Raw genomic sequence first — 57,185 nt, 5'->3', positions numbered from 1 at the left:
AGTGCTGCTCCATTCGCGGATACAACACCGGCCTGTAGGAGCGGGTTTACCCGCGAATGGGCCGCACAGCGGCCCCTCGCACCATCAACCCATGACCTCCTGCTTGAACCGCAACCGCCAACCATGCAGCAACGGTTCGGTATACCCGCTCGGCTGCTCACGCCCCTTGAACACCAGCTCCCGCGCCGCGCAGAAGGCATGCGACCCTGCAAAGTCAGCAGCCATCGGCCGATACGCCGCATCGCCGGCATTCTGCTGATCGACCACCTTGGCCATCCGCCGCAGCGTCGCCTCCACCTGTTCGGCGCCAACCACGCCATGGTGCAGCCAGTTGGCAATATGCTGGGCCGAGATGCGCAGGGTGGCGCGGTCTTCCATCAGGCCCACATCATGGATGTCCGGCACTTTGGAACAGCCCACACCTTGCTCGACCCAACGCACCACATAGCCCAGGATGCCTTGGCAGTTGTTCTCCAGTTCGGCCTGGATGTCCTCTGCGCGCCATGGCCTGTCGGGGCTGACCGGAATACTCAGCAGGTCGCGCAGCAACGGCGCGTGCTCGCGGGCCAGGTCGGCCTGTTCCAGTTGCTGTTGCACCGCCGCTACATCGACCTGGTGATAATGCAGGGCATGCAGGGTCGCGGCAGTGGGTGAGGGCACCCAGGCGGTATTGGCGCCAGCGCGAGGCTGGGCGATTTTCTGCTCGAGCATCGCCGCCATCAAGTCGGGCATTGCCCACATGCCTTTGCCGATCTGCGCCTTGCCGCGCAGGCCGCAGGCCAGGCCAACCAGAACGTTGCTGCGCTCATAGGCCTGGATCCAGGCGCTGCCTTTCATGTCGCCTTTGCGCAGCATGGCGCCGGCCTCCATGGCTGTGTGCATCTCGTCGCCGGTGCGGTCGAGGAAACCCGTGTTGATGAACACCATCCGCGCCGCCGCGCTGGCGATGCAGGCTTTGAGGTTGACGCTGGTGCGCCGTTCCTCGTCCATGATGCCCATCTTCAGCGTATTACGTGGTACGCCAAGCAGGTCTTCGACACGGCTGAACAGCTGATCGGCGAAGGCGACTTCGGCCGGCCCGTGCATCTTTGGTTTGACGATGTACAGGCTGCCCTCGCGGGAGTTGCCGCGGCGCTTGAGGTCGTGCAGGCCGATCAGGCTGGTCACCACCGCGTCGAGGATGCCCTCGGGAATCTCGCGGCCGTCTCGGTCATGGATCGCCGGGTTGGTCATCAGGTGGCCGACATTGCGGATGAACAGCAGCGAACGGCCCGGCAGGCTCAGCGGCTTGCCGTCTGCCCCTTGGTACTCGCGGTCTTTTGACAATGCGCGGGTGAAGGTCTTGCCGCCCTTGCTGACCTGCTCGCTCAGGTCGCCTTTCATCAGGCCCAGCCAGTTGCGGTAGACGTTGACCTTGTCCTCGGCGTCCACAGCTGCCACCGAGTCCTCGCAGTCGATGATGGTGGTCAGCGCAGACTCCACAAGGATGTCCTTGACCCCAGCGAGGTCAGCCTCGCCGATGGTGCTGCTCGGGTCGATCTGAATGTCCAGGTGCAGACGGTGGTGTTGCAGGACGATCGCCGAAGGCTTGCCTGGCTCGCCCTGATAACCGCGCAGTTGGCTGGCCTGCTTGAGGCCAACCTGGCGGCCATCTTTCAAGGTGACCAGCAGCGCGCCTTGGCTGATTGCGTAAGCCGTTGCCTCGCTATGCGAGGCGCCTTCGAGCGGCGTGGCCTGGTCGAGCAGGCTTCGGCCGAAGGCAATGACCCGTGCACCCCGCGTGGGGTTGTAACGCTCGCCGCGCTCGGCGCCGTCGCTGTCGGCAATCGCATCGGTGCCGTACAGCGCGTCATACAGCGAACCCCAGCGGGCGTTCGCGGCGTTGAGGGCATAGCGGGCGTTGCTCAGTGGTACTACCAGCTGGGGGCCGGCTTGCTCGGCGATTTCGCGGTCAACGTGGGTGGTGGTGATGCTGACCCTCTCGGGGCTTTCGACAAGGTAGCCAATGCCGCGCAAGAACGACTGGTACGCCGCCATGTCCGTGATCGGGCCTGGGTGTTGGCGGTGCCAGGTGTCCAGTTCGGTTTGCAGGCGGTCGCGTTCGGCGAGCAGTTCGCGGTTGCGCGGCGCGAGGTCGTGGACCAGGGTGCTGAAGCCCTGCCAGAACGCGGTGGCGTCGATGCCGGTACCGGGGAGGACTTCGTCCTCGATGAAGCGCTGCAGGAGGGGGGCGACCTGGAGATGATTGGGCATGGTAGTTCTGCTCTTATTCATACTTGGAGAAATCCGTTGTGGGTGATGGCCTCTGGCGGGTAAACCCGCTACAGGTGCAGCGTCGGGCCTGAGAAGCGGGTTTTCCGACTACAGCGCCCCGGCTCCCGCTTTGGCCACCTGGGCATCTTGTTCGGGCTTGACCCCGGAAACGCCGATGGCACCCACCACCTGGTCCTCCACCAGCAAGGGCACTCCACCTTCCAGGCTGGTCAGCAGGGGCGCGGTCACGAACGCCGTGCGCCCGCCGTTGACCATCTGCTCGTAGTCGCGCGTTTCCTTGCGCCCAAGCGCCGCGCTGCGGGCCTTTTCCATGGCGATGTAGGCACTGGCCGGCGCGCAGCCATCCATGCGCTCCAGGCCCAGCGGGTGGCCGCCGTCGTCGACCACCGCGATGGTCACGTTCCACTGTTGCGCCTGGGCTTCCTGGCGGGCGGCGGCGAGCAGGCGGGTTACTTCGGCCTGGCCGATCACGGACTTGCTATGCATGGCGGTTCTCCGGGTCAAGGGCAGCTTCGACGATTTCGATCCAGTGGCGCACCGGCGTGCGCCCGGCACCGTCAAGGTGGGTCTGGCAGCCGATGTTGGCGGTGGCGATGACTTGTGGCTTGCCGCTTTCCAGCGCGTTAAGGCGGTTGTCGCGCAGTTGCCGCGACAGCTCGGGCTGGGTCAGCGAGTAGGTCCCGGCCGAGCCGCAGCACAGATGGCCGTCCGGTACCGCAGTCAGGGTGAAGCCCAGGCGGGTCAGCAGGGCTTCAACCTGGCCACCGAGCTTGAGTGCATGCTGCAGGGTGCAGGGGCAATGGAAGGCCAGGCGCTGCTCCGCGCACAGCCCCAGTTGCTCGATGGGTTCGTCACGCAGCACTTGCACCAGGTCACGCGACAACGCGCTGACCCGGGCGGCCTTGGCGGCATAGTGCGGGTCCTTTTCCAGCAGGTGGCCGTAATCGTGTACGAACGCACCGCAGCCGCTGGCGGTCTGCACGATGGCTTCGGCGCCGGCCTCGATGGCCGGCCACCAGGCATCGATGTTGCGTCGGGCACGCTCAAGGCCGCGCGCCTGGGCATTGAGGTGGTAATCCACCGCGCCACAGCAGGCGGCTTCGAACGCAGGTACCACGCTGATGCCCAGCCGGTCGAGCAGGCGCGCGGCGGCGGCGTTGGTGTTGGGCGACAGCGCCGGTTGCACGCAGCCTTCGAGCAGCAGCACCCGACGGGCGTGGCGCACCGCCGGGCGCTCGCCGGGCGCGGCTATCTGCGCTGGCAACTTGCTCTTCAGCGTGGCCGGCAGCAGCGGGCGCAGGGCCTGACCGGTGCGGGTCAACGCCTTGAACAGCGCCGGGCGCGGCACCACCGTGCGCAGGCCTTGGCGCAGCAGGCGCTGGCCGAGCGGGCGGGGCACCTGCTGCTCGACCACGGCGCGGCCGATGTCCAGCAGGTCATGGTATTTCACCCCGGACGGGCAGGTGGTTTCGCAGTTGCGGCAGGTCAGGCAGCGGTCCAGGTGCAGCTGCGTGCTGGTCGTTACCGGCTCGCCTTCGAGCACCTGTTTGATCAGGTAGATACGCCCACGCGGGCCGTCCAGCTCATCGCCGAGCAGCTGATAGGTGGGGCAGGTGGCCGTGCAGAAGCCGCAGTGCACGCACGAGCGCAGGATGCTTTCGGCCTCTTCGGCGCGGGCCAGGCGCTTGGCGGTGTCGCTCAGGTTGGTTTGCATGGCGTGGCCTCACAGGTCCGGGTACAGGCGGCCAGGGTTGAACACACCCTGGGGGTCGAGTTGCTGCTTGAGGGCGCGGTGGTAGCGCAGCAGCCCAGCGGGCAGCGGTGCAGTGCTGTCTTCACCTGTGGCGTAACCGGTGACGTGGCCGCCGGCCTTGGCGGCCTGTTCGCGGATCTGCCGTGCAGGGGCAGTCGATTTCAGCCAGCGCTGGGCGCCGCCCCAGTCGATGAGCTGGCGCCCAGGCAGGTCGAACTCACCGGCGGCAAGCGGCACCGACACACGCCACAGCGGTTCAGGCCCTTCGAAGAAGGCCAGGCGCTGCTCGCGCAGGTCGCCCCAGAAACGGCTGTCGAGCTCATCGCCGCCCAGGCGCTGGCGGGCCGATTGCACCGAGCCTTCACCGCCTTCCAGGCGCAGGTACAGTGCGTCGCCATCGTGGCAGGCGGCGCTGATCGGCAACGGTTGCTGGCCCCATTCGGCCAGCTCGGCCACGGCGTGATGCCGGTCCATTGGCAGGCGCAGGCTCAGGCACTGGCGTGGGCGCGGGAGCACTTTCAATGACACCTCGGTCAGTACACCCAGGCAACCGAAACTGCCCGCCATCAACCGCGACACGTCGTACCCGGCCACGTTCTTCATCACTTCGCCGCCAAACCGCAGCAGCTTGCCGTGGCCGGTAATGATGCGCGTGCCGAGTACGTAATCGCGCACCGACCCCGCCCAGGGCCGACGCGGCCCGGACAGCCCAGCCGCGACCATGCCGCCGAGGGTCGCGCCGGCGCCCAGATGCGGCGGCTCGCAGGGCAGCATCTGCCCGGCCTCGAACAATGCCGCCTCGATCTCCACCAGCGGCGTGCCGGCGCGGGCGGTGAGCACCAGCTCGGTCGGGTCGTAGCTGACGATGCCGCGGTGGTTGCGGGTATCGATGATTTCCCCGCCGATCGGGCGGCCAAGCATGGCTTTGCTGTTGCTGCCCTGGATGCGCAGCGGGGTGTTCTGGTTCAAGGCCTGGTTGACCTGCTCGAGCAGGTCCAGGCTGATGTCGCGGTCCATGCCCATCAGAAGCGCTCCAGCTCAGGGAAGGGCAGTTGCCCGTGGTGCACGTGCATTGCGCCGAACTCGGCGCAGCGGTGCAGGGTGGGGATGTTCTTGCCGGGGTTGAGCAACCCTTGGGGGTCGAACGCCGCCTTGACCGCATGGAACAGGGTGATTTCGTCGCTGTTGAACTGCGCGCACATCTGGTTGATCTTTTCCCGCCCGACACCGTGTTCACCGGTGATGCTGCCGCCCACGGCCACGCACAGTTCCAGGATGCGCCCGCCGATAGCCTCGGCGCGTTCCAGCTCGCCCGGCAGGTTGGCATCGAACAGGATCAGCGGGTGCATGTTGCCGTCGCCGGCATGGAACACGTTGGCCACACGCAGGCCGTATTCCTCGGACAGCTCGCTGATGCCTTTGAGCACCCGTGGCAGCTCGCGCCGCGGGATGGTGCCGTCCATGCAGTAGTAGTCCGGCGAGATCCGCCCCACGGCCGGGAAGGCGTTCTTGCGCCCGGCCCAGAAGCGCACGCGCTCGGCCTCGTCGCAGGCCAGGCGCACTTCGCGGGCGCCGGCTTGCTGCAGCACGGCCGCCACCCGCTCGCAGTCATCCTGCACATCGGCCTCCACACCATCCAGCTCGCACAGCAGGATGGCCGCTGCGTCTACCGGGTAGCCGGCGTGGATGAAGTCCTCGGCGGCGCGTATCGCCAGGTTGTCCATCATTTCCAGGCCACCGGGGATGATGCCGGCGGCGATGATCTCGGCCACGGCACGGCCGGCGTCCTCCACATTGTCGAAACTGGCCAGCAACACCCGCGCCACCTGGGGTTTGGGCAGCAGCTTGACGGTCACTTCGGTGACGATGCCGAGCATGCCTTCGGAGCCGGTGAACAAGGCCAGCAGGTCGAAACCCGGGCTGTCGAGGGCGTCGCTGCCCAGGGTCAGGTGTTCGCCTTCGACGGTGAGGATCTCGACCTTGAGCAGGTTGTGCACGGTCAGGCCGTATTTCAGGCAATGCACGCCGCCGGCGTTCTCGGCCACGTTGCCTCCGATGGAGCAGGCAATCTGCGAGGAAGGGTCGGGTGCGTAATACAGGCCATGTGGCGCAGCCGCCTGGGAGATGGCCAGGTTGCGAACACCCGGCTGAACCCGCGCGAAACGCCCTTGCGGGTTAACCTCCAGAATGCGGTTGAAGCGCGCCATCACCAGCAGGATGCCCTTGGCCAACGGCAGCGCGCCGCCCGACAACCCAGTACCCGCGCCGCGTGCAACCACCGGCACGCCACGCTGGTGGCACAGCTTGAGCAGGGTCTGCACCTGTTCCAGACGTTCGGGCAGCACCACCAGTAGCGGCACGGTGCGGTAGGCCGAAAGGCCGTCGCATTCGTAAGGTTTGAGGTCTTCAGCGCGGTGCAGGATTTCGAGATCGGGCAGTGACTCGCGCAAGGCCTTTAGCAGGTCAGGCAGGTCTACGGCAGGCAGCGCGCCATCGACCCGTTCGTCGTAGAGAATGTTCATCAGGCTCACTCACCGGCAATTTTTGTTGTTGTGGGTAGACCAGTCACCTTCGCAGCCTGCGCGCGCTGGCGGGTGAGGTCGAGCCGCTCGCGCACTGGTCCTACCAGTTTTTGCGCGATGCACTGGTTATTTGCAGGTTCCGCCAGCTAAATTGGCGCAAGGTGTAGCAGTGGTCCTACCAGTTGGAGTGCGCGCATGGGTGCTGAAGGCAAGGCCAAGATCGCCGATCAGGTGGCAGAGCGGGTCGAGCGGCTGATCGTTGAAGGTGTGCTGAAGGTCGGTCAGGCCTTGCCGTCGGAGCGGCGCCTGGTGGAAAAGCTCGGCTGCTCGCGCTCGGCGCTGCGCGAGGGCCTGCGCATCCTGCGTGGGCGCGGGATCATCGACACTGAGCAGGGGCGCGGCTCGTTCGTGGCCGACCTGACCGGGCAGCAGGCAGGGGCCACACCCTTGATGCACCTGTTCAGCTCGCAGCCACGCACCCTGTTCGACCTGCTCGAAGTACGTGCCTTGCTGGAGGCCGAATCCGCACGCCTGGCAGCGTTGCGGGCCACCGAGGTCGACCGCCTGCTGATCCGCCGCCGCTACGAAGACATGCTCGCGGCCCACGCTTCGCCAGAGGGCCTCGATGCTCGCGAGCATGCGCGGCGCGACCATGCCTTCCACCGCGCGATCAGCGAGGCCTCGCACAACCCGGTGCTGGTGCATACCCTGCAGTCGCTCAGCGACCTGACCTTGAGCACGGTGTTTGCCTCGGTCAACAACCTGTACTGCCGGCCGGCGCAGAAGCGCCAGATCGACCGTCAGCATGCACGGCTTTATCAGGCGGTGATGGAGCAGTTGCCGGAACAGGCGCAGCGGGCGGCGCGCGAACATATCAACGGGATTCGCGACAGTTTGCGCGAGATCGAACAGGAAGAGCAGCGCCTGGTGCGGGCGACGATGCGCATGGATGGGTGGGGGTGAGCCACCCGTCCCGGCCTCTTCGCGGGGCAAGCCCGCTCCCACAAGTACACTGCAAGGCTTGAAGCTGCGCATATCCTGTGGGAGCGGGCTTGCCCCGCGAAAGGGCCAGCGCAAACGCTACTGTGCCAGGTGCCTGATCATCGCCACCGTCAGGTACAACCGCGGCGCGACGCTGCTCAGCTCGATGTATTCATCGTCGCCATGCAACCCCGCCCCGACCACACCCAGCGTTTCCAGCACCGCTGGCTTGTCGCTGCCTGGCACGTAGGCATAACCGGCATCAGTACCGAAGCGCATGGCAATCGGCTCGATCTTGTGGCCGACCTCGCCGTACAGCTGTTGCGCGGTCTGTGCCAATTTCGCCGAAGCGTCATTGCGCGCCAGGGGCGGCCGGCCCTTTTCCACGGTGACGGTGGTTTGGGTGTCTGCCACCAGCTGCTTTTTCACGATGCGCTGGGCATCAGCCTGCACGCGGTCGGTTTCGGTCAGGTCCGAATAGCGCATGTCGGCTTCGGCCGTGGCCAGTGCCGGGATGATATTGGCTTTTTCACCGGCCTTGGCCAGGGTCCAGTTTACCGTGGTGCCTTTGCCGGCATCACCCAGGTCCTTGAGCTGAAGCAGCTGGTGGGCCAGTTCGGTCAGCGCGTTGTGCCCTTGCTCGGGCGCGGAACCTGCGTGCGAGGCACGGCCCTTGACCTCAAGCTTGAGGCGGTTGATGCCGTTGGTGGCCACCGTGACGGCGTCCTTGTCCGGCGGCTCGTAGGAGAATACGTAATCATGCTTGCGGGCCAGCTCGGCAATGATCTGCCTGGAGCCGGCCGAGCCCATTTCCTCGTCTGGGTTGAACAGCACCGTAAGCGTGCGGTAGCCCTTGAATTCCTGCTGCTGCAACAGCTTGAGCGCATGCAGGATCATCGCCACACCGCCCTTGGCATCGGCAACGCCCGGGCCGTAGGCGCGCGGGCCGTCAACGCGGAATGGGCGTTTGGCCACGGTGCCGGGCACGAACACGGTGTCGTAGTGGACCATCAGCAGGAAGTCCTTGCTGCCGGAGCCTTTGAAGGTGCCGACGATGTTGTCGCCCACGGAGGGTGTTGCGGGGTGGGTCTGGACGTCGGCGCCCAGTGCCTTGAGGCGTTTGACCAATTCGGCGCTGATTTGCGTAAGGCCAGCTTCGGTGCCGGTGCCGGTATCGACCGAAACCAAGGTCTTGAGGGTTTCAAGGTAGGCCGGTTGTTCGCCCTGAGCCTGTTTGAGCAGGTCCTGGGGAGAGGGATCGGCGGCGGTGGCGTGCGTGCAGGCGATCAGTAGCGCCAGGGCGATGGCGTGGGGAGGGCGGGGCAAAGGCATCGGTTCTTCCTTGTTGTGGTGAACCGTTGAGCCTAGTCCCTGAGCTGTGAGCCTGCAGCGCTAATTGTGGCCCTATCGCGGGCAAGCCCGCTCCTACGGGGGCGGGCTTGCCCGCGATAGGGCCGTAGGGGCATCAATGGTGCGCGACTGGGTCATCCTGGGACAGTATCGCCCGGGCCAGTTCTTCATCACTGGCCTGCAGGCCAGGGTTGTCCTTGCGGGCCTGTTCCAGCGCCGACTCCACATAGGCGCCACGGATGGCACCACCACTGGCGACGAATGCAGACAGCTCGTCACGGGCGGGGATGATCCGTTTGTCATCCTTGAAGGTCGAGTACAACGAGGCCGAGACACCCGCCGAGGTGGCGACGTCGCCCGCATCGACGCGGGCCAGGGCAGCACCGGCAGGCAGCAGGAGCAGCAGCGCAGGGGCGAGGAATAGGTGGCGCATATCGTGATCTCCAGTAGCGTGAAGCCCAAGGGAATTACCACTCAGTGTTTAAGATGGCGGAACACGGGCGGTAGTTCCCTTGCTGCTGATCAGGCCAACGGGTTTGAGGCAGCCGGCCGCTTCGCGGGCGCACGCCGATAGAGGGGCCGCGGCGTGCTGGGGTCCAGTTCTGTGAGCGTGCTGCCAGCTGCCTTGAACCCGGCGCGCTCGGCCAGGCGCTGGCTGGCCTTGTTGTCGATATCGGTGGTCAGCCACACAGCACTGTCGACGGCGTCCAGCAGAGCGATCAGCGCTTCGCGCATGAGCCCATGGCCGCTGAAGGCCTGGTTTGCCCAGTAGCCCACTTCATATTCGTCATTGCCCGGGCGCAGGCCGATGCAGCCGATCACGGCCTCGCCGCCTGGTTGCAGCACGAAAAAGCGCTTTTCGGCGGCTGGGTCAAGGAACTCGCTGGCGCTCAGTTGCAGGCTTTCGCGTACCTCTTCCAGCGTCCAGTCGGGCTTGGCCCAAGCCAGGAAGGGGGCGTGCAGGTCATAGCTGCCTAGCAAAGCCTGGCGCAATTGCTCGGCAAATGCCGAGTCCGGGCGGGCCAGGCGCGTGCGCGGGGTGGACAGGGTATGGGGCAGAGCGGGGTAGGGCATGGGGGCCATCCTGGCGAGGTTGTTGGGAGCATCTAAGCACATTCTGCTGGCGAACATGTTCACGTTGAAGCCACGGGCCTGAATCGGCCTTCTGGATCGATCGAATGGGCTGGGTTAAAACTACCCAGCCGCGTTCTGCTTTGGTGCACAATGGCGTCAAATTGAGTCATCAAGCACATAAAAATCCAATCAAAATGCTTAATTCCGTTCAGTTTGCACACTGTTTCCTGTGCTGCCCGCCCGCTTTTGCGCGGCAGAACATACCGCTCAAAGCGGCCCGCTTATTGCTCTTGCTGCTCCAACTTCAACCCGGAGCACCCGAACAATGAGCTCACCCTCCGAATTCCCGCTGTGCGAGGCGCCACAGCACGCCCGCAAAGGCCTGTTGCCGATCGCCATGGTGCTGTTCAGCTTTACCTTCTTTACCGGGACGATGTTCGCCGGGGGCAAGCTGGGCATGGCATTCAACTTCGTCGACATGCTATGGATCGCCACCATTGGCAACACGCTGCTGGCACTTTACGCCGCCGCGCTGGCATTCATCGCTTCGCGTAGCGGCCTCAACACCGTGCTGATGGGGCGCTTCTGCTTCGGTGAGGCCGGTAGCCGGCTTTCGGACTTTCTGCTGGGCTTCGCCGAACTGGGCTGGTACGCCTGGGGCACCGCCACCGTGGCGATCGTGCTGGTCAAGTTGCTGGGGTTGGCGGAAGGCTTCACGGTGCCGTTGATGGTGCTGTTCGGGCTTGGCTTCAGCATCACGGCAATCGTCGGCTTCAAAGGGCTGGACCTGCTGTCGCGGGTTTCGGTGCCGCTGATGTTCGCGCTGCTGATCATCTCGATGGTCATTGCCACACGCGACGTGGGTGGGCTGCAACAGCTGGCGGCGCTGGTGCCACACGAAACCATGACCTTCTCGGCGGCGGTGACCATGGTCTTCGGCACCTTCGCCAGCGGCGCCACCCAGGCCACCAACTGGACGCGCCTGTCGCGCAGTGGGCGGGTGGCGGTGACGGCCAGCGTGGTGGCGTTCTTGCTCGGCAACGGGCTGATGGTGGTGGCTGGCGCCTGGTGCGCGATGGTGTACCAGCAGGCCGATATCGTCGAAGTGATGATGCTGCAAGGGCTGTCGTTCGCGGCGGTGGTGATGCTCTGCCTGAACCTGTGGACGATCCAGGGGCCGACCATCTACAACGTCGCCGCCGCGGCCTGCCACCTGCTGCGCAGCGAGCGCCGGCGCACGGCGACGCTGCTGGCAGCCGGCGTGGGTATTGTGCTGGCGATCGGCGGCATGTACGAATTGCTGATCCCGTTCCTGGTGCTGCTCGGCTCGATCATTCCGCCGGTGGGCGGGGTAATCATGGCGGATTTCTGGTACCGCCACCGTGGCAAATACCCGGCGCTGGCCACGGTCAGCCTGCCGCGCTACAACCTGACGGGGCTTTGCGCCTACGCCGTGGGTGCGGTGGCGGCCTACGCCTCGCCTTGGGTGGCGCCCCTGGTGGGCATCGGTGCCTCGGCGCTGTGCTACATCCTGCTGGTTGAACTGACTGGCCGGCGCCGTGCGCTGGGCCAGGCCCGGGCCGAGCCGTGAGCCTGGCGCTTGAGGAAATCCTCCGCCTGCCGGGGCTTGAAGACATGGCCGTGCGGGCCGGCGCGCGCAACCTGCAGCGGCGGGTGCGCTGGCCCTATGTGGCAGAAAACGAAGGCATCGCCGAATGGGTGATGGGCGGCGAGCTGGTGTTCGTCACCGGCATCAACCACCCGCGCGGCGAAAGCAACCTGCTGAGCCTGGTCGAGGATGGCGACGCGGTAGGCATCGCTGGCCTGGTGATCCTCACCGGCGGCAGCTTCATCCAGGGCATCCCAGTGGCGGTGATCGAGCGTGCCGAGCAATTGGGGTTGCCGCTGATCGAGCAGCCCTATGCACTGAAAATGGTCGTGGTTACCCACCTGATCGGCACGGCGCTGGTGCAGATGGCGCAGGTGCGCCGCTCGCGCAATGACATCCTCGGCCAGCTGCTGACCGGTGACTACCCCAGCCTGGCCATCGCCCGCCAACGTGCAGCGCATCTGCACCTTGAACTGGACGGGCCGCAGCGCCTGGTGGCGTTGCGCCTGTCGGCGGTGGACGGGTTGTTCGAGCGGCATGGGCTGGCCCAGGGTGAGCGCCTGTGGCAAAGCACCCGGCAGGCGCTGGAAGACCAACTGGAAGCCTGGTGCCGTGGCCACCCTGGGGCGGTGACGGCGCAACTGGCAGGCGACCTGTTCGTCCTGCTGTTGCCGGATACGCCCGGCCTGCGTGCGGCCCTGGCCGGGCTGCACCAGCAGTTGGCCGCAGTGGCGGGGGAGATGGGCCTGTTCATGGGGCTGTCGAGCCCGGCCGAAGATTGCGGCCACTACCGTCAGGCCCTCAACCAGGCACGCCAGGCCCTGGAGGTGGCGCAGAACCTGCGCCCGGCCACCGGCCTGTGCGACTTCAGCGAACTTGGCGTGCTGCGCCTGCTGCAAGGTATCGTCGACCGCTCGCTGATCGACGACTTCGTCACCCAGACCCTTGGCCCGCTTCGCGCACCCGGGCGCAAGCAGCCCAACGCTCTGTTGCACACCCTCGACGCGCTGCTCAAGGAAAACGGCAACGGCCTCAAGGCCGGGCAGCGCCTGGGCGTGCACCGCAACACCATCAATCAACGGATGCAACGCATCGAACAATTGAGCGGGCAGTCCCTCGACGACCCGCTTTTTCGCATGAATGCTGCGGTCGCTATGCTGATATGGCGCATGACCGAAGCCCAAGGCAAGGAGTAACCCATGAACATCATCAACGCACGCCTGCGCGGCAAGGCCGGCCTGTTCCGTATCGAGCTGGACGGTGATCGCATCGCTGCCATTGCGCCCCAGGCGCAAGTGGTATCGCGCGTCAACCCGGATGACCTGGACGCCCAGCAGAACCTGGTGGTGCCGCCCTTCGTCGAGCCGCACATTCACCTGGACGCCACCCTGACCGCCGGCGAACCGAACTGGAACATGAGCGGCACGCTGTTCGAAGGCATCGAGCGCTGGGCAGAACGCAAGGCGATCACCACCCACGACGACATCAAGACCCGCTCGAAGAAGACCATCGGCATGCTGGTGGAGCACGGCATCCAGCATGTGCGCACCCATGTCGACGTGACCGACCCCAAGCTCACCGCACTCAAGGCAATGGTCGAAGTGCGCGAGGAAGTGCGCGACCTGATCGACCTGCAGATCGTCGCCTTCCCGCAGGAGGGTATCGAGTCTTACGCCAATGGCCGGGCGCTGATGACCGAAGCGGTGGCCATGGGCGCCGATGTGGTGGGCGGCATTCCGCATTTTGAAAACACCCGTGATCAGGGCGTGTCGTCGGTGAAGTTCCTGATGGAGCTGGCCGAGCGCACCGGTTGCCTGGTGGACGTGCACTGCGACGAGACCGACGACCCGCAATCGCGTTTCCTCGAAGTGCTGGCCGAAGAGGCGCGGGTGCGTGGCATGGGCGCGCGGGTCACGGCGAGCCATACCACGGCCATGGGTTCCTATGACAATGCCTACTGCTCCAAGCTGTTCCGCCTGCTGAAGATGTCGGGCATCAACTTCGTCTCCTGCCCGACCGAGAGCATCCACCTGCAGGGCCGCTTCGACACCTACCCGAAACGCCGCGGGCTGACCCGCGTGGCCGAGATCGACCGGGCGGGGATGAACGTGTGTTTCGGCCAGGACTCGATCGTCGACCCGTGGTACCCGCTGGGCAACGGCAACATCCTGCGCATCCTCGAGGCCGGGCTGCACATCTGCCACATGCTGGGCTACGAGGACCTGCAGCGCTGCCTGGACCTGATTACCGACAACAGTGCGCGCACGCTCAACCTGGGCGAGCGCTACGGCATCGAGGTGGGGCGCCCGGCGAACCTGCTGCTGCTGTCTGCACCGGATGACTACGAGATGGTCCGCAGCCAGGGGCATGCGCTGGTGTCGGTGCGCCACGGCAAGGTGCTGATGCGCCGCACACCGGCGCAGGTCGAGCGGTTCGCCTGAAAGCGTCGAGGCAGACAACCCTGATCAGCTCTGGCAGGGCGGCCAGCTGATCGCGGTTGGCGTTGCGGTGCCTTTGAGCGCTTGCCTGGCGGCGTTTAACTTGGCACCCTTTGGGGCCCTTGAACCGTGCATGCCGTGACAGAAGGAACACACCGTTGAGTTGGGACAAAATCGGGAAACTCCTCGTAGCCCTGTTGCTTGGCCTGATGGTCATGCTGGTGGCCTATGTGGCGCTCAAGGGCAACGCACGCCTTGAGGCTTCCCTGACCTACGCCTATCTCACCTACCCAAGCCAGTTCAGCGAGCGCATCAGCAAGGCCAACGAGCAGCTCAAATACGAGCGCTTGCAGCCGCGCATCAACAGCATCGGCCAGGGTGCGTTGAACCAGGAGCAGGTGGATCGGCTGATCGATCTGGCCCAGGCACCCTATGCCCAGTTGTTCGCCAAACCGTTCGAGGCCGGGTTGGTGGACCACCGCACCGGCTTGCTCATCGAGTTGCGCAACACAGGTGACGTGCAGGTTCGCGAGGTCAAGATACGCCTGCCGGCCAAAGGCCTGGTGCAGGTGCGCGATGCCGCTGGCAACGACACCCTCATCGAAGCCGCGACACCCATGGTCGAGATCCCCGCCATCGAGCCGGGTGGGGCGTGTAAGGTCTGGGTCTACTTCGATGCCGATTACTCGCAGATTCGGCAGAGCGGTATCAGCATCAGCCATGCCGATGGCGTGGCCGATGTGCAGGTCTATCGCGAATTCATTGGTTTGCCGGCATGGGCGGCACGGTACAGCCGCGAGCTCATGGTGCTGCTCGGCGTGCTGGTGCTCGGTGTACTGGGCCTGGGTTACGCCTGTTTGGCCCGCCGCCGCAGCTGAACACCGCCGTCGTGCAGGGCCAGGCTCTGGCGCAGTTGTTCGACCATGGCCGTGCGCAAGTCTTCAGGTGCCTGCACGCGGATGGACCCGGCCTGGGACAACAACCAGCCCATCAGCGCGCGGCTGTCGTCGACCGTGGCATCCAGCGTCGCGCCACCTGCACCATGCGGGGCAAGGCGCATGTCATCGGACAGTGGCTGATCTTCCAGGCGCCGTGCGAGGGCGTCGTCAACCCAGGCGCGCAGTTCGATCTGCTGCGTAGGGGACAGCACGTCCGGCTGCAGCTGTTGCGCCTCCCCCAGGCTCAGGCCCGGTTGCCAGTACCAGCCGTAAGGCATGCCCTTGTTGTTGCAGCGCAGAGGGAACAGCGTCGCGAGTTCGTTGAGGTCGCGCTCGACCGTACGTTTGCTGGTTCTGTGGCCAACGTTTGCCAGTGCTGCCTGCAACTGCGTCGAACTCAAGCCGGGGTGGCGGTCGGGCAGCAGTTTGAGCAGTTGCCACTGGCGGGCGATGGTGTGGCGGGTCGTGTGGCTGGGCAAAGGGCTCGTCCTTGAAGTCCAGGCGGAATGCGCCTGGGTGATGGCATATGGCTATTGCCGCGAGCATACCCCCTAAGTCGATGGGATCCAAGTTTCAGGCGACGGAAACACAGCCTGCAAGGCTTGGCTCTGTCGCCGCTTGCAGGGCCAGGATCTTGTAGCAGGGCCTTGCCCGTTACCCGCGTCTGCCCTGGTACGTCCTTCAGCTCACCTTTGGCATAGCAGTACTTCCCGCGTCGTCTATAAAACGTGGCACCTTGGAGGTGATCCTGGGTGACAAGGGGAAGCGCTGAATGGGCTGCTCACGCCAGGCAGTTCTGCAGCGCTTCGATAAACACCTCTTCAGCTCGGCTCAGGCGCTGCTCCCTGTTCCACAGCAGGTGAATATCCACATCCGCGATGCCTTCCTGCGGCGGCAGTTTCCACAGCAACCCTGCCGCCACATCCACCGCCACAACATGCTCCGGCAGGCAACCGATGCCAAACCCGGCGATCACCAGCCGGCGCACCTCCTCAAGGCTCGGCGACGACGCGACGATGCGGCCGGAAAACCCCTGCTGGTCGCGAAAGATGGTCAACGGCGAGAGCATCCCGCCAATCTGATCGCTGGTGAAGCTGACGAAATTCTCCCGCTGCAAATCCCCCTCGGCCTGGCCGAACAGGGCATGGTGCTTGCCACAGAAAAACGCATAGCGCTGGCGCAGGAACAGGCGTTGCTCCAGCCGCGGTTGTGCCCGGCGGTTCAGGCTCAGGCCTGCCGTGGCGGTCTTCTCCTGCAACGCGGCGACGATGTCGGAGCTGCGCATCACATCGATTTCCACATCCACCCGTGGGTGTTGGCGGTGGAAATCGGCGAGAAAATCGTCGAAACGCTCACTGACGATACGGCTGATCATCAGCAACCTGACCTTGCCCACCAATTCGTCCGCTGGCTGTTCCAGCAGGCCGCCGATCTGCGACATCTGCCCATACACCTCGCCAGCCAGCAGGAACAGCTGCTCACCCATCTACGGCGCCTGGATCAGCCCCATGCCGATCGCCTTGACGACCGCCTGCACCTTGTTGGCCGCGCCGAGCTTGGCGAGGATGTTGTTGATGTGGAACGTGACGGTGCGCTCGGAGATGTTGAGCTGTTCGCCGATCTCGCTGGCGGTGCGGCCTTCGCTGGTCCAGCTCAGCACCTCGCGTTCGCGCTTGGTGAGCGAGATGCTCGCGGCCGGCGACAGCTTCGGCACGAGGAACCGGCCCATCAGCGAATGCGAGAGATTGGCGAGCCAGTTGGCCTGCAGCGTCAGGCTGTTGATCTCGGCCGGCGTGAGGCGGTCCGAGCGCCGCGCGATGGTCAACAGTCCGAACACGCCGCGCGCGGCCCAGCTCGACTGCGCGACGCCGACCGACATGCCGAAGTCGCGCGCGTCGCGCCAGAGCGACGGTTGCTCCGCCGCATCGGCGTCGGGCCAGATGATCATGTTCGGGCTCGCCGCCCCGTCGCGCACGGTCGGATCGATCTCGATGTAGTTGCGCGCCTGATAGTGCGCCATCCAGCCCGGCGGATAGGTGTCGAAGATCTCGACCAAGGGCTGCGATCCCGGCTGCGGCACGCGGATTCCATAGCAGCAGTACTCGAAGCCGAGACGCTTCGAGTATGCGGAAACCTGGTGAAAGAGCTGCTGCTCGTTTTCCGCCGTATTGAACTGGTGGTAGGCATCCTGCCAGCGTAGTTCCATGTCGGTGAGGACGAAGCGTGGCCCACGGCGGGCGATCAGCTGCCGGCCGAGTTGTTCCTCCAGGCGCTTGAGCGCCTGGCTCACGGCCGGCTGGGTCAGGTGCAGGCGCGCCGCGGCGCGGCTGATTGACAGCTCCTGGCCGATCACCCGGAAGGTGCGCAGCAGGTTCCAGTCGAGGCGGTCGTTGAGCAGGCGGTCGGACATGGCGGGGCTCGATGATAAGCGTGGCTAATAGTGCAAATAATAAATAGAAAATTGACTAATCATAGCCCCGGGACGATAAATCGCAGTCAAGCGCCCACAGAGCGCTACCGTGACCCGATCAACTCCTGCCAGAAAAACAAACAAAGGAGCCCCCCATGCAGCCCACTGCTTCGCCCCAGCCGCGCCGTGCCGCCGCGGCCGCGTTCATCGGCACCATGATCGAATGGTACGACTTCTACATTTACGCCACCGCTGCCGCGCTGGTGTTCGGCGCCTTGTTCTTCCCCTCCGACAACAGCCTGTTCAGCACCATGGCTGCCTTTGGCACCTTCGCTGTGGGCTTTTTCGCCCGGCCGTTGGGTGGCATCGTCTTCGGCCACGTGGGCGACCGCATCGGCCGCAAGAAATCGCTGGTCATCACCTTGTTGATGATGGGCATCGTCACCGTCTGTATCGGCCTGCTGCCGACCCATGCGCAGATCGGTGCCGCCGCACCGGTGCTGTTGATCATCCTGCGCGTCATCCAGGGCATTGCCGTCGGTGGTGAATGGGGTGGAGCCGTGCTGATGGCCGGCGAGCATGCGCCCAAGGGCCGGCGCAACTTCTTTGCCTCGTTCGCCCAGTTGGGCAGCCCGGCGGGTTTGATCCTTTCCTTGTTGGCGTTCGGCGCTGTCACCCGGCTGCCCGAAGAGGACCTGATGAGCTGGGGCTGGCGCGTGCCGTTCTTGGCCAGTGCGCTGTTGCTGCTGGTGGGCCTGGCGATCCGCCTGGGGGTCAACGAGTCGCCTGAATTTCTTGCCAGCCGCGAGCAGGCGGCCAAGGCCCAGCGCAAGGAGCAGGCGCCGGTGCTGGAAGTGCTGCGCACCGCCTGGCGCCCGCTGCTGCTGTGCATCGGTGCCAATACCCTGGGCATTGCGGGGGTCTACTTCACCAACACCTTCATGATCAGCTACACCACCCAGCAACTGCACCTGGAGCGTTCGTTGATCCTTGAATGCCTGTTCTTCGTGGCGATCATCCAGTTCTGCGTGCAGCCGCTGGCCGCGTGGCTATCGGAAAAGATCGGCGCCACGCGCTTCCTGGCCTTGGTCGCCGTGCTGGCGATGGCCTCGCCGTACCCGATGTTCGTGTTGGTCAGCTCGGGCCAAGGCCCGCTGATCGTGCTCGGCATCGCCCTGGCGGCAGCCTGCATGGCCTCGTTCTATGCGGTGATCGCCGGCTACGTCAGCGGCATGTTCGAAACCCGGGTGCGCTATACCGCGATTTCCATGGCCTACCAGGTGTGCGGCGCCATCGCCGGCGGCCTCACGCCATTGATCGGCACCTGGCGCACACCTTCACAGGCCTTTGGTGGCCGATGGCGGTGTTCTACACCCTGATCGCCGCCATTTCCCTGGTGTGCGTGCTGGCCCTGGCGCGCCAGTACGCCCACAGCCAGCGCCTGGAACTGGCCTGATTCAACTTCTTGTTTTTGGAGTATCCGCACATGTTGAAAAGCAATGGCGAACGCCTGTGGGCGAGCCTGATGGCCATGGCCGAAGTCGGCGCCACCGCACGCGGCGGCAGCTGCCGTCTGGCCCTGAGCGACGAAGACAAGGCTGGCCGTGAACTGTTCAGCCACTGGTGCCGCGAGGCCGGCCTGAGCCTGAGCGTGGATGCCATCGGCAACCTGTTCGCCCGCCGCGCTGGCAGCGACCCAAGCGCCGCCCCGGTGATGATGGGCAGCCACCTCGACACCCAGCCCGAGGGCGGCCGCTTCGATGGCGTCTACGGTGTGCTGGCGGGCCTTGAGGTCGTGCGCCGCCTCAACGACCTGAACATCCAGACCCGCAAACCGCTGGAAATCGCCGTCTGGACCAACGAGGAGGGCGCCCGTTTCACCCCGGCCATGTTCGGCTCGGCGGTGTTCACCGGCACCCTCGCGCTGGACCAGGCCCTGGCCATCCGCGATGCCGACGGCATCAGCGTGGCGGATGAGCTGAAACGCACCGGTTACGCTGGCCAGCGCCCGCTGGGCGGCAAGGTCGATGCCTACTTCGAAGCGCATATCGAGCAAGGCCCGATTCTGGAGGACAACGCCAAGGCCATCGGTGTGGTCAGCGGTGGCCAGGCCATCCGCTGGCTGGACGTTACCGTCGAAGGCATGGCGGCGCATGCCGGCACCACGCCGATGCCGCTGCGCAAGGATGCGCTGTACGGCGCCGCGCGGATGATCCAGGCCGTCGAGCAACTCGCCGCCGACTTTGCCCCCGAAGGCCTGACCACCGTGGGTGAACTGTCGATCGCCAAGTCCTCGCGCAACACCATCCCCGGTGTGCTGCGCTTTACCGTCGACCTGCGCCACCACCGCGATGAAGCCATCGAAGCCATGGAGCGCGACCTTGGCCAGAAACTGCAGGCCATCGCCACCCAGCGCGGCTTGCAGGTACGCATCGACCGCCACTGGGTGAGCCCGGCGACGCCGTTCGACGCCGACTGCGTGGCGGCCGTGCAGCAGGCGGTGGATGGCCTTGGCTATGCCCAGCAATCCATCGTCAGCGGCGCCGGCCACGACGCCATTCTGCTTGCCCGTTACTGCCCGACGGCCATGGTGTTCATCCCCTGCGTCGGTGGCCTGAGCCACAACGAGGCCGAAGACGTACTGCCCGAGGACGCCCGCCAGGGCGTCGATGTATTGCTCAACGCCGTGCTGGCCCGCGCCGGCCGTGCAGAAGGAGAAGCCTGATGCGTTGCTACTTCCACCCCGAACAACTGCTGCACCACCCGCGCAGCTACTACTCGCGCGGCGCCATGCGCACCCCGCAGGAAGTCCCCGAGCGCGCCCAGCGCCTGCTGCAGGCGGCCAAGGACCTCGGCTTCGACATCCGCCAACCTGCCGACGCTGGCCTCGACCCGCTCAAGGCCGTGCACGGCGAAGCCTACCTGGCGTTCCTCGAAGAGGCCCATGCGCGTTGGAAGGAAGTGCCCGAAGACTGGGGGGACGAAGTCATGTCGAACATCTTCGTCCGTGAACCCAACGCCCTGCGCGGCATCCTCGCCCAGGCCGGCCGCTACCTGGCCGACGGCAGCTGCCCGGTGGGCGAGCACACCTGGCACTCGGCCTACTGGTCGGCACAGAGCGCCGTGGCTGCCGCCAAGGCCATCCTCGACGGCGAGCCCGCCGCCTACGCCCTGTGCCGCCCACCGGGTCACCATGCACGCTTCGATGCCGCCGGCGGCTTCTGTTACATCAACAACGCCGCCGTCGCCGCCCAGGCCCTGCGCAGCCGCTACCGCCGGGTGGCCATCCTCGACACCGACATGCACCACGGGCAGGGCATTCAGGAGATCTTCTACGAGCGCAACGATGTCCTGTACGTCTCCACCCATGGCGATCCGACCAACTTCTACCCAGGCGTTGCCGGGTTCGAGGATGAGCGCGGCAGCGGTGCGGGGGAGGGCTACAACCTCAACCTGCCGATGGCCCATGGCGCCAGCGAGGCGGATTTCATGAGCCAGCTGGAGGTTGCGCTGAATGCGGTGAAGGACTTTGGCGCCGAGGTGCTGGTGCTGTCGCTGGGGTTCGATATCTATGAGCTCGACCCGCAAAGCAAGGTGGCGGTGACGACCGAAGGGTTTGCGGCGTTGGGTGAGCGGATCCGGGCGTTGCGGTTGCCGTGTGTGATTGTGCAGGAAGGGGGGTATCACCTGGAGAGTCTGGAGGCGAATGCGCGGGCGTTTTTTGCCGACAATGCGGGCAACTGTGGCCCATCAGGCCATGGCACGTTGCAACAAATGTAGGAGCGGATTTATCCGCGATGCGCCGCGCGGGCGGCGCTCGATCTCACAGGCGCTGAACATGCCGTGACGGGCACCCGGGGAGATGCGAAAGCCTTCTTCGCGAACAGGGTGGGTTGGTGATAAGTGCTGCACGCCGGTAGTTGTATTGTCTCTATCGGCGTCTCTGATACTGTTCGATGCTATGGACAAGGATGTAATCCTTTCAGAAGTACTACCACCCATACCTTACGTTTACCCCTAAGCTTTCAAGGTAGTACATGGCCGGTTTCAACTGTTCCATTGAAGTTCTAAAGTGGCCAGATTGATTGGTTAGGATGAAATCTCTTCCCGCTCTGATTATGTATCCTGCGCTGATAACTTCGAGGCGTCTGCCGAGTGCGTGTTGTCCCAGTTCGGCTATGCTGGCGTGGCTTAGGTGTCCGTCTTCGATGTTGTAGCTGCCGATCAAAAAATCGTTGTCTCGAGTAAAGACAAATTTGTTTTTTGAATCCGCTTCGGGAATCCTCTCCAAGCTTCCTGGACCTTTTGCTAGGGTGAAGTGAGCTTTTCCGCGGGATATTAAATCTTCAGCGTCCCACCTATCATTTGCCAATTTTTCAGGTTCGAGGTTAGTTAGGGTTTTCCACTCGCTTGTTATTGCTTTTCTAGGCTTTAGGGGTAGTTTGAATCTAATGATTGCCAGGATTTTAGTAACGATAGTCTTGAGTCGGTATTTACCGCTAGGGTCTTTTGAGTTAATGGGGTCGTTGATGCAGTAAGCATAGCAGTTTAAGCCTCCGCGGTTAAAAGGGCTTAGTGCGTCAGGGCTGATGAAACGCATCAGACGGGGGTTGTATAGCCGGTGTCCATTTCCGAGGGCGTAACACCCTGTTGCAGTAGAAAGAAGCTCGCCGTTGAAGCCCAATAATCCAGTTGGCCAGGTAGTAATGTTTCGATAGCCGTATGCGTCATAGGCCTGCCAGCCAGCTCCGGAACACATTGCATTCATATCTACTCCCCGCCGATAGCATGCTTGGATATACCTACAATTATCGCCTACGGTCTTGATTACGGGTAACTGGCAAAAATAACAGGTGCGAGTAGTTTCTTGATTTGTTGGGCGGCGCTCGATCTCACAGGCGCTGAAGATGCATCGGGGAGCGTCTTAAACCCCCGCCTGCCGCACATGCTTCACCAACACCTTCTCCAGCAACTCCCACATCGCCGGGTCCGTACTGAACGCCACGTTGAACCGCATCCACCCGGTCGGCTTGGCATCCACCATGAACAACTGCCCGGGCCCAAGCATGATGCCTTTCTCCAGCGCATCGTCCAGCAGCGCGGCGCTGTCGGGGATGGCCGGGTGGCGGGTCCAGATGTACATGCCTTCGTCCGACTCGGTGAACAGCTCGAAGCCGAGACGATGCAGGTGACGGCCAACTTCCTGGTGCGCCTCGGCCAGGCGCTGGCGCAGGCGTTTGAGGTGCTTGCGCCAGCGACCGTCGATGATCGCGGCGTACACCACGCGCTCCATCACCTGCGAGGTGGTCAGGCCCGAACGCATCTTCAGGTGCAACAACTTCTGCGAAAGCGCCGGGTTGGCCAGCAGGTAGCCGACCCGTACGTTGGGCGAGATGCTCTTGGAATAACTGCCCACATACACCACCTGCTGCAGATGGTCGAGGCTGGCCAGGCACGGCTGTGGCTCGGCGACCATGTCGGCGTACAGGTTGTTCTCCACCAGCCGGAAGCCGTGCTGGCTGGCCAGTTGCAGGAGGCGGTGCAGCTGCGGCAACGGGGTGCGCGAGCAGGTCGGGCTGTGCAGGTGCGGCTGGGTGAAAAAAGCGGTCGGGCGGTGATGCGCCAGCAGTTGCTCCAGGTGGTTGAGGTCGTAGCCGTTCGGGGTGCGCGGCACGCCGATCAGGGTGGCGCCCTGGGTACGCAGGATGCTCATCAGGTTGGGGTAACCGGGGTCGTCCACCAGCACCACGTCACCCGGGCGCACCAGCGTGCGCACGGCGAGGTCGAGTGCCTGGCTGGCGCCGTGGGTCAGCATCAACTGCGCCGTATTGGCGACGATCGACAGCTCTTGCTGCAGGTTCTGCGCAGTCAGCGCGCGCAGCTCCGGCAGGCCCATGGGATCGCCGTAGCCGGAAAGCTCCAGCGGGCTGCCGGCCACCTGGCGCAAACCACGGCGCAGGCCTTCTTCGTACATCCAGTCGTTGGGCAGCCAGCCGCAACCTGGCTTGAACGGCAGTTGGCGGGTTTCGAAGATCTGCTGCAGGTACCATTCGGAGTTGAACGATGGTCGACTGGCGTCGGCCTCGGCGGTGTGTGTGTCCAGCAACTCGGCCACCGCGCGGTTGACGAAGAACCCGGCATTGCCCTTGCTCACCAGCAGCCCCTGAGCCACCAGGCGATCGTAAGCCTCGACCACGGTGAAGGTGCTCACCGAATAGGTCGCGGCGAACGCGCGGATCGACGGGACCTTGGCGCCTGGCTTGAGGGTCTGGTTGTCGATCAGCTCGCGCAGCCCGTCGATGATCTGGTTGACCAACGGGGTTGAGGAGTCTGGATGTAATTCGAGCATTCGGGGGCCTTGAGGGTGCGTATCGCCTGGCGCCTGCAGGGTGTATTGCATCGGCGGCCTGTACAGTGCAGTGCGAGATTCATGCCACTGTGCATGGCTCTATCTGTCGGACATTTTTACATTAGGTGTCAGATATCGCCAGATAAAGCATGTTCAGTTCGCCCGAAGGGCAAACCTTCGGGTGTGCAAGCAGGCCGCCAGGGATGGCCTGCGTGTGTTTGCGCACACCTTCCTGCCCGCATTAGCGCTGATGTACAGGTGAAGCCGATCGCCATCATGGCTTCACGCATTTCCTTGGATAAAAAGAAACACGGGGTACACAACTGATGGGAGCAACATCCACAACCACCACCGCGAAAGGTGAGCACGAGAGCAAGCTCAGTGCCTCGCTCAAGTCGCGCCACCTGACGATGATGTCGATCGCCGGGGTTATCGGCGGCGCCTTGTTCGTCGGTTCCGGCAGCGTGATCCACAGCGCCGGCCCGGCTGCTGTCCTGGCCTACCTTGCCGGCGGCATCCTGGTGGTACTGATCATGCGCATGCTCGGTGAGATGGCGACGTCCTCGCCCGACACCGGCTCGTTCTCCACCTACGCCGACCGCGCGATTGGCCGTTGGGCCGGTTTCACCATCGGCTGGCTGTACTGGTGGTACTGGGTCATCCTGATGGCCTGGGAAGCGTACGTGGCGGGCAAGATCCTGCATGGCTTCTTCCCGGACGTGAGCGTCAACGTGTTCGTGCTGGCCACGACCCTGTTGCTGATTACCGTGAACTTCTTCAACGTCAAGCACTACGGTGAGTTCGAATTCTGGTTCGCGCTGATCAAGGTGATTGCGATTGTCTGCTTCCTGATCGTGTGTACCGCGGCGGTCATGAACGTCTGGCAGTTCGGTGAAGTGCGGGGCATCACCCACCTGACCGCCGAAGGCTTCATGCCCAATGGCATTACCACGGTCATTGGTGCGTTGCTTGGGGTGATGTTCGCCTTCCTCGGCGCCGAAATCGTCACCATCGCGGCCTCCGAAGCCAAAGACCCGGCCACCCAGATCGTCAAGGCCACCAACTCGGTGGTATGGCGTGTGTGCCTGTTCTACGTCGGTTCGATCTTCCTGATCGTCTGCCTGGTACCGTGGAACGACCCTCAGCTGGGCGTCTCCGGCTATGGCGCCTACCGCCGTACCCTGGAACTGCTGGGCGTGCCGTATGCCGAGCTGCTGATGAACTTCGTGGTACTGACCTCGGTGAGCAGCTGCCTGATCTCCGGCCACTACACCGCTTCGCGCATGCTGTTCTCCCTGGCCCAGCGTGGCGACGCACCGTCGTTCTTCAAGATCACCCGCGCCGGCACCGGCGTACCGGTGTACGCGATCATCGGTTCGTGCGCGGTGGCTGTGGTTTGCGCGCTGATCAACTTCAGCGAAACCCTGCGCCCGAAAGACGTGCTGGACACCCTGATGAACACCACCGGCATGATCGCCCTGCTGGTGTACCTGGTGATCGCCTTCTCGCAGCTGCGCATGCGCCGCAAGCTGATCGCCGAGGGCAAGGAAGTACGCCTGAAGATGTGGCTGTTCCCGTGGCTCACCTACCTGGTGATCGCCTTCATCGTCGCCGCGCTGGTCACCATGGCCTTCATGCCTGACTACCAGATCCTGGTGATCTCCACCGGCATCGCCGCGGCCATCGTGGTGGCCATGGGTGTGGTGCATCAGATTCGTAGCGCCAAGCAACACTAAGCACTAGTGCTGCTTAGAAACGGCCGGCTCCCTTGGGGACCCGGCCGTTTCGCGTTGCTGGGCCGGGGTTTTGTCTGAAGGCATGTGGAAGCGCCCGTTCATCCACGGCGAGCCGAGGAGGGCGGCGGCGGCGATCAGGGCCAGCAGGGCGAGGGCCAGGAATGTTTTCATGGGCATGCGCATAGTTGAACTGACTCCAAGCTTAGCCCGTCAGTTCCGGCCCTGATGCCGGTGAAGACAACAGCGGTAATCTCACACTACAATGCGAAGCATTATCACCTGGACGTTTGTGCTGTCATGTCCGATACCCCGCCCAATCAGCAATTGCTCGACACCCTGGCACTGCATTACGACGACCTGGTCAAGTTCATCAGGCAGCGTTTTCGCGATCGTCACTTCGCCCGTGATCTGGTCCACGACGTATACCTGCAGATCCTCGACAAGCCTCCCCGCGAACGGGTGTCGTTGCCCTTGGCTTTTCTGCGCAAGGTCACCTTCAACCGCGCCATCGACCGCATCCGCGCCGAGTCGATTCGCGCCGCACACCTGGCCACCGCCAGCACCGAAGAGCCTGCGCTGGATACCTGGGACGGCGCACAGGCATTGGATTTCGAGCAGCAATTGCATGCCTTGCTGGCGATCATCGAAGGGCTGCCGGCGCGCCAGCGTCAGGTGTTCCTGCTGCATCGCATCCACGGCATGGCCCAGCGTGACATTGCCGAGGAACTGGAGATCTCGACCAACATGGTGACCCAGCACTTCAACCGCGCAATGCGCGCCATCATCAGCCGTTGGGAGCCCGCGCGCCGCCTGCGTGGCGAGGGCCAGGCATGAGCCAGGACAAAACAGCCGCGAAACAGCAGGCCGACCTGCTGGAACCCTTCAGCGCAGCCTTGCGCGAGCGAGTGGCTTCACGCGAGGTGCTGCTGGCCGAGGCCAAAGCCATGACCGCGCGGCAGCGCAAAGGGCGCAAGGCCGCAGGCTCGACCGCCCTAGTGTTGCTGCTGGCAGGCGCTGTGTGGTGGCTGGACCCGGCTTGGCGCACTGAGCAGGTGCTGGTGGCCATTGGCGCGCAGCGTGAAATCCAACTGGCCGATGGCAGCCAGGTACTGCTCGATTCCGGCAGCCACCTGCGTATAGAGCGCCGCCTGCGCAGCCGTCAGCTGGAGCTGGTGGATGGGCAGGCCAGGTTCATTGTGGTGCATGCCGATGCGCCGTTCATTGTGCGTAGCCAGGGCGTAACCGTGCGCGACATCGGTACAGTGTTCGATGTACGCAGCGATGTGCGCGGGGTGCGGGTGGGGGTGCTGCAAGGGGAGGTCGAAGTCAGTAACGGTCGCGGGGAGGTGCAGCCGCTGCAGGCTAATCAGCAGGTGCTGGCTTCGGTTGCCGAGTTGAGTGAAGTGCAGCAGGTGGACAGCGTAGCGCTGGACGGCTGGCGGCAGTCGGTGCTGCGCTTCGATGGCACGCCGCTGCGCGAAGCGGTCGTCGACTTGCAGCGCTACAGTGAACAGCCGTTGCGGTTGGCGGATGAGCGTACCGGCGGGCTGCGGCTGTCAGGGGAGTTCGATAGCCGGCAGGTGCGGGCATTGCTCGAGCAGTTGCCGGCCGTGTTGCCGGTGACCACGGTGCGCGGTGTGGACGGCGGCCTGACAATCGGCCGGAAAGATTGATCGCCTGTACCGGCCTCATTGCCGGCAAGCCGGCTATCAAAGTAGGCGCGGCGCTACGGTTGTGGGAGCCGGCTTGCCGGCGATAGGGCCAGCACAGGCAACCAATAATTATTTGCAAGTGCACATCAACTTTCCTCCATGGCCAACCGCCATCCCCATGAAGTCACTCGAATCGTTGGTATGGGGAACACATGAACAACGCTTTTTCACCGTTGGCGCTGTTGGCCGGATGCCTGATGGCCAGTGCTGCCGTGCAGGCGCAGGACGCCACCTTCACCGTGGATATCCCGGCGCAACGCCTGGACCGCTCGCTCAATGAACTGGCGCGGCAGACGGGCACGCGCATCCTGTTTGCCACCGACGCCGCTCAAGCCCTCCAGGCCCGTGCCGTACAAGGGCGTATGACCGTCGAGCAGGCCCTGCAGCGACTTCTGACGGGTAGCACACTGCAGGTGCAGCGTGTCGGTGACGGCTACTTGATCGGCAGCGCTGCCAGCGGGACTGCGCTGGAGCTTGGCGCCACCAACGTCGACGGCCAGTTGTTCGGCAACATCACGGAGGGTAGCGGTGCCTACACCCTGGGTTCGACCCGCAGCGGTACCGGCCTGGACCTCTCGCTGCGCGAAACGCCGCAGTCGATCAGTGTGGTCACCCGTCAACGTATGGACGATCAGGGCCTCAACGGCCTGACCGAGGTGTTGCAACAAACACCGGGCTTGTCGGTGCAGAGCCTGGGCAGCGAGCGCTTCAATATTTATTCGCGCGGATATTCGGTCGATAATTTCCAGTTCGACGGTATCCCGACCACCCTCGACATCGTCAGCCAGGTGTCGGCCCAGAGCCTGGCTGACATGGCCGTTTACGACCACGTTGAAGTGCTGCGCGGTGCAACCGGCCTGCTGACCGGCGCCGGCGATCCGTCCGCCACCATCAACTTGGTACGCAAGCGCCCGACTGCAGCGTTCAAGGGGCATGTCAGTGCCGGGCTGGGGTCGTGGAACAAATACCGTACCGAAGTCGACCTTTCGGGGCCGCTGACACCAACGGGCAATGTGCGTGGGCGGATGGTCGCGGCCTACCAGCAGAGCGACAGCTTCGTCGACCACTATCACCAGGAAAAACAGGTGTTCTACGGTATCCTCGAAGCCGACCTGAGCGACACCACCTTGTTCACCGTAGGCGCCGACTATCAGAAGAACGAGCCCCAAGGTTCGTCGTCGGTGGCGTTCCCACTGTTCTACAGCAACGGCGAGCAGACCGATTTTTCGCGCTCGACCAACAGCGCTGCGCGCTGGAGCAGCAACCCGCAGGACGTGCTGAATACCTTCGCCAGCCTCGAGCAGCAACTGGGCCATGACTGGAGCCTGCGCGTTGCCGTCAACCAGATGTACATCAATCGCGAGGACTATCGCCTGGCCACCGCCAGTTGGGGCTTCCCTGACAAGCAGACCGGGCAGGGCGTGCGCTTGTATGGCGGTGCCGGCAGCACCTGGCAGAAACAGGTCGGCGTCGATGCCCAGCTCAAAGGGCCGTTCCAGGCCTTTGGCCGTGAACATGAGCTGGTACTGGGTTACAACTTCTCCCGTTATGAAAATCACCACGACCCGTTGCGTGGTACGTCGATCGAAGGCAATCGCGTCAACTTCTTCACCTGGGATAACTACACCACCGAGCCAAACACCGGCGTCGGCAAGCTGTACGACGGTGATACCAGCATTTATCAGACGGGCACCTACCTGGCCACTCGATTACGGCCTACCGATGACCTGTCGGTAATACTCGGCACCCGCGTCAGCAACTACCGTTACCGTTACGATCTCGAATACGTGGTCAGCCCTGCGTTGAACCGGGTTACAGCCAACCGTGAGAGCGGGGTGGTCACGCCCTATGCCGGCATCGTCTATGACCTCAACGGCATCCACTCGGTCTACGCCAGCTATACCAGCATCTTCAAGCCGCAGACGGTGCGTGATGCCTCCGGCAGTACCCTCGACCCGCGTGAGGGTGACAACTACGAGGTCGGCCTGAAAAGTACGTACTTCGGCGGGCGCCTCGACACCAGCATTGCCGCCTTCGAGATCAAGCAGGACAACCTGGCCGAAGTCGACCCGGGCAAAGTCGTGCCCGGCACCACCACCTCGGCCTATCGGGCGATTTCCGGCGCCACCACTCGCGGCTTCGAAGTAGAAGCCACCGGCGAGTTGCAACCCGGCTGGAACCTGAGCGCCAGTTACAACCACAGCATCACCAAGGACGCTGATGGTGAGCGGGTGAACACGGTATCCCCGGCCAACATGGTCAAGCTGTGGACCACGTACCGCCTGCCGGGCGAGCTGGAGCGGCTGACCGTAGGTGGCGGCATGAACTGGCAGAGCGGCACCCACTTCACGGCGGCGCCGGTGGACCTGGGCAAGACGGTCAAGGCCAGGCAAGGGCAGTTCGCGGTGTTCAACCTGATGGGGCGCTACCAGTTCACCGAGCAGCTCTCGAGCACCCTCAACGTCAACAACCTGTTCGACAAGAAGTACCTGAGTGCGCTGGATACCACGTTCTACAGCGGCTACTACGGTGAGCCGCGCAACGTCATGCTGACCACGCGCTGGGATTTCTGATTGTGGCAAACGGCCCCTGATGGCTGGCACATGGCTTATGCTGAGCACATTGCCCGCCAAAAGGAGCCCCCCATGGCCTGGTCCGCCACCCAGTATTCCCTGTTCGAAGATGAACGCACCCGCGCCGTGCGCGATTTGCTGGCCGCTGTGCCGCCGCGCCCGGTGCGCCATGCCACCGACCTGGGTTGTGGCCCGGGCAATTCCACCGAGGTGCTGCTGCAGCGCCACCCGGATGCCCAGGTGACTGCGCTGGACAGCGACCCGGACATGATCGACAAGGCGCGTGCGCGGCAGCGCCTGCGTATCCCGCGGGTGCGCTGCGACATCGCCGAGATCGCCACCTGGACCGCACCCGAAGCACAAGACCTGATCCTCGCCAATGCTTCGCTGCAGTGGGTGCCCGACCACGGTTCGCTGTACCCGCACCTGGTGCGCCAGCTGAGCGAAGGGGGAAGCCTGGCCGTGCAAACGCCGGACAACCTCGACGAACCGGCCCACCGGCAACTGCGCGAGATAGCCGGTCGCGGCCGCTGGGCCGACAAGTTTGCCGACTTCAGCTTGCCGCCGCGGCATAACGCGGCGTTCTACTACGACCTGCTCAGCCCGCTGTGCTCGCGGGTGGATGTGTGGCGCACCACCTATCACCACCCGCTGCCGGGCGGCGCCGAGGCAGTGGTGGAGTGGTTCAAGGGCTCGGCCCTGCGGCCGTATCTGGCCAGGCTTGACCAAGATGAGCAGGCGGACTTCCTGCAGATGTACCTGCAGGCCATGCAGCACGACTACCCGCCGGCCACCGATGGCAAGGTGCTGCTGCCGTTCCCGCGGCTGTTCGTGATCGCTACCCGCTAGTTGCGACGCCAGCGCCATGTCACGTAACCGTAAACGCCGAGGTTGACCAGCAGCACGACGCCGCCCAGCAGCCATTGGATCTGCGGCGTCAGCCCGGCCGGGTAGATCAGCGGCCAGATGTAGTGCTCGACGAAACCGCCGTGGTAGCCGGCATCGCCTGCGGCGAAGCGCATGCGGTTTTCCCAGTCGGTCAGCGGGCACTCCAGGTGCAGGCCCTCCACTGCCAGGCCCCAGGCCAGGGCGGGCAGGTGGACGAGCAGGGCGGGGCGCCATCTGAGCACCAGCAGGCCACCGAACAGCACCAGCAGGATGAAGGCCAGGTGTAGCAGGACCAGGGCGTCGGCGGCTAGGCGAGAGAGCATGGGCTGCGCATCTGAGGTTGGGATATTGCCAGCATACCTGTGTTCGCAGTGCTGGGCCCTTCGCGGGCAAGTCGGGTCGCCGCAGCGCCGCGCCTACAATTCTTCCTGGACCATCTGCAAGAACGTCGCCACCACCCGCCGCGTTCGCTGCTCGCTCAGGCACACCAGCGTCTCGGTCAGGTGCCGCTGGCAATCGACAATCGGCAGCGCACACACCCTCGCATCCGCGCCGAACTCGGCCGCCGACACCACCCCCACGCCAATCCCCACCACCACGGCCTCGCGCGCAGCCTCGCGGCCCTCGACCTGGATCGCCGGGCGAATCCGTAGCCCGGCACGCTGCATCTCTTCCTCCAGCGTCTGCCGCGTCACCGAGCCCGGTTCGCGCAGCACCAGCGGGGTGTCGTCCAGGTCTGCCAGGCTGATCGAGCCCCGGCTGGCCCAAGGATGGTTGTGCGAGACGAACGCCACCATCGGGTCGCGGCGCAAGGGCACGCAGTACAGACGCTCATCATCCACATCGCGCCCCAGCAGGGCGAGGTCGGCCTGGTAACTGAACAGCCGGGCCAGGGATTCATCTGTGTTGCCGGTCTCGACCTTGACCTGGATGCCCGGGTAGCGCTGGCAAAAGCGCGCGATCTGGGGCAGCACGTGCACTGGCGCATCCACCGCCAGCACCAGGCTGCCGGTGTGCAGGGCGCGGGAGTCGTGCAACAGCTCCTGGGCTTCGGCTTCGCAGGCGAACAGGCGTTGGCTGATGCCCAGCAGCCGTTCACCGAGGTCGGTCAATTGCACCGAACGCTTGTTGCGTTGGAACAGCAATACGCCAAAGCGCTCCTCAAGCTTGCGCACCTGGTCAGACACCGCCGGCTGGGTGAGAAACAGTTTCTGCGCGGCGCGGGTGAAGCTGCCGTGCACGGCCACCGCGTGGAAGGCCTTCAATTGAGCATGGGACACCGACATGATGACTCCAGTTAAAAGCTGAGCTTATGTGTGTAATACGATAAATCGATTTTATTTATCAGTCTGCAACTGTTTCCATAGCTCTCAACCCAACACCGCCCAAGCGGTCCGGGCCATGGCGCATGCAACTGCGCCATCTGACCAATGACGAGCCCACGTCATGCAGTGCGCAACACAAGAACAAGACAGGCGTTTTTTAACAATCTGCCGGCACACTTGAGCAAGAGGTCAGAGTCAACATGAACCAATCCCTAGCCGCGTTCAAACGCTGGCGTATCCAGATTTTCGCCATTACCTGGCTGGCCTACGCCGCCTTCTACTTCACCCGCAAGGCGTTTTCGGTAGCCAAGCTCGGTATCGGTGAAGACCCGACATTCATGCTCGACAAGGCCGCCATGGCCAACCTCGACGCCATCTACCTGGCTGCCTACGCCGTGGGCCAGTTCACCTGGGGCATGCTTGCCGACCGCTTCGGCCCGCGTGTGGTGGTGCTGGGCGGGCTGCTGATTTCGGCAGCAGCGGCGGTGGTGATGGGCAGCTATGCGACGTTCCCGATCTTCGCAACCTGCATGCTGATCCAGGGCCTGGCGCAGTCCACCGGCTGGGCCGGGCTGTGCAAGAACATCGGCAGCTTCTTCCCGGCCTCGCAACGCGGGCGGGTGTTGGGGTTGTGGAGTTCGTGCTACGCCTTCGGTGGCCTTGTCGCCTCGCCGTTTGCCGGCTGGTGGGCCTATACCCTGGTCGGTAGCTGGCACGCGGCGTTTTTCTCCAGTGCCGTGGTCGTGGCCGCGGTGGCGGTGCTGTTCTTCTTCCTGCAGCGCAACAAGCCCGAGGACGTCGGGTTGCCAGCAGTTGAGCCCGAGCCGCAGAGCATGGCGCCGGCCGGCAACCTGTGCAGCGTCTGGGCGCCGTTGCGCGAAATCCTGCGCAACCGCACGGTGCTCACCCTGGGCCTGGCGTACTTCCTGCTCAAGCCGGCGCGCTACGCCATTCTGCTGTGGGGCCCGGTGATCGTCTTCGAGCAGATGCCCTCGGTGGGCAAGGTGGGCGCGGCGATCATCCCCACCGCCTTCGAACTGGCCGGCTTGCTGGGCCCGATCATCATCGGCCTGGCCTCGGACAAGCTGTTCGGCGCCCGGCGTATGCCGGCCTGCGTGATCAGCCTGCTGCTGCTGACCGTGACCCTGGCGCTGTTCATGGCGGCCATGCACTCCGGCAGCATCATCATGGTGGTGGGCCTGCTGTTCGTCATGGGCCTGACCCTGTACGGGCCGGACTCGATGATCAGCGGTGCGGCGGCGATCGATTTCGGCACGGCCAAGGCCGGCGCTACGGCGGCCGGTTTCGTCAACGGCTGCGGTTCGGTAGGCGCGGTGCTCGGCGGCTTGCTGCCCGGCTATTTCGACAGCGTCACGGTGTTCATCGTGTTCGCGGGCTGCGCGTTGTTCTCGGCCCTGGTGCTGCTGCCGCACTGGAACAGCCGCCCGGCCAGCGTCGCCCATGCCAATGACGTGGCACCCAATACCAGCATGGCGATCAAGCCACTGCGCACTTAAAGGAACGCGAGCGAATGAGACCCTTCTGGCTGCAACAGGCCCTGGCTTCGGAACAGGACGCGGTGTGCCCGCCGCTGCAAGGCGATGCCCGCTGCGACGTGTGCATCGTCGGCGGTGGCTACACCGGTCTGTGGACCGCGCTGATGCTCAAGGAGGCAGTGCCGGCACTGGACGTGCTGCTGATCGAGGCGGACATCTGCGGTGCGGGTGCCAGCGGGCGCAATGGCGGCTGTGCGTTGTCCTGGTCGGCCAAGTACTTCACCCTTGAACGCTTGTTCGGGGCGGCCGAAGCGGTGCGCCTGGTGCGTGAGTCAGAGCGCAGCATCGGCGCCATCGGCGAGTTTTGCGCCGCCAATGGCATCGACTGCGATTACCGCCTGGACGGCACCCTGTATACCGCCACCAACCAGGCGCAGGTCGGCGCCACCGATGCGGTGATCGCGGCGCTGGCGCAGAAGGGGATCAATTCGTTCGAGCGCCTGGCGCTGGACGAGGTGCAGCGCCTGGCAGGTTCGGCGCGGCACCTGGAAGGCTGGTTCTCACCCGCGGCTGCCACTGTGCAGCCCGGGCGGCTGGTGCGCGGCCTGCGCCGCGTAGCGTTGCAGCGCGGGGTGCGTATTCATGAAGGTAGCGCGATGACCGGCCTTGAGCACGGCGCGCCGGTGCAGGTGCGCACGGCCCATGGCACGGTGCGCGCCGACCGCGTGGTGCTGGGCCTGAATGCCTGGATGGCACGCGCCTTCCCGCAGTTCGAGCGCAGTGTGGCGATCGTCTCCAGCGACATGATCATCACCGAGCCGTGCCCCGAGCTGTTGCGCGAGATTGGCTTGAACAACGGCATCAGCGTGCTCGACTCGCGGATCTTCGTGCACTACTACCACAACACATCCGATGGGCGCCTGATGCTCGGCAAGGGCGGCAACACCTTCGCTTATGGCGGGCGCATGCTGCCGGTATTCGACCAGCCCTCGCCCTACCGGCCGCTGCTGCGCGAAACCCTGGGTGAGTTTTTCCCGGCATTGGCCGATGTGCCGCTGGCGGCCAGCTGGAACGGCCCGTCGGACCGCTCGGTGACAGGGTTGCCGTTCTTTGGCCGGTTGGACGGGCAGGGCAATGTGTTCTACGGCTTTGGCTACTCCGGCAGTGGCGTAGGGCCGTGCCACATGGGCGGCCAGATCCTATCGTCGCTGGCGCTGGGCCTGGACAACCCCTGGACCCGCTCGCCGCTGGTCAAGGGCCCGCTGGGGCTGTTCCCGCCGGAGCCGATCCGTTACCTGGGGTCGCTGATGGTGCGCAACGCCATCCGCCGCAAGGAGCGGGCAGAAGACCGCGGGCTGCGGCCGCGCCACCTGGACGTGCGCCTGGCGCGCTTCGCGGCGGCTGCGGGCAAGGCCGACAAGGCGTGAGATTTCTTGTCGATCACAGGCGCGAGGGCGTATAAACTGCTCCCACTTTTGGCCGGTCGCTTCCTGAACCGGCCGCTGAAACAAGAGAGTCGACATGGGCGCACAGTGGAAAGCCAAACATAGAGAAACAGCTGCCAATGCCAAGGGCAAGATCATGGGCAAGCTGTCCAAGGAAATCCAGATCGCAGCCAAGTCGGGCGCCGATCCCGACATGAACCCGCGCCTGCGCCTGGCCATCGTGCAGGCCAAGAAGGCCTCGATGACCCGCGAGACCCTGGACCGTGCGATCCGCAAGGGTGCTGGCCTGGACGGCGATGCCGTGCAGTACCATGCGGTGAGCTACGAAGGCTTCGCGCCGCACCAGGTGCCGCTGATCGTCGAGTGCCTGACCGACAACGTCAACCGCACCGTTGCGCAGATTCGTGTGCTGTTCCGCAAGGGCCAGTTGGGTGCCAGCGGTTCGGTGGCGTGGGACTTCAACCACGTCGGCCTGATCGAAGCGACCCCGGCAAGCGCTGATGCCGATCCGGAAATGGCGGCAATCGAAGCGGGTGCTCAGGACTTCGAAGAAGGTGAAGAAGAGGGCTCGACCCTGTTCATCACCGACACCACCGACCTCGATGCTGTGCAGAAGGCCCTGCCAGAGCACGGCTTTACCGTCACTGCGGCGAAGATCGGTTACACCCCGAAAAACCCGGTGAGTGCTGCCAGCCTGAGTGCTGAAGCACTGGCTGAGGTCGAGGCGTTCCTGGAGGCGATCGACGAGAACGATGATGTGCAGAACGTCTACGTTGGTCTGACCGACTAAACGCCGGGGCCGCTTTGCGGCCCAATCGCCGGCAAGCCGGCTCCCACAGAGGAGCGCGTATTCCTGTAGGAGCGGGCTTGCCCGCGATGGGGCCGGTGAATACAACAAAGGCGCGCCTGATGAACCCAACCTTCGCCTCCCTGAGCCTCGCCCACCTGCGCACCCTCGATTGCCTGCTGCAGCTCAAGAACCTCAGCCACGCCGCCGAGCGCCTGGGCGTCAGCCAGTCGGCCCTGAGCCGCCAACTCGCTCACCTGCGCGAAGGCTTCGACGACCCGCTGCTGGTACGCCAAGGCCGCGGCTACGTGCTCAGCGAATACGCCGAAGCCCTGGTCGAACCGCTGCGCCAGGTGCTCGAAGAACTCCAGGCCCTGCGCCAACCCGCCGCCTTCGACCCGGCCCGCTGCGAGCGGCGCTTCTGCCTGGCCGCTTCCGATTACGTTGCCGAACACATGCTGCCGCTGCTCGTGGCTGCGCTGGAGCAGGAAGCCCCCGGCGTCTGCATCGAATACCGCACCTGGCAGGCGGGCCAGTACGCCTTGCTCGCCAGTGGCGAGATCGACCTCGCCACCACCCTGTTCGACGAGTCGCCGCCCAACCTGCACGGTCGCCTGCTCGGCGAAGACCGTGCGGTGTGCCTGATGCGACGGGAGCACCCGTTGGCAGCTAGTGAAGCACTGAGCCAGGGCGATTACCTTGCCTTCAAGCACGTGCGCATCTCCGGCGGTGGCGACAAGGACAGTTTCATCGACCGCCACCTGCGCGCCCAAGGCCTGCAGCGGCGGGTCAGCCTGGAGGTGCCGTTCTTTTCCGCCACCGTGCAGGTGGTCGCCAACAGCCAGGCGCTGGCCACCGTGCCGGAGCACATCGCCCGCCAGCTGTGCCGCCTGCATGACCTGGCCTGGCGGCCGCTGGGCTTTGTCGAGCACACCCAGCGCTACTGGGTGGTATGGCACCAGCGCCTGCAGGCGTCGGCCGAGCACCGCTGGCTGCGCAACCGGGTGTTCGAGCTATGGCGCCAATCGCAATTTGGTGTGCAGGGCGGGCATGCGGGTTTGCCATAGCAGGTATGCGCGAAGCGGGGTTATTCGGCGGGTAGCAGGCGCCTAGACTGTGGCCACAAGCCCGCCCACAGGAGACCGCGCGTGACCCCAGAACAATTTCGCCAGTACGGCCACCAACTGATCGACCTGATCGCCGACTACCGCCAGACCGTCGGCGAGCGCCCGGTCATGGCCCAGGTCGAGCCCGGCTACCTGAAGGCCGCCTTGCCGGCAGGTGCCCCGCAGCAGGGCGAGCCATTCGAAGCGATTCTCGACGACGTCAACACGCTGATCATGCCTGGCTTGTCGCACTGGCAACACCCGGACTTCTACGGCTACTTCCCCTCCAACGGCACCTTGTCGTCGGTGCTCGGCGATTTCCTCAGCACCGGCCTGGGGGTACTCGGCCTGTCGTGGCAATCCAGCCCGGCGCTGAGCGAACTGGAGGAAACGACCCTCGACTGGCTGCGCCAGCTGCTGGGCCTGTCTGCGCAGTGGAGCGGGGTAATCCAGGACACCGCCTCCACCAGTACCTTGGTGGCGCTCATCAGTGCCCGTGAACGCACCAGCGATTACGCGCTGGTGCGCGGTGGCCTGCAGGCAGAGGCCAAACCGCTGATCGTATATGTCAGCGCCCACGCCCACAGCTCGGTAGACAAGGCGGCGCTGCTGGCCGGCTTCGGCCGGGCGAACATCCGCCTGATTGCCACGGACGAGCAATTCGCCATGCGCCCGGACGCCCTGCAGGCCGCCATCGAGCAGGACATTGCCGCCGGCAACCAGCCCTGCGCGGTAGTCGCCACCACCGGCACCACGACCACGACGGCGCTGGACCCACTGCGCCCGATCGGCGAAATCGCCCAGGCCCACGGGCTGTGGCTGCACGTCGACTCGGCCATGGCCGGTTCGGCGATGATCCTGCCCGAGTGCCGCTGGATGTGGGACGGCATCGAGCTGGCCGATTCGGTGGTGGTCAACGCGCATAAGTGGCTGGGCGTGGCCTTCGATTGCTCGATCTACTACGTGCGCGACCCGCAACACTTGATCCGGGTGATGAGTACCAACCCCAGCTACCTGCAGTCGGCGGTGGATGGCGAGGTGAAGAACCTGCGTGACTGGGGCATTCCGCTGGGCCGGCGTTTCCGGGCCTTGAAGTTGTGGTTCATGTTGCGTAGCGAGGGGGTAGAGGCGTTGCAGCAACGACTGCGCCGTGACCTGGCCAATGCCCGCTGGTTGGCCGAGCAGGTCGAGGGGGCGGCAGATTGGGAGCTTTTGGCGCCGGTTCAGCTGCAAACGTTGTGCATTCAGCATCGGCCTGCGGGGCTGGAAGGGGAAGCGCTGGATGCGCATACCAAGGGCTGGGCGGAGCGGCTCAATGCTTCGGGTGACGCGTATGTCACGCCGGCGACCTTGAATGGGCGATGGATGGTGCGGGTGTCGGTTGGCGCGCTGCCCACCGAGCGTGAGCATGTCGAGAAGCTGTGGTTGCGGATGCAGGAAGTGATCAAAGGTTGAAACAGCTGGGGCTGCCATGCGGCCCATTCGCGGGGCAAGCCCGCTCCCACAGAGACTGAGGCCGCCCTATGGCCTGTGGGAGCGGGCTTGCCCCGCGAATGGGCTGCAAGGCAGCCCCATGCGGTCTATCAGTTGCTCACAGCCTGAAAGCTACCCTTGCGGCTCGCTTCAAAGGCTTCTTTCTCCATCGGCTTGGCCTGCGGGTTCCCCAAATCTTCCATCGCCAGGCGATGCGTCTCCGGCGCGATATAAGCCGCCAGTGCACACACGCAGGTAATGAAGAACGCCAGGCCACCCACCACCAGCGGGATGTTGTCCGAACCCGGCGGGGCCACCAGGGCGAACAGCGCAGGCAGCATGGCGGTCAGCATGGTGCCGACGTTCTGCGCGATGGCCATGGCCGACACGCGGTAGCGGGTATGGAACAGCTCAGGGTAGAAGCTTGGGAACACCGCGTTATAGCCCTGGTAGACCATGCCCCACATCACGATGGACGCCGCAAAGGCCAGTGGCACGTTCTGAATGCTGATCGCATACAGATAAACGAAGGCGAGCAGGCCCGAACCCAGGCAGCCGGCGATCATGGTCGGGCGACGGCCGATCTTGTCGGAAAGGTTGCCGACAAAGGGGATTACCAGCACCGCAACGATGTTGCCCACCACCGGTATCCACAAGTACACGCTCTTGTCGAAGCCGATGCCGTAGGCCGGCTGCACCGCGTAGGCTGCACCGAAGATGGTGGCGACAACCGGGATCACGTTCATCAACGCCATGAACATCACCAGCACCATGTGCTTCCAGCTGTGGCGGAAGGCCTCGCTGATTGGCGACTTGGCAACTTTGTCCTGTTTCTCTTCCTTCACGAACGCCGGGGTTTCGTGCACTTCCTTACGGATGATGAAACCTGCAATCAGCACCACCGCGCTCATCAGGAACGGAATGCGCCAGCCCCAGTCGTTGAAGGCTTCGCTGGGCATGAAGTACGCCAGTGGCAGGAACACCGCCGCCGCCAGTACCTGGCCGGCCTGCACGCCCTGCAAGGTAAAGCTCGCATAGTAGCCGCGGCGGCCGAACGGTGCGTGCTCCATGATCATCGAGCTGGCCCCGGAAATTTCACCGGCCACCGCAAAGCCCTGAACCAGGCGCAGCACGACCAGCAAGGCGGGGGCGAGCAGGCCGATGTCGTGGTAGGTCGGCAACAGGCCGACGGCCATGGTCGACAGGCCCATCAGGAACATGCACAGCAGCAGGACGTTCTTGCGGCCGCGGGTATCACCCCAGTGGCCGAGCACGAAGGCGCCGACCGGGCGGGCCAGGTAGCCCACGCCGTAAGTAGCCAGCGAAGCGATGATGGCCATTTTCGGGTCAGTATTGGGGAAGAAGATCTGCGGGAAAATCAGCGCCGCAGCCTGGGCGTAGATGAAAAAGTCGTAGTACTCGAGTGCCGAGCCTATCCATCCGCTGGCGGTCGCTTTCTTGGCTTGAGAGCTGGAGTGGGCCATCGTTGTCTCCGTTGTTTTTGTTGGTCGCCGCACAGCAGGCGCCGTCGGGCGGCGGCCGGTAGGTGTGCGATCGCTATCGGGAGTTTTCGGTGCGCTTAATGAACGGACGGTCGCAGGCGGAGTCTGCCAAGGGAGGACGAACGAGCAGGTGCGGGTTGCAAGGCGATTGAGGTTTGCATAGGTCGGTACCCGTTTTATTGAACTTATTATGTCGTGGCGTTGGGCTTGTACGCGCGGGCTGCGCCGAACGGCTATCTGGGCAGAAAAGGGCGGTCGGTGTGCCTGCGTCTGATCCCATGGTTGCCCACGGGTGACAGTGAATCAATTCGCCAAAACGGGTTTTGTGCGGTAATCGAACGCAAAACTAACCGTTCCGTACAAAGTGATTGCTGGCGCGACTTTACCTGCGAATAATTGAACATGCCAGGAACCCGTCGAGGTTCGGTTTGTTGCCTTTTCCAATAACAAGGAACCCCACCATGCAGCGTTCGATAGCCACCGTGTCCTTGAGCGGCACCCTGCCGGAAAAGCTCGAAGCCATCGCCGCCGCCGGTTTCGACGGCGTCGAGATCTTCGAGAATGATCTGCTCTACTATGCCGGCAGCCCCCGCGAAGTGCGGCAGATGTGCGCCGACCTGGGCATCGCCATCACCCTGTTCCAGCCGTTTCGCGATTTCGAAGGCTGCCGCCGCGATCGCCTGCAAAAGAACATTGACCGCGCCGAGCGCAAGTTCGACCTGATGCAAGAGCTGGGCACCGACCTGGTGCTGGTGTGCAGCAACGTGCAGGCCGACGCGTTGGGCGAAGAACAACTGCTGGTGGACGACCTGCGCCTGCTCGGCGAACACGCGGGCAAACGCGGCCTGCGCATCGGCTACGAAGCCTTGGCCTGGGGCCGCCACGTCAACACCTACCAGCAAGTGTGGAACCTGGTGCGCCAGGCCGACCACCCGGCGCTGGGGGTGATCCTCGACAGCTTCCACACCCTGTCGCTCAAGGGTGACCCGGCGGCGATCCGCGACATCCCCGGCGACAAGATCTTCTTCGTGCAGATGGCCGACGCGCCGATCCTGGCCATGGACGTGCTGGAGTGGAGCCGCCACTTCCGCTGCTTCCCAGGCCAGGGTGAAATGGACCTGGCCGGTTTCCTCGCGCCGATTCTCGCCACCGGTTACCGCGGCCCGCTGTCGCTGGAAATCTTCAACGACGGCTTCCGCGCCGCACCACCGCGGCAGAACGCCGCCGATGGCCTGCGTTCGCTGCTGTACCTCGAAGAGCAGACCCGCCTGCGCCTGCAGCAGGAAGGCACCGCCATCGAGCCGGGCGTGCTGTTCGCACCGCCCGCCGCCAGTGCCTATGATGGCGTGGAGTTCCTTGAATTTGCCGTCGACGAGGCCGTCGGCGCGCGCTTGGGCGGCTGGCTCAAGCGCTTGGGTTTTGCCGATGCCGGCAAGCACCGCAGCAAAGACGTACGCCTGCTGCGCCAGAACGATATCAATATCGTTCTCAATGCCGAGCCGTACTCCTTTGGCCACAACTTCTTCGAGGCCCACGGCCCGTCGTTGTGCGCCACCGCGCTGCGGGTCAAGGACGAACACGCCGCGCTGCAGCGCGCCACCGACTTTCGCGGCCAGCCGTTCCGCGGCCTGGTCGGCCCCAATGAATGCGAAGTGCCCGCCGTGCGCGCCCCGGACGGCAGCCTGATCTACCTGGTGGAGCAGGGCAAGGAAGGCCCGTCGTTGTACGACACCGACTTCCGCCTGGACCCGGCCGCCACCGCCACCGGCGGCCTGCAGCGCATCGACCACATGGCCCTGGCCCTGCCGGCCGAGTCGCTGGACAGCTGGGTGCTGTTCTACAAGAGCCTGTTCGACTTCGCCGCCGATGACGAAGTGGTGCTGCCCGACCCTTACGGCCTGGTAAAAAGCCGCGCCCTGCGCAGCCAGTGCGGCAGCCTGCGTTTGCCGCTGAACATCTCGGAAAACCGCAACACCGCGATTGCCCATGCGTTGTCCAGCTACCGTGGCTCCGGTGTGCACCACATCGCCTTCGATTGTGCAGACATCTTCAAGGAAGTGGCGCGCGCCAAGGAAGCGGGCGTACCTCTGCTGGAGATCCCGCTCAACTACTACGACGATTTGGCGGCGCGTTTTGATTTCGACGACGAGTTCCTCAGCGAACTGGCGTACTACAACGTGCTGTACGACCGTGACGCCCAGGGTGGCGAGCTGTTCCACGTGTACACCGAGTCGTTCGAGGACCGCTTCTTCTTCGAGATCATCCAGCGCAAAGGTGGCTATGCCGGATACGGTGCGGCGAACGTCGCAGTGCGCCTGGCGGCGATGGCCAAGCGGCGCAGTGGCGCGGCGCGCAAGCCGGTGTTGTAACGGACAGGGCAGGTTCATGCCTGCCTTGATCGTTGTTGCGTAGCAGAGATCGAGCGCCGCGCGTGCGGCGCTCGATCAGACGAGGCACTGTCCGCCTGCCAACACCCCTCACACACTTTGCCCTCCCACCAGCACCACCCATCCGCCAAACCCCAGCAAAATCAAGCCGTTGAACCCGGCACAACTCCTGCAACAGGGCTATCAAAGCCCAGTCCCCGCAGGAGCGACCTTGAACCGACCCATCCTCCCCCTGATCCCGCTCTGCGCCGTGCTGGCCCTGGTCGGCTGCGAGCGTGCCGAGCAGCACGCGGCGCAAAGCACCCAGCCGATCCACGGCGGTACGCTGGTGTACGCCACCGACCGCGAACCCACCTGCCTCGACCCGCACGTGGCCGGCGACATGCCCCAGGTGTTCGTCGCCCAGCAGTACCTCGACTCGCTGGTGTCGATGGACAGCCACGGCCAGATCGGCCCCTGGCTGGCCAGCCGCTGGGAGGTCTCCGCTGACGGCCTGCGCTATACCTTCCACCTGCGCCGCGACGTGCATTTCACCGATGGCACGCCGTTCAATGCCGAGGCGGTCAAGGCCAACCTCGATCACATGGCCAACCCCAAGACCCAGTCCAGCACCGCCGGGGGTTATATCCGCCAGTATCGAAGCACCAAGGTGCTCGACGACTACACCGCTGAGGTCACGCTGGCCACGCCCTATGCAGCCTTCCTGGAGGTGTTGGCGCAAGGCTTTCTCGGCATCCAGTCGCCCACCGCGCTGGCTCGCAGCCGTGACGAAAACTGCGAAAGCCCGGTCGGCAGCGGGCCGTTCAAGGTGGTGCGATGGGACCGGCAGAACCAGGTGGAGCTGGTACGCAACCCGGACTACAACTGGGCGCCGCCGACCGCACAGCATCAAGGGCCGGCGTATCTTGCGCGCATCGTCTGGAAGTTCATCCAGGAGCCGTCGGTGCGCTTCGCCTCGCTGCAGGCCGGTGAGGTGGACGTAATCGAGGCGCTGCCGCCGGAATCGCACGAGGCAGCGCGGCGCAACCCCGACGTGGACCTGATCATCGCCCAGCGCCCGGGCAACCCCACCAACGGCACCTTCAACCTGCGCCGGGCGCCGTTCGACGATATCCGCGTGCGCGAGGCACTGGTGCGCAGCGCCGACGTCGAGGGCGCGCTCAAGAGCGTGTACTTCGGCGAGTTCCCGCGCTCCGGGGGGCCGCTCAGCGTGGCCACGCCGTTCTACAGCGGCGACTTCGAGCGCAGCCAGGATTACGACCCGGCGCGCGCCGCCACGCTGCTCGACGAAGCCGGCTGGACCCGCCGCGACAGCGAGGGCTACCGCACCAAGGGCGGCCAGCGCCTGCGCGCGGTGGTGCTGATCGGCGCGCGCACACCGCCGTCGGAGCTCACCCTGTGGGAGCAGGTGCAAGCCACCACGCGCCAGGTCGGCATCGAGCTGGTGCTCGACCAGATGAGCGACGCCCAGGTCACCAGCCGCCAGGCCGCGTGGGACTACGACATCCGCATCGGCTACTGGAACACCAACACCCCCGACGTGCTGCGCATCATCTTTACCAGCGCCTTCGTCCAGCCGGCTGGGGTGGGTGGCTACCACCAGAACTCATCCGGCTACGCCGACCCAGGCTTCGACGCCTTGCTCGACAGCGCCCTGGCCACGCAAGACGCCGAACTGCGCCGCCAGCGTTATCACCTGGCGCAGCAGCAGGCAGCGGCGCAATACCTGCAACTCACCACCTACCCGCAAAGCACCCGCCTGGGCATCTACAAGACCGCCCACGGCGTGCGCCTGGAGCCTTCGCTGGCGGTGACCTACCTCTATGACGCATGGGTGAACAAATGACTTCGACAACCCTCGCCGTGACCGACCCGCGCCGTGAGCGGCTGGCCGCGCTGGGCCGCCGCGCGGGCATCCGCCTGGCCGGCGGTGTGCTGGTGCTGTGGGCGGTGGCAACGCTGACCTTCTTCGCCTTGCGCCTGATGCCGGGCGACCCGGTGCTGGCGATTCTCGGCGGCACCACAGGCAACCCTTCGCCCGAAGCCATCGAAGCCGCACGCCAGGAGTTCGGCCTCGACAAGCCGCTGGCGGTGCAATACGTGCTCTACCTCGGGCGCCTGCTGCAGGGTGACCTGGGCATGTCCTACTCGCAGCACCTGCCGGTAACGCGGGTTCTGGCCGAGCAGGGCGGCGCCACGTTCGAGCTGACCGTGGCGGCACTGGTGCTGGCCTGGTTGCTGGTGCTGTTGCTGACGGTGGTCACCGCCGGCCGTGGCCGTTTGATCGGCGGCGTGGCTTCGTTGCTGGAAACCGTGAGCGCATCGTTGCCGCACTTCTGGCTCGGTGTGGTGCTGCTGGCAGTGTTCGCCTTCGGCCTGCGCTGGTTCCCGCCGGCGGGTAGCGATAGCTTGGCCAGCCTGGTGTTGCCGGCGTTTTCACTGGCTATTCCGTTGGCAGGCTTCATTGCCCAGGTGACTCGCGAATCCCTGGAGCTGACCCTCGAGCAGCCTTTCGTACTGACGGCGCGCACCCGCGGCCTGAGCGACCTGGCGGTGCGTTTCAAGCATGCCCTGCGCCATGCCTTGCTGCCTGGTGTGGCGCTGTCGGGCTGGGCCATCGGCGCGCTGATCAGCGGCGCGGTGGTGTGCGAGGTGATCTTCTCGCGCAAGGGCATCGGCCGCCAGCTGTACCAGGCCGTACAACTGCAGGACCTGCCGCTGGTGATCGGCATCAGCCTGGTGGTGGCTGCCGGCTACGTGCTGGCCAACATTCTGGTCGACCTGCTGTACCAGTGGATCGACCCTCGGCAACAGGAGGCTGCAGCATGACTGACCTGACCTTGGGCCGGGCCCTGACGCCCGTGCGCCGGCAACGGCGCCTGAGCCTGCCGCCGCTGGGCGCCAGCCTGGCAATCCTGTTTTTGCTGGCGCTGGTGCTGGCGGCGTTGCTGCCGGGGCTGTTCACCCGCATCGACCCGCTGGCCATCGTGCCGCGCGAGGCGTTCCAGCCGCCCAGCTGGGTCCATTGGCTGGGCACCGACCAGTCGGGCCGCGACATCTTTGCGCGGATCATCCACGGCGCCCGTCAGAGCCTGCTGATCGGCGTGGCGGCCACGGCTATCTCGATGGCTATCGCCATTGCCCTGGGGCTGCTCGGCGGCCTGGGTGGGGCGCGTGTGGACCGGGCGGTGGGTTGGCTGCTGGAGGTGCTGTTCGCATTCCCCAGCCTGGTGCTGGCGCTGTTGTTCGTGGCGGTGTTCGGCAGCGGCGTCGGCCCGCTGATCGTCGCCACCGGGCTGGGGGGCGCGCCGGGCTATGCGCGCATGGTGCGCGGCCAGGTGCTGGCGGTGCGCAATGCCGGTTACATCGAAGCCGCCCGCGCGCTCGGCCACCCGACCTCGCGCATCGTCCTGCGCCAGTTACTGCCCAATGCCATGCGCCCGCTGGTGGTGACGCTGACCATGGGCGTCGGCCAGGCCATCGTCTGGGCCTCGGCGCTGAGCTTTCTCGGTCTGGGCGCGCGGCCGCCGGCGCCGGAGTGGGGGACCATGCTGTCGATGGGCCGCGACTTCATTGCCAATGCCTGGTGGCTGACCTTCTTCCCCGGTTTGTTCATCGTCCTGACCACGCTGGCCACCACGGTAACCGGCCGCTATATCCAACAACGCCTGGAGGGCCGCCTGCCATGAGCGACAAGACCTTGATCGTCGAGGGGCTGACCGTGGCTTTCGAAGGCCGCAGTGTGGTCCGTGATTTGTCTTTCACCCTGCAACCGGGGCGCTGCGTGGCGTTGGTGGGTGAGTCGGGCTCGGGCAAGAGCGTCAGTGCCCGCAGCCTGGTGGGCCTGGCCGGGCGGGGTGCGCAGGTGAGCGCCCGCCAGGCGAGTTTCGGCGGGCACGACCTGCTCGACCTGAGCGAGCGCCAGTGGCGCGCGGTGCGCGGCAAGGACATCGGCTTCGTGCTGCAGGATGCGCTGGTGTCGCTCGACCCGCTGCGGCCGGTGGGCAAGGAAATTCTCGAAGTGCTGCAAGCGCATCAGTATGGCGACCGACACAGCCGTGCGGCGCGTGTGCACGCGTTGCTGGAGCGGGTCGGCGTGCCGGATGTGGCCTTGCGTGCCCGGCAGCGCCCCGGGCAATTGTCCGGTGGCTTGCGTCAGCGTGCGCTGATTGCCAGTGCGCTGGCGCTGGACCCTGCGCTGGTGATCGCCGACGAGCCGACCACTGCCCTGGATGCGACGGTGCAGGCGCAGATACTTGAAGTGTTCCAGCAGATCAAGGCCCGCGGCGCGTCACTGTTGATCATCAGCCATGACCTGGCGGTGGTCGCGCAACTGGCCGATGACGTGGTGGTGCTGCGCCATGGCGAGGTGGTGGAGCAGGGGCCGATGCAGCAGGTGCTGCGCCAGCCGCGCCACCCGTACACCCAGGCGTTGCTGGCGGCGGTGCCGGCCGAACACCCGCGTGGCAGCCGATTGTCACCTGAGCGCGCAGGGGTAAAACGTGACCCCAAGCCCCGGCACAAAAGCGACGTGCTGCTGGAGGGGCGCGGCCTGGGCAAGCGTTACCTGGGCCCCGACGGGCTGCTGCGGCAGGTAGTGCAGGGTGTCGATTTCACCCTGCGCGCCGGGCGCACGCTGGGCATCGTCGGCGAATCCGGCTCGGGCAAGACCACGGTGGCGCGCATCGCCCTGGGCCTGTTGCAGCCCGATGAAGGCGAGGTGCTGTACCGCGGCCAGCCCTGGAACCGCCCGGGTAACGCCGTAACGGAAGCACTGCGCAGGCCGTTGCGCCGCGAGATCAGCGTGATCTACCAGGACCCGCTGGGCTCGTTCGACCCGCGCTGGAGCGTGGCGCAAATCCTCGACGATGCGCTGCAGGTGGCGGGCATCGAAGCGCCGGCCAGGCCGGCGCGCATTGCCGTGCTGCTGGGCCAGGTGCGCCTGCCGGCCGAGCTGGCGCAGCGCCGGCCGTTGCAGCTGTCCGGCGGCCAGCGCCAGCGGGTGGCGATTGCCCGGGCAATTGCCAGTGAGCCGAAGCTGATCATTTGCGACGAACCGGTTTCGGCACTGGACGTGTCGGTGCAGGCCCAGGTGCTCGATCTGCTGGCTGATCTGCAGGACGAGCTGGGCCTGGCCTACCTGTTCATTTCCCATGACCTGGGGGTAATTCGTCATGTCAGCGACGACGTGCTGGTGATGCGCCATGGCCAGGTGGTGGAGCAGGCGCCGGTGGAGCAGTTGTTCGAGCGGCCTGCGCATGAATACACGCAGCGGTTGCTCGGCGCCGTGCCAAGGCTGCCTGGTAGTGGTGCCGAACTCGTGGTGCCACCGCTGGATCTGGAGCACGAAGCTTTCGACCTGTTCGACGAGTCGCGCCTCTGGAAGATCGCCATCTGACTCAAAGGCCCACCGCCATCATCTGTGGGCTGTACCGGCCCTATCGCCGGCAAGCCGGCTCCCACAGGGATCGTGCAAACATTATCGAATGCTGTACCTAAAGGACTGAACCATGACGACTTTCCAACGTTTCACCCCCCAGGCGCCAGCCACCAGTATCGCAGCGCTAAACGCCCGCATCGCGGCCCTGCTACCGGCCATCGGCGAAGGCGCCGCCCAACGCGAGCGTGAGCGACAACTGCCCCACGAAGCCGTGGCCCAGCTCGCCGCCGCCGGTGTGTACACCGTGCGTATCCCCACCCAATACGGCGGCCCCGGTGGCAATGTCAGCGACGTGATCGAACTGCTGCTGCAGATCGCCGCAGTCGACTCCAACGTCGCTCAGGCCCTGCGCCCCGGTTTCGCCTTCGCCGAAGGCCTGCTGGTGTCGCGTGCCGAAGGCGCCGAGCGGGAGCGCGAGCGCTGGTTCGCCCGCTACCTGGACGGCGCGGTGATCGGCAACGCCGGCTGGGAACTGGGCGGTGCCAACGGCGCTATCGCGGCGCGGCTGGTGCGCGAGGGCGAGCACTTTCGCGCCAATGGCAGCAAGTACTACAGCACCGGCGCGCTGTTTGCCGACTACGTCAGCGCCGTGGCCCTGGACGAGGACGAGCAGCCGGTGTCGTTCATCCTGCCGCGCGAGCGCGAGGGCCTGGAGCTGGTGGACGACTTCGATGCCATGGGCCAGCGCCTGACGGCCAGCGGCACTACCCACCTGCGCAATGTGAAGGTCGAGGCCAGTGATATTCGCCCGCGCACCGTGGAGGAGGGCAAGCGCACGATTGTCACGCCGTTCCTGCAGCTGTTCCTCGGCACCGTGCTGGCTGGCATCGCCCGCAATGCCTTGGACGATGCCACCCGCTTCGCCCGCGAACACGCCCGGCCGATCAAGCACAGCTCGGCCAGCCGCTCGGTGGACGACCCCTACGTGGAACTGTCGATAGGCGACATCGCGGCCCGCGCTTATGGCGCCGAAGCCCTGGTGCTCAAGGCCGCCGCGAGCATCGACCAGGCCTGGACCGCAGGCCTGGATGAGGCTGCTGTGGAGCAGGCCGCCATCGAGGTGGCACAGGCACAGTACCTGGTCGCTGAGCTGGCGCTGAAGGCGGCCGAAACGCTGTTCGACGTGGGCGGCGCCTCCACCACCGGCCGCCAGCACAACCTCGACCGCCACTGGCGCAACGCCCGCACCGTGGCCAACCACAACCCGCGCCAGTGGAAGGCGGCGGTGGTCGGTGCATGGCAGCTCAAGGGCACCCGGCCGCCAGTCTCGGGGCTGTTTTGACCGCCCAGCCGGCCCTGTTGGCCGGCCATGTGCAGAGCCCTAAGGTGCCGGTGATCATCGGCGCCGCGCTGTTCATGGAGTTGCTCGACAGCACGGCGGTGATGACCGCGCTGCCGCAAATGGCCACCGATTTTGGCGAGCCGGGCCTGCGCATGAACCTGGTGGTGTCGCTGTACATGCTGGCGCTGGCCTTGTGCGTGCCGCTCAGCGGCTGGGCGGCGGAGCGCTTCCGGCCGCGCCAGGTGATGCTGCTGGCGATGGGGCTGTTTACCTTCGCGTCATTGACCTGCGCCCTGGCCGAGTCGCTGTGGCAGCTGTGCCTTGGGCGCATGCTGCAAGGTGCCGCCGGTGCGCTGATGACGCCGGTAGGGCAGGTGATCATCCTGCGCTGGTCGAGCCGTGAGCAACTGCTGCAGGCCATGTCCTGGCTGGCGTTGCCGGCATTGGTCGGGCCCTTGATCGGGCCGTTGCTGGGCGGGTTGCTGGTCACGGTGCTGTCGTGGCACTGGATCTTTCTGGTCAACCTGCCGATCTGCCTGCTGGGCTGTTGGCTGATCCTGCGCCATGTGCCGGACTACCCGGCCCGCCCGGTTCCGCCGCTGGACCTGCGTGGCCTGCTGCTCAGTGGCGGGGCGCTGGCCATGCTGGTGTTGGGCCTGGAGTCGCTAGGGTTAGGGCAGTTGCCGCGGGTGTGGGCACTGGCGCTTGTCGCTGCCGGCGTGGCCTGTGCGCTGGGCTACCTGGTGCATGCGCGGCACCACCCCAGCCCGCTGGTCGACCTGTCGCTGCTGCGCCTGCGCAGCTTCGGCGTAGCCCAGGCCGGTGGCGGGTTGTTTCGTCTGGGTTCGGCGGCGCAGCCGTTTCTGATCGTGCTGTTGTTGCAGAATTGCCTGGGCATGAGCCCGCTGGCGGCCGGGTGGCTGGTGGTCAGTGGTGGCGTGGGCGCGTTGTTGATGAAGCTGCTGGCGGTGCCGCTGGTGCGGCGCTACGGCTACCGCCGGGTGCTGAGTTGCAACGCCGTGCTCAGTGGCGCCGGCATTGCCCTGTGCGCCAGTTTCGACCGCGACACCGCAGTGTGGTTGATGGCCGTGGTGCTGTTTGCGGCAGGCCTGGTGCGCTCGCTGCAGTTTTCCACGCTGGGCGCTGCCAGTTATCAGGATGTGCCGGGTGAGCGCTCGGCGGCGGCCTCTTCGCTGTCGGCCATGTCGGTGCAGTTGACCATGGCCATGTCGGTCAGCCTGGCGGGCGTGCTGCTCGGTGTGTTGGCTGGTGCAGACGGGCGCAGCGAAACCTCGGTGGCGGATATCGCCACGGTGATGCTGGCGTGTGCCGCATTGTGCGGGTTGTCCGGGGCGGTATTCCGCCGCTTGGCGAGCTGACCCCGCTCTGATGGCACAAACGCTAACTTAGTGATTTGGCGGGGACCCTGTAGGAGCGGCTTCAGCCGCGAATACCGGCGAAGCCGGTGCCATCCACCGCGGCGCCTGCTTCGCCGCAAAAGCCGCTTGTGGGAGCGGGCTTGCCCGCCAAGAGGCCAGTACGGTCGCGATCAATCTCAGATCGACAACCGCACCAACCGGTTATCCACCACCTGTGGCTCTGGCCCCCGCCGCTTGTTCACCACCAGCTCGCCAATCGCTATCAGCCGGGTACGCGTGACATTGCGCGACAACCCCAGCAACTGTGCGGTATGCACCTGGTTGTAATGGCAGAAGTGGTACGCCGAGCGCAGCAGCGCATTTTCCACCTTCTCGTATAAATCCCCCGGCTGTTCCTCGTACAGCCGGCTGAACGCCTGCTGCAGCAGATCCTCCACGCCATTGCTCGCCGGTTCTTCCTCCTGGCGCTCCAGGCGCAGGTTGGACAGGCGCAGGTCCTGGGCCTGCACCAGCCCGTCCCCACAGGTCAGCAAACTGTGGTGAATCACGTTCTCCAGCTCGCGAATGTTGCCCGGCCAACTGTACTCCACCAGCTTGGCCTGGGCCTTGGGGCTCAGCTCCACCGGCCCGTAGCTCAGCCGTTCGCTGTAGGTGCGGATGAAATGCCGCGCCAGTGGCAGGATATCGCCGGGGCGGTCACGCAAGGGGTGTAGCTGCAGGGTGACCACGTTCAGTCGGTAGTACAGGTCTTCGCGAAAATGCCCGGCGTTGATCGCCTTTTCCAGCTGCACATTGGTCGCTGCCAGCACCCGCACATTGATCGGGATACTCTTGCGCGAGCCCAGGCGCACCACCTCACGCTCCTGCAGCACGCGCAGCAACTTGACCTGGATCGGCAGTGGCAAGTCACCGATCTCGTCGAGGAACAACGTGCCGCCATTGGCCTCCTCGAACCAGCCGGCTTTGGCTGCCAGGGCGCCGGTGAAGGCGCCTTTTTCATGGCCGAACAGCTCGGCTTCGACCAGCGATTCAGAGAAAGCACCGCAGTTCACCGCAACGAACGGGCCGTTGCGCCGGCCGCTGAGGTTGTGAATATGGCGCGCGACCAGCTCCTTGCCCGTGCCGGTTTCGCCGATGATCAGGACGCTGGCCTCACTGGGGGCGACCTGTTGCAGGTGGGCGAGCAGCGCCTGCGATCTGGGGTCTTCGAAGACCTGTGCGGTCGCCCTGATCGAGGTAGCCAGTTGCGGTGACGGGGGGAGGGTCAGCAGTTGCATGGGCGATCCTTAGGAATAGAAGGATGGGGCAGGGCGCTTGCCGCTGAGGGCCCACTCGCCGAGCTCGTGGATACGGTAATCCACCGGGTCGTGCAGGGTTTGCGTCCTCAGGTTGCGCCAGTGGCGATCAAAGCGCAGCGAGGCGTGGGTGGCGCGGGCGCCGGTCACCTCGAACAATCGGTTGCAGATGTCCAGGCCGTGGCGGGTGGCCGCAACCTTGGCGGTGCCGATGGCCAAGGCCAGGTCGCCGCGCTCCTCGGCGGTCAGCGCCTGCTCCTTGGCCCAGGCACTGTCGAGCTGGTTGGCGGCGCGCTCGATCAGCAGCCGTACGCTTTCCAGGCCGACCCAGAACTCGCCGTAGTGGCGCAGCACGTAAGGGTCCTCTGCGGTGGTGCTGGCGCCGGAGCGGAACCACGGCCGGCTTTCGTTAAGGGTGTACTGGCGGGCTTCGTCGAACGCCCCTTCGGCGATGCCAAGGAACAGGTTGGCGAAATGCAGCTGGGCGATCAGCGGGCGCAAGGCGGCGAACGGGGTGCTCAGCGGGCCTGGGTCCAGCAGCAGTTCGTTATGCTCGACCCGCACCCGCTCGAAGGTGGCGCTGCCACTGTCGGTCTGCCGCTGGCCGATGTTGTTCCAGTCGTTGTGCAGGGAGATGCCGGTGCGCCCGCTGGGGATCGCGGCGATCAGCAGCTTGCCCCCGGCGCGTTCGTCAACTGCCGAGGCAATCAGCATTTCCGAATCGCTGGCGCCGGAGCAGAAGCTTTTTTTGCCCGAGAATTCGCACCAGCCATCGAAGTGCTTGACCACCGTGCGGGTGTCCAGCGGGTTCAGGGCATTGCCCCAGAACCAGTGTTTGCGCGCGGTCTGTTCGAACCACGGCTGCCATTGATCGGGGCGCGAGAACAGGCGCACGGTGGCCAGCATCAGGTGATGGAAGCCGAATACGTGGGCGATGGAACTGTCGACGCGGGCGAACTCGCGCACCACCTCGAAGGTGTCGCGCCAGCTGGCGCCCTGGCCGCCGAAGGCCTGCGGAATCGCCAGCGACAGCAGGCCGCTGTTGCGCAGGGCGTCGCGCTCGGCCTTGGGGCTGCCGCCGCGCTCGTCACGCTCGACGGCGCTCTGGGCGAACTGCCCGGCCAGTTCCCTGGCAATGGCCAGGGCAGGGCGTTGGGCTGGGTTTACAGATGCATTCATGGCCGCTCCTCAGGCGCTCTTGCGCAGCGCGTGGTGCGCGCCGAAAAGGGGGACGGCACGCTCGGCAGCCAGGCGGATGCGGGCGCTCAGGGCGTCGCTGGACACCCGGTAGTCAGCCAGCTCGGCTTGGCTGGCATACACGCCAATCGGCAGGGTCAAGGCCTGCAGGAAGCTGAACAGCGGACGCAACTGGTGATCGAGTACCAGTGCGTGGCGTTCGCTGCCGCCCGTGGCGGCGAGCAGCACTGGGGTGTCGACCAGCGCGTCCTGGCCGATCAGGTCGAACAGGTGCTTGAAGTGGCCGGGGAAGCTGCCGCGGTAGACCGGTGTGGCCACGACCAGCAGGTCGGCCTTCTCCACCAGGCGCAGCTGTTGTTCGACAGTGTCGGGCAATTCGCTGCGCCACAGTGCGCCACCCAGAGGGCGGGCGATGTCGCCCAGCTCGATCAGGTGCGGCTTGATGTTCAGGTGCTGGCCCAGTTCGGCAAGGATCGCTTCAGTCAGGGTCAGGGTGCGCGACGGGCGGGCGGTGCCGCCGGACAGGGCTACGACATTCAGTGGGGCGCTCATGGCAGGTCTCCGGTTGAATAAGCGGGACTTTGCTTGAGCAATCGTCGTGCCGATTTTTAATTCTGATAGGGATCAACAGGTTGCGTGCGTTTCAGGGCAGCTACCGGTGTTGCCTTGTGGGCGTTGAGTGTTGATCGGGTGTTGCGCTGCAGACAGTTGGCCAGGTGTTGGCGGCTGCACAGTTGGAAGAGTTATAGAGGAAAACCGAATGTTAAAAAAAGAATAAGAATTCATATTCTTATTCTTTTTCTGTGTTGAAGGGTTGTGATCGAGGCTCTCCTGAAGCCTGCCGGGGCGCGATGCGCCCCTTTCGCGACACAGGGCCGCTCCCACACGGGGCTTTTGCATGGCAGCAATGAAATCAAAGGGCTTGGGCAACCTTGGTCGCGACTTCAGCTGGTAACCAGGCTTTCCATACATCCGGGTTGTTGCGCATGAAAGCCTGGGCGGCCTTCTCGGGCGCGAGGCGTTTGTCGTTCATCTCGGCCAGGGCCTTGTTCAGGCGGTCGATCGGCAGGTCTACCTTTTCGAACACCGCGACCAGCTCCGGGTAGTTGTCCTTGAATGCCTTGGACACGCCGATCGACAGCTTCGCCGGCAACGACTGGCTGCCCCGCGGGTTCGGGTTCTTCGGGTCGGTCAACGTCGCCCAGGCTTGGGCATCGAAGGGCGGTTCTTGCAGCCGCACCAGGTCGTAGCGGCCGATAAGCGGGGTTGGGCTCCAGTAGTAGAACAGCACCGGCTTGCCACGGCGGATCGACGATTCGACTTCGGCATCCAGCGCCGCGCCGGTGCCGCTGCGGAAGTTGGTGTACAGGCCGTCGAGCCCGTAGGCCTTGAGTTTCTGGCTGTTGACGATCTCCGACGTCCAGCCGCTGGGGCTGTTCAGGAAACGGCCTTTGCCAGGCGCTTCCGGGTCGTTGAACACCTCAGGGTAGCGCTTGAGGTCGTCGACACTGCGCAGGTCCGGCGCCAGTGGCTTGAGGTTGCGCGCCGGGTCGCCCTTGATCACGTAGGCCGGTACCCACCAGCCTTCTTCGGCGTTTTTCACCGTGTCGCCCAGGGCGAACACCTGGCCCGCCTCTTCGGCCTTGACCCAGGCAGGGCTGCGCCCGGCCCATTCCTCGGCAACCACCTGCAGGTCATTGCGCGCCAGCGCCACTTCCATGCTCACGGTGCTGCCGGGGAGGGTGTCGGTGGGGTAGCCGTAACCGTGCTCGACGATCAGGCGCAGAATCTCGGTGGTCAGCGCGCCGCTTTCCCAGTTGATGGCGCCGAACTGGATGGGGGCGCGCGCTTCGGCCGCGGCGGCGCTGTCGGTGCTGGCCAGGCCTGCGGCCAGCAGCAGGCCGGCCAGCAGCGTTGGAATTTTCTTCATCGGGACCTCGAGGGTTGTCACTCGGTGTGCCGGGCAAGTGTAGCCGACGGCATCCCGGCGCCCTCGTGCACCCGGCCGAACGTGCCGGGCGCCGCGGTGTTGCGCGATCAGACCCGGAACTGATCCATCAACGCCTGCTGCTGGTTGGCCAGGCTGTTGAGCGACTGGCTGACCCGCGCCGATTCGTTGGCCTGCCCCGACAGCGACTCGGTCACATCGCGGATGGTCGCGACATTGCTGTTGATCTCCTCGGCCACCGCACTTTGCTCCTCGGCCGCCGAGGCGATCTGCAGGTTCATGTCGCTGATCACCGTCACTGCCTGGCCGATGCGCTGCAGCGCGGTGACGGCCTGGCCGACCTGTTCCACGCCGCCCTGGGCCTGGCGGTGGCTGTTGTCCATGGCGCCTACCACTTCGCGGGTGCCGGCCTGCAGGGCTTCGATAACCTGACGGGTTTCTTCCACCGACTCCTGGGTCCGCTGGGCCAGGTTGCGTACTTCATCGGCGACCACCGCAAAACCACGGCCGGCCTCACCGGCGCGGGCGGCTTCGATGGCGGCGTTGAGTGCCAGCAGGTTGGTCTGCTCGGCGATCGAGCGGATCACCTCCAGTACCGAGCCGATCTTCTCGCTGTTCTGCGCAAGCCCTTCGACTTCGGCCATGGCATTGCTCATGTCCGCGGCCAGGGCATCGATGCTGCGCGTGGTGCGGTCGATCACCGCCAGGCCTTCACGGGTGGCCTGGTCGGCGTCGCGTGCAGCCTGTGCGGCCTGGGAGGCGCTGCGGGCGACGTCCTGGGCGGTGGCGCTCATCTCGTGGGAGGCGGTGGCCACCTGGTCGACCTGGCGGTACTGCTGCTCCATGCCGGCGCTGGTTTCGGTGGCAATCGCAGACGACTGGTCGGCAGTGCCGCGCGCAGCCTGCACCGAGCGTTTGACCTCGGCGATGGTCGGCTGCAGTTTGTCCAGGAAGCGGTTGAACCAGCCGGCCAGTTCGCCGAGTTCGTCACGTTTGTCGTAGGTCAGGCGGCGGGTCAGGTCACCTTCGCCACTGGCGATGTCCTTGAGCATTGCCGCCACGCCGAGAATCGGCCGGGTCACGCCACGCGCCATCAACCACACCAGCAACAGGCCGGCGATTGCCGCAGCCAGGCCCAGGCCCAGCTCCAGCAGGGTGCCGCTGGTGTTCAGGGCATCCAGCTCTTGCTTGAGTGCCTCGGCCGGGCCGGTCAGGGCGTTTTCCGGCACATCCAGCAGCACACCCCACGGTTGCGCACCGGGGATCGGCTGGAAGGCGGCGAGCACTTTCAGCCGCTGCTGATCGTGGTGCACGCTCAGCTTGCCTGCGGCCAGCGTGCGCACCAGTTCGGCGCCGTTGCGCGGGTCGACCTGGTCAAAGCGTTGGGCGAGCTTGCTGGCGTCGGCGCTGTAACCGGCCAGCAGGCCCACGGGGCTGAGGATGCCGACTGTGGTGCGGCCTTCGTACAGGCTGCCGCTGGCCTCCTGGCTCAGGGCCTGAAGGCTGTTGAGGTTGATGTCGATGGAGAGGGTGGCGATCACCTTGCCGTTGACTGCCAGCGGGAACACGATGCTGGTCATCAGCACGCGCTGGCCGTCGATGTCATAGAAGTACGGCTCCACCACGCAGACCTTGCCGCTGCTGCGCGGGCACACCCACCAGGTGTTGGCGGGCTGGCCGCTGGGGCCGATCTCGGTGTTGGCCATGTCGTGCTCGGGCAGCGCCATGGCGGTCAGCTGGCCTGCGCGCGGCTGTGACCAGTAGAGCGCGAAACGCCCGGTTTCGTTGCTGCCCAGTTCCGCCTGGCCGGTGAACAGGCTGTCCTTGTTATCCAGGGCATTGGGTTCGAACACCAGCGACAGGCCCAGCAAGTCGGGGTTGGCCTGCAGGGCTGCGCGCACCTGGCGGGTCATGTCCTCACGCAGGTCGAAGGCATCCAGGTAGCGTTTTTCCGCCTGCTCACGCAGGAACAACACTTGGCGGGCGAAGCCGGCACCGTACTGGTAGGCATCCATGAACTGGCGGCGGATGTTCAAGGCCTGAACCTCGCCCTGCGACTCGATGCGTGCCTGCGCGGCCTCGCTGAGCATTTGCATGCTGCTGGCTTTGACCAGGTCCGAGCTGTGGTCCATGCGGTAAAGCGAAAGGCCGACGAGCAGGCTGACGATGCCGGCCAGGCACAGACCGGCGAGCAGGGTGATCTTCCACTGGATGGAAAGTTGTCGCAGAGGCATGAGGGGGAATCCCTTTTTTTGGCAGTAAGGGTTTGGCTTTGGGGTGTTGGGTGTTGGGTATTGGGCGTTGGGAGGTGCCTGTCTTGAGGTTTTTAGTGTTTCGCAGATCGAGCGCCGCCCGCGCGGCGCATCGCGAAGCGCTTGCCTTGGGATCTTTAGCGCCATTGAGACCGAGCGCCGCCCGCGCGGCGCATCGCGGGCAAGCCCGCTCCCACATTTGTTGCAACGTGCCATGGCCTGTGAGGCCATAGTTGCCAGCCTTGTTGGCATGATCCAATTTTT

45 protein-coding genes and 3 pseudogenes are annotated in these 57,185 nt (G+C 65.0%); 25 read left to right on the top strand and 23 right to left on the bottom strand.

Annotated elements, in window-relative coordinates; all coding sequences use genetic code 11:
* Positions 1-84 precede the first annotated feature (84 nt).
* The 5 genes from ACNQPL_RS17145 to glcD all read right to left on the bottom strand — a co-directional run bounded on the left by ACNQPL_RS17145 (position 85) and on the right by glcD (position 6,549).
* On the bottom strand, positions 85-2,253 hold the full coding sequence (locus ACNQPL_RS17145; protein WP_416467334.1) for a malate synthase G: 2,169 nt from the start codon (positions 2,251-2,253) through the stop codon (positions 85-87).
* Positions 2,254-2,361: 108 nt separating this feature from the next.
* A complete protein-coding gene (locus ACNQPL_RS17140) occupies positions 2,362-2,760 on the bottom strand; it encodes a heme-binding protein (protein ID WP_416467333.1) in 399 nt (132 codons plus the stop codon).
* Entirely contained in the window at positions 2,753-3,988 is a 1,236-nt protein-coding gene (gene glcF, locus ACNQPL_RS17135) for a glycolate oxidase subunit GlcF (RefSeq protein ID WP_346613002.1), read from the bottom strand. The genes ACNQPL_RS17140 and glcF overlap by 8 nt, the downstream gene beginning before the upstream one ends.
* A gap of 9 nt (positions 3,989-3,997) precedes the next feature.
* Entirely contained in the window at positions 3,998-5,050 is a 1,053-nt protein-coding gene (glcE, locus tag ACNQPL_RS17130; RefSeq protein ID WP_416467332.1) for a glycolate oxidase subunit GlcE, read from the bottom strand.
* Positions 5,050-6,549 carry a glycolate oxidase subunit GlcD gene (gene glcD, locus ACNQPL_RS17125; protein WP_416467331.1) on the bottom strand — a complete coding sequence of 500 codons (1,500 nt, stop codon included), beginning with the start codon at positions 6,547-6,549 and terminating at the stop codon, positions 5,050-5,052. The genes glcE and glcD overlap by 1 nt, the downstream gene beginning before the upstream one ends.
* 195 nt (positions 6,550-6,744) lie before the next feature.
* On the opposite strand from glcD, the gene glcC reads away from it, so the two are divergent.
* Positions 6,745-7,512, top strand: coding sequence for a transcriptional regulator GlcC (glcC, locus tag ACNQPL_RS17120; RefSeq protein WP_416467330.1), 768 nt, complete (start codon positions 6,745-6,747; stop codon positions 7,510-7,512).
* Positions 7,513-7,629: 117 nt separating this feature from the next.
* Here glcC and ACNQPL_RS17115 read toward each other — a convergent pair whose 3' ends face one another.
* The 3 genes from ACNQPL_RS17115 to ACNQPL_RS17105 form a co-directional block, all read right to left on the bottom strand.
* Positions 7,630-8,862: a M20/M25/M40 family metallo-hydrolase gene (locus ACNQPL_RS17115; protein WP_416467329.1), complete on the bottom strand. Its 1,233-nt coding sequence runs from the start codon at positions 8,860-8,862 to the stop codon at positions 7,630-7,632.
* A gap of 133 nt (positions 8,863-8,995) precedes the next feature.
* Complete coding sequence (locus tag ACNQPL_RS17110; RefSeq protein ID WP_346613007.1) at positions 8,996-9,313, bottom strand: DUF2388 domain-containing protein; 318 nt, start codon at positions 9,311-9,313, stop codon at positions 8,996-8,998.
* Between the two features lie 89 nt (positions 9,314-9,402).
* Positions 9,403-9,954 carry a GNAT family N-acetyltransferase gene (locus ACNQPL_RS17105; RefSeq protein WP_416467328.1) on the bottom strand — a complete coding sequence of 184 codons (552 nt, stop codon included), beginning with the start codon at positions 9,952-9,954 and terminating at the stop codon, positions 9,403-9,405.
* A gap of 325 nt (positions 9,955-10,279) precedes the next feature.
* On the opposite strand from ACNQPL_RS17105, the gene codB reads away from it, so the two are divergent.
* The 4 genes from codB to ACNQPL_RS17085 all read left to right on the top strand — a co-directional run bounded on the left by codB (position 10,280) and on the right by ACNQPL_RS17085 (position 14,879).
* Positions 10,280-11,545, top strand: a complete 1,266-nt coding sequence (codB, locus tag ACNQPL_RS17100; RefSeq protein WP_416467327.1) for a cytosine permease — start codon at positions 10,280-10,282, stop codon at positions 11,543-11,545.
* Complete coding sequence (locus ACNQPL_RS17095; protein WP_416467326.1) at positions 11,542-12,759, top strand: PucR family transcriptional regulator; 1,218 nt, start codon at positions 11,542-11,544, stop codon at positions 12,757-12,759. The genes codB and ACNQPL_RS17095 overlap by 4 nt, the downstream gene beginning before the upstream one ends.
* A 3-nt stretch (positions 12,760-12,762) precedes the next feature.
* Positions 12,763-14,004 (top strand): cytosine deaminase, encoded by a 1,242-nt coding sequence (gene codA, locus ACNQPL_RS17090; protein WP_346613011.1) that lies wholly within the window; start codon positions 12,763-12,765, stop codon positions 14,002-14,004.
* A 155-nt stretch (positions 14,005-14,159) separates the two neighbouring features.
* The gene (locus ACNQPL_RS17085; protein WP_346613012.1) at positions 14,160-14,879 is read left to right on the top strand and encodes a hypothetical protein; all 720 of its coding nucleotides are present in this window, start codon (positions 14,160-14,162) and stop codon (positions 14,877-14,879) included.
* Here the strand turns inward: ACNQPL_RS17085 and ACNQPL_RS17080 are convergent.
* The 3 genes and pseudogenes from ACNQPL_RS17080 to ACNQPL_RS17070 form a co-directional block, all read right to left on the bottom strand.
* Positions 14,849-15,418 carry a WYL domain-containing protein gene (locus ACNQPL_RS17080; RefSeq protein ID WP_416467325.1) on the bottom strand — a complete coding sequence of 190 codons (570 nt, stop codon included), beginning with the start codon at positions 15,416-15,418 and terminating at the stop codon, positions 14,849-14,851. The genes ACNQPL_RS17085 and ACNQPL_RS17080 overlap by 31 nt on opposite strands.
* Positions 15,419-15,720: 302 nt before the next feature.
* A pseudogene (locus tag ACNQPL_RS17075) lies at positions 15,721-16,425 on the bottom strand (substrate-binding domain-containing protein); the annotation flags it as partial.
* Positions 16,426-17,349, bottom strand: coding sequence for an autoinducer binding domain-containing protein (locus tag ACNQPL_RS17070; protein ID WP_416467324.1), 924 nt, complete (start codon positions 17,347-17,349; stop codon positions 16,426-16,428).
* 155 nt (positions 17,350-17,504) lie between these two features.
* Between ACNQPL_RS17070 and ACNQPL_RS17065 the strand changes: the two are divergent.
* The 3 genes and pseudogenes from ACNQPL_RS17065 (at position 17,505) to ACNQPL_RS17055 (ending at position 21,129) form a co-directional block, all read left to right on the top strand.
* Positions 17,505-18,805, top strand: a pseudogene (locus ACNQPL_RS17065) (MFS transporter).
* Positions 18,806-18,835: 30 nt separating this feature from the next.
* On the top strand, positions 18,836-20,074 hold the full coding sequence (locus tag ACNQPL_RS17060) for a Zn-dependent hydrolase (protein ID WP_346613016.1): 1,239 nt from the start codon (positions 18,836-18,838) through the stop codon (positions 20,072-20,074).
* Positions 20,074-21,129 carry a histone deacetylase family protein gene (locus ACNQPL_RS17055; RefSeq protein WP_416467323.1) on the top strand — a complete coding sequence of 352 codons (1,056 nt, stop codon included), beginning with the start codon at positions 20,074-20,076 and terminating at the stop codon, positions 21,127-21,129. Before ACNQPL_RS17060 ends, ACNQPL_RS17055 begins: the two co-directional genes overlap by 1 nt.
* Before the next feature lie 211 nt (positions 21,130-21,340).
* On the opposite strand, the gene ACNQPL_RS17050 is transcribed toward ACNQPL_RS17055, so the two are convergent.
* Both ACNQPL_RS17050 and ACNQPL_RS17045 read right to left on the bottom strand, forming a co-directional pair.
* Positions 21,341-22,117: an RHS repeat-associated core domain-containing protein gene (locus ACNQPL_RS17050; protein ID WP_346613018.1), complete on the bottom strand. Its 777-nt coding sequence runs from the start codon at positions 22,115-22,117 to the stop codon at positions 21,341-21,343.
* A gap of 156 nt (positions 22,118-22,273) precedes the next feature.
* Positions 22,274-23,698 carry a PLP-dependent aminotransferase family protein gene (locus ACNQPL_RS17045; protein ID WP_416467322.1) on the bottom strand — a complete coding sequence of 475 codons (1,425 nt, stop codon included), beginning with the start codon at positions 23,696-23,698 and terminating at the stop codon, positions 22,274-22,276.
* Between the two features lie 326 nt (positions 23,699-24,024).
* Here ACNQPL_RS17045 and ACNQPL_RS17040 point away from each other — a divergent pair, with 326 nt between their 5' ends.
* Entirely contained in the window at positions 24,025-25,434 is a 1,410-nt protein-coding gene (locus ACNQPL_RS17040) for an amino acid permease (protein WP_346613020.1), read from the top strand.
* A 3-nt stretch (positions 25,435-25,437) separates the two neighbouring features.
* Here ACNQPL_RS17040 and ACNQPL_RS17035 read toward each other — a convergent pair whose 3' ends face one another.
* Positions 25,438-25,617, bottom strand: a complete 180-nt coding sequence (locus ACNQPL_RS17035; protein ID WP_346613021.1) for a hypothetical protein — start codon at positions 25,615-25,617, stop codon at positions 25,438-25,440.
* 114 nt (positions 25,618-25,731) lie between these two features.
* On the opposite strand from ACNQPL_RS17035, the gene ACNQPL_RS17030 reads away from it, so the two are divergent.
* From ACNQPL_RS17030 to tam, 4 genes are all read left to right on the top strand, one after another.
* Positions 25,732-26,268 carry an RNA polymerase sigma factor gene (locus tag ACNQPL_RS17030; RefSeq protein WP_346613022.1) on the top strand — a complete coding sequence of 179 codons (537 nt, stop codon included), beginning with the start codon at positions 25,732-25,734 and terminating at the stop codon, positions 26,266-26,268.
* Positions 26,265-27,107 (top strand): FecR family protein, encoded by an 843-nt coding sequence (locus ACNQPL_RS17025; RefSeq protein ID WP_416467321.1) that lies wholly within the window; start codon positions 26,265-26,267, stop codon positions 27,105-27,107. The genes ACNQPL_RS17030 and ACNQPL_RS17025 overlap by 4 nt, the downstream gene beginning before the upstream one ends.
* A 191-nt stretch (positions 27,108-27,298) precedes the next feature.
* Positions 27,299-29,719 (top strand): TonB-dependent siderophore receptor, encoded by a 2,421-nt coding sequence (locus ACNQPL_RS17020; protein WP_416467320.1) that lies wholly within the window; start codon positions 27,299-27,301, stop codon positions 29,717-29,719.
* 72 nt (positions 29,720-29,791) lie between these two features.
* On the top strand, positions 29,792-30,568 hold the full coding sequence (gene tam / locus ACNQPL_RS17015; RefSeq protein WP_346613025.1) for a trans-aconitate 2-methyltransferase: 777 nt from the start codon (positions 29,792-29,794) through the stop codon (positions 30,566-30,568).
* On the opposite strand, the gene ACNQPL_RS17010 is transcribed toward tam, so the two are convergent.
* Entirely contained in the window at positions 30,565-30,930 is a 366-nt protein-coding gene (locus ACNQPL_RS17010) for a DUF2784 domain-containing protein (protein WP_416467319.1), read from the bottom strand. The genes tam and ACNQPL_RS17010 overlap by 4 nt on opposite strands.
* 93 nt (positions 30,931-31,023) lie before the next feature.
* On the bottom strand, positions 31,024-31,893 hold the full coding sequence (locus tag ACNQPL_RS17005; RefSeq protein ID WP_346613027.1) for a LysR substrate-binding domain-containing protein: 870 nt from the start codon (positions 31,891-31,893) through the stop codon (positions 31,024-31,026).
* Between the two features lie 239 nt (positions 31,894-32,132).
* Here ACNQPL_RS17005 and ACNQPL_RS17000 point away from each other — a divergent pair, with 239 nt between their 5' ends.
* The 5 genes from ACNQPL_RS17000 to ACNQPL_RS16980 all read left to right on the top strand — a co-directional run bounded on the left by ACNQPL_RS17000 (position 32,133) and on the right by ACNQPL_RS16980 (position 38,221).
* The gene (locus ACNQPL_RS17000; protein ID WP_416467318.1) at positions 32,133-33,449 is read left to right on the top strand and encodes an MFS transporter; all 1,317 of its coding nucleotides are present in this window, start codon (positions 32,133-32,135) and stop codon (positions 33,447-33,449) included.
* A gap of 14 nt (positions 33,450-33,463) precedes the next feature.
* Positions 33,464-34,855, top strand: coding sequence for an FAD-dependent oxidoreductase (locus tag ACNQPL_RS16995; RefSeq protein WP_416467317.1), 1,392 nt, complete (start codon positions 33,464-33,466; stop codon positions 34,853-34,855).
* A 94-nt stretch (positions 34,856-34,949) separates the two neighbouring features.
* Positions 34,950-35,663, top strand: coding sequence for a YebC/PmpR family DNA-binding transcriptional regulator (locus tag ACNQPL_RS16990; protein ID WP_387528001.1), 714 nt, complete (start codon positions 34,950-34,952; stop codon positions 35,661-35,663).
* A 119-nt stretch (positions 35,664-35,782) separates the two neighbouring features.
* On the top strand, positions 35,783-36,727 hold the full coding sequence (locus ACNQPL_RS16985) for a LysR family transcriptional regulator (RefSeq protein WP_416467316.1): 945 nt from the start codon (positions 35,783-35,785) through the stop codon (positions 36,725-36,727).
* Between the two features lie 81 nt (positions 36,728-36,808).
* Complete coding sequence (locus ACNQPL_RS16980; protein ID WP_416467315.1) at positions 36,809-38,221, top strand: DOPA decarboxylase; 1,413 nt, start codon at positions 36,809-36,811, stop codon at positions 38,219-38,221.
* Positions 38,222-38,349: 128 nt separating this feature from the next.
* Here the strand turns inward: ACNQPL_RS16980 and ACNQPL_RS16975 are convergent, their stop codons facing one another.
* A complete protein-coding gene (locus ACNQPL_RS16975; protein WP_346613034.1) occupies positions 38,350-39,723 on the bottom strand; it encodes an MFS transporter in 1,374 nt (457 codons plus the stop codon).
* Between the two features lie 479 nt (positions 39,724-40,202).
* On the opposite strand from ACNQPL_RS16975, the gene quiC reads away from it, so the two are divergent.
* The 7 genes from quiC to ACNQPL_RS16940 all read left to right on the top strand — a co-directional run bounded on the left by quiC (position 40,203) and on the right by ACNQPL_RS16940 (position 50,229).
* On the top strand, positions 40,203-42,110 hold the full coding sequence (quiC, locus tag ACNQPL_RS16970) for a 3-dehydroshikimate dehydratase QuiC (RefSeq protein WP_346613035.1): 1,908 nt from the start codon (positions 40,203-40,205) through the stop codon (positions 42,108-42,110).
* Between the two features lie 268 nt (positions 42,111-42,378).
* A complete protein-coding gene (locus ACNQPL_RS16965) occupies positions 42,379-43,974 on the top strand; it encodes an ABC transporter substrate-binding protein (protein WP_416467370.1) in 1,596 nt (531 codons plus the stop codon).
* Positions 43,971-44,957, top strand: a complete 987-nt coding sequence (locus tag ACNQPL_RS16960) for an ABC transporter permease (RefSeq protein ID WP_346613036.1) — start codon at positions 43,971-43,973, stop codon at positions 44,955-44,957. Before ACNQPL_RS16965 ends, ACNQPL_RS16960 begins: the two co-directional genes overlap by 4 nt.
* Entirely contained in the window at positions 44,954-45,817 is an 864-nt protein-coding gene (locus tag ACNQPL_RS16955) for an ABC transporter permease (RefSeq protein ID WP_416467314.1), read from the top strand. Before ACNQPL_RS16960 ends, ACNQPL_RS16955 begins: the two co-directional genes overlap by 4 nt.
* Positions 45,814-47,526 carry a dipeptide ABC transporter ATP-binding protein gene (locus ACNQPL_RS16950; protein ID WP_416467313.1) on the top strand — a complete coding sequence of 571 codons (1,713 nt, stop codon included), beginning with the start codon at positions 45,814-45,816 and terminating at the stop codon, positions 47,524-47,526. The genes ACNQPL_RS16955 and ACNQPL_RS16950 overlap by 4 nt, the downstream gene beginning before the upstream one ends.
* Positions 47,527-47,638: 112 nt before the next feature.
* Positions 47,639-48,850 (top strand): acyl-CoA dehydrogenase family protein, encoded by a 1,212-nt coding sequence (locus ACNQPL_RS16945; RefSeq protein ID WP_416467312.1) that lies wholly within the window; start codon positions 47,639-47,641, stop codon positions 48,848-48,850.
* On the top strand, positions 48,805-50,229 hold the full coding sequence (locus tag ACNQPL_RS16940) for an MFS transporter (protein WP_416467311.1): 1,425 nt from the start codon (positions 48,805-48,807) through the stop codon (positions 50,227-50,229). Before ACNQPL_RS16945 ends, ACNQPL_RS16940 begins: the two co-directional genes overlap by 46 nt.
* 176 nt (positions 50,230-50,405) lie before the next feature.
* On the opposite strand, the gene sfnR is transcribed toward ACNQPL_RS16940, so the two are convergent.
* The 6 genes and pseudogenes from sfnR to ACNQPL_RS16910 all read right to left on the bottom strand — a co-directional run.
* Positions 50,406-51,506: a sigma54-dependent transcriptional activator SfnR gene (gene sfnR / locus ACNQPL_RS16935; protein WP_346613042.1), complete on the bottom strand. Its 1,101-nt coding sequence runs from the start codon at positions 51,504-51,506 to the stop codon at positions 50,406-50,408.
* A gap of 9 nt (positions 51,507-51,515) precedes the next feature.
* Positions 51,516-52,703 carry an acyl-CoA dehydrogenase family protein gene (locus ACNQPL_RS16930; protein ID WP_416467310.1) on the bottom strand — a complete coding sequence of 396 codons (1,188 nt, stop codon included), beginning with the start codon at positions 52,701-52,703 and terminating at the stop codon, positions 51,516-51,518.
* A 9-nt stretch (positions 52,704-52,712) separates the two neighbouring features.
* Positions 52,713-53,273: an FMN reductase gene (gene msuE, locus ACNQPL_RS16925; RefSeq protein WP_346613044.1), complete on the bottom strand. Its 561-nt coding sequence runs from the start codon at positions 53,271-53,273 to the stop codon at positions 52,713-52,715.
* 361 nt (positions 53,274-53,634) lie between these two features.
* Positions 53,635-54,651, bottom strand: coding sequence for an ABC transporter substrate-binding protein (locus ACNQPL_RS16920; protein WP_346613045.1), 1,017 nt, complete (start codon positions 54,649-54,651; stop codon positions 53,635-53,637).
* A 107-nt stretch (positions 54,652-54,758) separates the two neighbouring features.
* Positions 54,759-55,514, bottom strand: coding sequence for a methyl-accepting chemotaxis protein (locus ACNQPL_RS16915; protein WP_416467368.1), 756 nt, complete (start codon positions 55,512-55,514; stop codon positions 54,759-54,761).
* A gap of 102 nt (positions 55,515-55,616) precedes the next feature.
* A pseudogene (locus ACNQPL_RS16910) lies at positions 55,617-56,582 on the bottom strand (HAMP domain-containing protein); the annotation flags it as partial.
* Positions 56,583-57,185: the final 603 nt, after the last annotated feature.

Origin of the sequence: Pseudomonas sp. LFS044 (genome assembly GCF_047978245.1) — a bacterium.
Classification (GTDB): domain Bacteria; phylum Pseudomonadota; class Gammaproteobacteria; order Pseudomonadales; family Pseudomonadaceae; genus Aquipseudomonas.
The sequence above is the reverse complement of the archived record's forward strand: the minus strand, read 5'-3'. Positions and strand labels throughout refer to the sequence as shown.

What these genes read in the sequence shown, in the direction of transcription:
- ACNQPL_RS17145 (WP_416467334.1), bottom strand. Translation starts at nt 2,253, where the DNA reads ATGCCCAATCATCTCCAGGTCGCCCCCCTCCTGCAGCGCTTCATCGAG.
- ACNQPL_RS17140 (WP_416467333.1), bottom strand. Translation starts at nt 2,760, where the DNA reads ATGCATAGCAAGTCCGTGATCGGCCAGGCCGAAGTAACCCGCCTGCTC.
- glcF (WP_346613002.1), bottom strand. Translation starts at nt 3,988, where the DNA reads ATGCAAACCAACCTGAGCGACACCGCCAAGCGCCTGGCCCGCGCCGAA.
- glcE (WP_416467332.1), bottom strand. Translation starts at nt 5,050, where the DNA reads ATGGGCATGGACCGCGACATCAGCCTGGACCTGCTCGAGCAGGTCAAC.
- glcD (WP_416467331.1), bottom strand. Translation starts at nt 6,549, where the DNA reads ATGAACATTCTCTACGACGAACGGGTCGATGGCGCGCTGCCTGCCGTA.
- glcC (WP_416467330.1), top strand. Translation starts at nt 6,745, where the DNA reads ATGGGTGCTGAAGGCAAGGCCAAGATCGCCGATCAGGTGGCAGAGCGG.
- ACNQPL_RS17115 (WP_416467329.1), bottom strand. Translation starts at nt 8,862, where the DNA reads ATGCCTTTGCCCCGCCCTCCCCACGCCATCGCCCTGGCGCTACTGATC.
- ACNQPL_RS17110 (WP_346613007.1), bottom strand. Translation starts at nt 9,313, where the DNA reads ATGCGCCACCTATTCCTCGCCCCTGCGCTGCTGCTCCTGCTGCCTGCC.
- ACNQPL_RS17105 (WP_416467328.1), bottom strand. Translation starts at nt 9,954, where the DNA reads ATGCCCTACCCCGCTCTGCCCCATACCCTGTCCACCCCGCGCACGCGC.
- codB (WP_416467327.1), top strand. Translation starts at nt 10,280, where the DNA reads ATGAGCTCACCCTCCGAATTCCCGCTGTGCGAGGCGCCACAGCACGCC.
- codA (WP_346613011.1), top strand. Translation starts at nt 12,763, where the DNA reads ATGAACATCATCAACGCACGCCTGCGCGGCAAGGCCGGCCTGTTCCGT.
- ACNQPL_RS17070 (WP_416467324.1), bottom strand. Translation starts at nt 17,349, where the DNA reads ATGTCCGACCGCCTGCTCAACGACCGCCTCGACTGGAACCTGCTGCGC.
- ACNQPL_RS17060 (WP_346613016.1), top strand. Translation starts at nt 18,836, where the DNA reads ATGTTGAAAAGCAATGGCGAACGCCTGTGGGCGAGCCTGATGGCCATG.
- ACNQPL_RS17055 (WP_416467323.1), top strand. Translation starts at nt 20,074, where the DNA reads ATGCGTTGCTACTTCCACCCCGAACAACTGCTGCACCACCCGCGCAGC.
- ACNQPL_RS17050 (WP_346613018.1), bottom strand. Translation starts at nt 22,117, where the DNA reads ATGAATGCAATGTGTTCCGGAGCTGGCTGGCAGGCCTATGACGCATAC.
- ACNQPL_RS17045 (WP_416467322.1), bottom strand. Translation starts at nt 23,698, where the DNA reads ATGCTCGAATTACATCCAGACTCCTCAACCCCGTTGGTCAACCAGATC.
- ACNQPL_RS17040 (WP_346613020.1), top strand. Translation starts at nt 24,025, where the DNA reads ATGGGAGCAACATCCACAACCACCACCGCGAAAGGTGAGCACGAGAGC.
- ACNQPL_RS17035 (WP_346613021.1), bottom strand. Translation starts at nt 25,617, where the DNA reads ATGCGCATGCCCATGAAAACATTCCTGGCCCTCGCCCTGCTGGCCCTG.
- ACNQPL_RS17030 (WP_346613022.1), top strand. Translation starts at nt 25,732, where the DNA reads ATGTCCGATACCCCGCCCAATCAGCAATTGCTCGACACCCTGGCACTG.
- ACNQPL_RS17025 (WP_416467321.1), top strand. Translation starts at nt 26,265, where the DNA reads ATGAGCCAGGACAAAACAGCCGCGAAACAGCAGGCCGACCTGCTGGAA.
- ACNQPL_RS17020 (WP_416467320.1), top strand. Translation starts at nt 27,299, where the DNA reads ATGAACAACGCTTTTTCACCGTTGGCGCTGTTGGCCGGATGCCTGATG.
- tam (WP_346613025.1), top strand. Translation starts at nt 29,792, where the DNA reads ATGGCCTGGTCCGCCACCCAGTATTCCCTGTTCGAAGATGAACGCACC.
- ACNQPL_RS17010 (WP_416467319.1), bottom strand. Translation starts at nt 30,930, where the DNA reads ATGCTCTCTCGCCTAGCCGCCGACGCCCTGGTCCTGCTACACCTGGCC.
- ACNQPL_RS17005 (WP_346613027.1), bottom strand. Translation starts at nt 31,893, where the DNA reads ATGTCGGTGTCCCATGCTCAATTGAAGGCCTTCCACGCGGTGGCCGTG.
- ACNQPL_RS17000 (WP_416467318.1), top strand. Translation starts at nt 32,133, where the DNA reads ATGAACCAATCCCTAGCCGCGTTCAAACGCTGGCGTATCCAGATTTTC.
- ACNQPL_RS16995 (WP_416467317.1), top strand. Translation starts at nt 33,464, where the DNA reads ATGAGACCCTTCTGGCTGCAACAGGCCCTGGCTTCGGAACAGGACGCG.
- ACNQPL_RS16990 (WP_387528001.1), top strand. Translation starts at nt 34,950, where the DNA reads ATGGGCGCACAGTGGAAAGCCAAACATAGAGAAACAGCTGCCAATGCC.
- ACNQPL_RS16985 (WP_416467316.1), top strand. Translation starts at nt 35,783, where the DNA reads ATGAACCCAACCTTCGCCTCCCTGAGCCTCGCCCACCTGCGCACCCTC.
- ACNQPL_RS16975 (WP_346613034.1), bottom strand. Translation starts at nt 39,723, where the DNA reads ATGGCCCACTCCAGCTCTCAAGCCAAGAAAGCGACCGCCAGCGGATGG.
- quiC (WP_346613035.1), top strand. Translation starts at nt 40,203, where the DNA reads ATGCAGCGTTCGATAGCCACCGTGTCCTTGAGCGGCACCCTGCCGGAA.
- ACNQPL_RS16960 (WP_346613036.1), top strand. Translation starts at nt 43,971, where the DNA reads ATGACTTCGACAACCCTCGCCGTGACCGACCCGCGCCGTGAGCGGCTG.
- ACNQPL_RS16955 (WP_416467314.1), top strand. Translation starts at nt 44,954, where the DNA reads ATGACTGACCTGACCTTGGGCCGGGCCCTGACGCCCGTGCGCCGGCAA.
- ACNQPL_RS16950 (WP_416467313.1), top strand. Translation starts at nt 45,814, where the DNA reads ATGAGCGACAAGACCTTGATCGTCGAGGGGCTGACCGTGGCTTTCGAA.
- ACNQPL_RS16945 (WP_416467312.1), top strand. Translation starts at nt 47,639, where the DNA reads ATGACGACTTTCCAACGTTTCACCCCCCAGGCGCCAGCCACCAGTATC.
- ACNQPL_RS16940 (WP_416467311.1), top strand. Translation starts at nt 48,805, where the DNA reads ATGGCAGCTCAAGGGCACCCGGCCGCCAGTCTCGGGGCTGTTTTGACC.
- sfnR (WP_346613042.1), bottom strand. Translation starts at nt 51,506, where the DNA reads ATGCAACTGCTGACCCTCCCCCCGTCACCGCAACTGGCTACCTCGATC.
- ACNQPL_RS16930 (WP_416467310.1), bottom strand. Translation starts at nt 52,703, where the DNA reads ATGAATGCATCTGTAAACCCAGCCCAACGCCCTGCCCTGGCCATTGCC.
- msuE (WP_346613044.1), bottom strand. Translation starts at nt 53,273, where the DNA reads ATGAGCGCCCCACTGAATGTCGTAGCCCTGTCCGGCGGCACCGCCCGC.
- ACNQPL_RS16920 (WP_346613045.1), bottom strand. Translation starts at nt 54,651, where the DNA reads ATGAAGAAAATTCCAACGCTGCTGGCCGGCCTGCTGCTGGCCGCAGGC.
- ACNQPL_RS16915 (WP_416467368.1), bottom strand. Translation starts at nt 55,514, where the DNA reads ATGGAGCAGCAGTACCGCCAGGTCGACCAGGTGGCCACCGCCTCCCAC.